This is a genomic window from Accumulibacter sp. (genome assembly GCF_036625275.1).
Taxonomy (GTDB): domain Bacteria; phylum Pseudomonadota; class Gammaproteobacteria; order Burkholderiales; family Rhodocyclaceae; genus Accumulibacter.
Genome location: NZ_JAZKUD010000008.1, coordinates 56,624 through 97,338, shown reverse-complemented (window position 1 = coordinate 97,338; position 40,715 = coordinate 56,624). Strand labels below are relative to the sequence as shown.

General features: G+C 60.0%; 36 protein-coding genes and 1 pseudogene (1 of these 37 cut by a window edge). 23 read left to right on the top strand and 14 right to left on the bottom strand.

Going from position 1 to position 40,715, the window contains the following annotated elements:
- Window positions 1-421 precede the first annotated feature (421 nt).
- The 4 genes from actP to V5B39_RS05920 form a co-directional block, all read right to left on the bottom strand.
- The gene (gene actP / locus V5B39_RS05935) at window positions 422-2,089 is read right to left on the bottom strand and encodes a cation/acetate symporter ActP (protein ID WP_332341996.1); all 1,668 of its coding nucleotides are present in this window, start codon (window positions 2,087-2,089) and stop codon (window positions 422-424) included.
- Complete coding sequence (locus V5B39_RS05930) at window positions 2,086-2,397, bottom strand: DUF485 domain-containing protein (protein WP_332341995.1); 312 nt, start codon at window positions 2,395-2,397, stop codon at window positions 2,086-2,088. The genes actP and V5B39_RS05930 overlap by 4 nt, the downstream gene beginning before the upstream one ends.
- Before the next feature lie 499 nt (window positions 2,398-2,896).
- Window positions 2,897-3,967 (bottom strand): 2Fe-2S iron-sulfur cluster-binding protein, encoded by a 1,071-nt coding sequence (locus V5B39_RS05925; protein WP_332341994.1) that lies wholly within the window; start codon window positions 3,965-3,967, stop codon window positions 2,897-2,899.
- A gap of 80 nt (window positions 3,968-4,047) precedes the next feature.
- A complete protein-coding gene (locus tag V5B39_RS05920; RefSeq protein WP_332342002.1) occupies window positions 4,048-5,073 on the bottom strand; it encodes a hypothetical protein in 1,026 nt (341 codons plus the stop codon).
- Window positions 5,074-5,594: 521 nt separating this feature from the next.
- On the opposite strand from V5B39_RS05920, the gene paaN reads away from it, so the two are divergent.
- The 4 genes from paaN to pcaF all read left to right on the top strand — a co-directional run bounded on the left by paaN (window position 5,595) and on the right by pcaF (window position 10,983).
- Window positions 5,595-7,256, top strand: coding sequence for a phenylacetic acid degradation protein PaaN (gene paaN, locus V5B39_RS05915; protein WP_332341993.1), 1,662 nt, complete (start codon window positions 5,595-5,597; stop codon window positions 7,254-7,256).
- 212 nt (window positions 7,257-7,468) lie between these two features.
- On the top strand, window positions 7,469-8,260 hold the full coding sequence (gene paaG / locus V5B39_RS05910) for a 2-(1,2-epoxy-1,2-dihydrophenyl)acetyl-CoA isomerase PaaG (protein ID WP_332341992.1): 792 nt from the start codon (window positions 7,469-7,471) through the stop codon (window positions 8,258-8,260).
- Between the two features lie 199 nt (window positions 8,261-8,459).
- Window positions 8,460-9,785 (top strand): phenylacetate--CoA ligase PaaK, encoded by a 1,326-nt coding sequence (paaK, locus tag V5B39_RS05905; protein ID WP_332341991.1) that lies wholly within the window; start codon window positions 8,460-8,462, stop codon window positions 9,783-9,785.
- A complete protein-coding gene (gene pcaF, locus V5B39_RS05900; protein WP_332341990.1) occupies window positions 9,778-10,983 on the top strand; it encodes a 3-oxoadipyl-CoA thiolase in 1,206 nt (401 codons plus the stop codon). The genes paaK and pcaF overlap by 8 nt, the downstream gene beginning before the upstream one ends.
- Before the next feature lie 58 nt (window positions 10,984-11,041).
- Here pcaF and V5B39_RS05895 read toward each other — a convergent pair whose 3' ends face one another.
- Complete coding sequence (locus V5B39_RS05895; RefSeq protein ID WP_332341989.1) at window positions 11,042-12,061, bottom strand: AraC family transcriptional regulator; 1,020 nt, start codon at window positions 12,059-12,061, stop codon at window positions 11,042-11,044.
- A 181-nt stretch (window positions 12,062-12,242) separates the two neighbouring features.
- Between V5B39_RS05895 and V5B39_RS05890 the strand changes: the two genes are divergently transcribed.
- The 10 genes from V5B39_RS05890 (at window position 12,243) to V5B39_RS05845 (ending at window position 24,434) form a co-directional block, all read left to right on the top strand.
- Complete coding sequence (locus tag V5B39_RS05890) at window positions 12,243-12,683, top strand: MaoC family dehydratase N-terminal domain-containing protein (protein WP_332341988.1); 441 nt, start codon at window positions 12,243-12,245, stop codon at window positions 12,681-12,683.
- A gap of 11 nt (window positions 12,684-12,694) precedes the next feature.
- On the top strand, window positions 12,695-13,111 hold the full coding sequence (locus V5B39_RS05885) for a MaoC family dehydratase (protein ID WP_332341987.1): 417 nt from the start codon (window positions 12,695-12,697) through the stop codon (window positions 13,109-13,111).
- A gap of 63 nt (window positions 13,112-13,174) precedes the next feature.
- Entirely contained in the window at window positions 13,175-14,788 is a 1,614-nt protein-coding gene (locus V5B39_RS05880) for a long-chain-fatty-acid--CoA ligase (protein WP_332342001.1), read from the top strand.
- 89 nt (window positions 14,789-14,877) lie between these two features.
- Window positions 14,878-16,563 (top strand): alpha/beta fold hydrolase, encoded by a 1,686-nt coding sequence (locus V5B39_RS05875; RefSeq protein ID WP_332341986.1) that lies wholly within the window; start codon window positions 14,878-14,880, stop codon window positions 16,561-16,563.
- Window positions 16,564-16,686: 123 nt separating this feature from the next.
- Window positions 16,687-17,532 (top strand): poly(3-hydroxyalkanoate) depolymerase, encoded by an 846-nt coding sequence (phaZ, locus tag V5B39_RS05870; RefSeq protein WP_332341985.1) that lies wholly within the window; start codon window positions 16,687-16,689, stop codon window positions 17,530-17,532.
- Between the two features lie 112 nt (window positions 17,533-17,644).
- Window positions 17,645-20,029: a 3-hydroxyacyl-CoA dehydrogenase NAD-binding domain-containing protein gene (locus V5B39_RS05865; protein WP_332341984.1), complete on the top strand. Its 2,385-nt coding sequence runs from the start codon at window positions 17,645-17,647 to the stop codon at window positions 20,027-20,029.
- Window positions 20,030-20,066: 37 nt separating this feature from the next.
- Complete coding sequence (locus V5B39_RS05860) at window positions 20,067-21,263, top strand: acetyl-CoA C-acyltransferase (protein WP_332341983.1); 1,197 nt, start codon at window positions 20,067-20,069, stop codon at window positions 21,261-21,263.
- A gap of 147 nt (window positions 21,264-21,410) precedes the next feature.
- Complete coding sequence (locus V5B39_RS05855) at window positions 21,411-23,516, top strand: 3-hydroxyacyl-CoA dehydrogenase NAD-binding domain-containing protein (protein WP_332341982.1); 2,106 nt, start codon at window positions 21,411-21,413, stop codon at window positions 23,514-23,516.
- 434 nt (window positions 23,517-23,950) lie between these two features.
- Entirely contained in the window at window positions 23,951-24,235 is a 285-nt protein-coding gene (locus V5B39_RS22140) for a transposase (protein ID WP_434735656.1), read from the top strand.
- On the top strand, window positions 24,135-24,434 hold the full coding sequence (locus V5B39_RS05845; protein WP_332341980.1) for a transposase: 300 nt from the start codon (window positions 24,135-24,137) through the stop codon (window positions 24,432-24,434). Before V5B39_RS22140 ends, V5B39_RS05845 begins: the two co-directional genes overlap by 101 nt.
- Window positions 24,435-24,461: 27 nt before the next feature.
- On the opposite strand, the gene V5B39_RS05840 is transcribed toward V5B39_RS05845, so the two are convergent.
- The 9 genes and pseudogenes from V5B39_RS05840 to V5B39_RS05800 all read right to left on the bottom strand — a co-directional run bounded on the left by V5B39_RS05840 (window position 24,462) and on the right by V5B39_RS05800 (window position 29,617).
- Window positions 24,462-24,890: a hypothetical protein gene (locus V5B39_RS05840; protein ID WP_332341979.1), complete on the bottom strand. Its 429-nt coding sequence runs from the start codon at window positions 24,888-24,890 to the stop codon at window positions 24,462-24,464.
- A gap of 208 nt (window positions 24,891-25,098) precedes the next feature.
- Window positions 25,099-25,316 (bottom strand): annotated as a pseudogene (locus tag V5B39_RS05835) (type II toxin-antitoxin system HicA family toxin).
- Window positions 25,309-25,515, bottom strand: a complete 207-nt coding sequence (locus V5B39_RS05830; RefSeq protein ID WP_332341978.1) for a type II toxin-antitoxin system HicB family antitoxin — start codon at window positions 25,513-25,515, stop codon at window positions 25,309-25,311. The pseudogene V5B39_RS05835 and the gene V5B39_RS05830 overlap by 8 nt, the downstream one beginning before the upstream one ends.
- A 94-nt stretch (window positions 25,516-25,609) precedes the next feature.
- Window positions 25,610-26,062 (bottom strand): NADAR family protein, encoded by a 453-nt coding sequence (locus V5B39_RS05825; RefSeq protein ID WP_332341977.1) that lies wholly within the window; start codon window positions 26,060-26,062, stop codon window positions 25,610-25,612.
- 18 nt (window positions 26,063-26,080) lie between these two features.
- Window positions 26,081-26,287 (bottom strand): hypothetical protein, encoded by a 207-nt coding sequence (locus V5B39_RS05820; RefSeq protein WP_332341976.1) that lies wholly within the window; start codon window positions 26,285-26,287, stop codon window positions 26,081-26,083.
- Window positions 26,280-26,762, bottom strand: a complete 483-nt coding sequence (locus tag V5B39_RS05815) for a type II toxin-antitoxin system VapC family toxin (protein WP_332341975.1) — start codon at window positions 26,760-26,762, stop codon at window positions 26,280-26,282. Before V5B39_RS05815 ends, V5B39_RS05820 begins: the two co-directional genes overlap by 8 nt.
- Before the next feature lie 98 nt (window positions 26,763-26,860).
- Complete coding sequence (locus V5B39_RS05810) at window positions 26,861-27,790, bottom strand: DNA-methyltransferase (protein ID WP_332341974.1); 930 nt, start codon at window positions 27,788-27,790, stop codon at window positions 26,861-26,863.
- Complete coding sequence (locus tag V5B39_RS05805) at window positions 27,774-28,307, bottom strand: hypothetical protein (protein ID WP_332341973.1); 534 nt, start codon at window positions 28,305-28,307, stop codon at window positions 27,774-27,776. The genes V5B39_RS05810 and V5B39_RS05805 overlap by 17 nt, the downstream gene beginning before the upstream one ends.
- Window positions 28,308-28,636: 329 nt before the next feature.
- Entirely contained in the window at window positions 28,637-29,617 is a 981-nt protein-coding gene (locus V5B39_RS05800; RefSeq protein ID WP_332341972.1) for a DUF3644 domain-containing protein, read from the bottom strand.
- 462 nt (window positions 29,618-30,079) lie between these two features.
- Here V5B39_RS05800 and V5B39_RS05795 point away from each other — a divergent pair, with 462 nt between their 5' ends.
- From V5B39_RS05795 to V5B39_RS05755, 9 genes are all read left to right on the top strand, one after another.
- Window positions 30,080-31,027: an integron integrase gene (locus tag V5B39_RS05795; protein ID WP_332342000.1), complete on the top strand. Its 948-nt coding sequence runs from the start codon at window positions 30,080-30,082 to the stop codon at window positions 31,025-31,027.
- Between the two features lie 426 nt (window positions 31,028-31,453).
- Window positions 31,454-32,656 carry a patatin-like phospholipase family protein gene (locus tag V5B39_RS05790; protein WP_332341971.1) on the top strand — a complete coding sequence of 401 codons (1,203 nt, stop codon included), beginning with the start codon at window positions 31,454-31,456 and terminating at the stop codon, window positions 32,654-32,656.
- Between the two features lie 359 nt (window positions 32,657-33,015).
- The gene (locus tag V5B39_RS05785; RefSeq protein ID WP_332341970.1) at window positions 33,016-33,783 is read left to right on the top strand and encodes an NF038129 family PEP-CTERM protein; all 768 of its coding nucleotides are present in this window, start codon (window positions 33,016-33,018) and stop codon (window positions 33,781-33,783) included.
- Between the two features lie 2 nt (window positions 33,784-33,785).
- Window positions 33,786-35,411, top strand: a complete 1,626-nt coding sequence (locus tag V5B39_RS05780; RefSeq protein ID WP_332341969.1) for a DUF4331 domain-containing protein — start codon at window positions 33,786-33,788, stop codon at window positions 35,409-35,411.
- Between the two features lie 218 nt (window positions 35,412-35,629).
- Window positions 35,630-36,811 (top strand): hypothetical protein, encoded by a 1,182-nt coding sequence (locus V5B39_RS05775; protein ID WP_332341968.1) that lies wholly within the window; start codon window positions 35,630-35,632, stop codon window positions 36,809-36,811.
- Window positions 36,808-37,959, top strand: coding sequence for a HupE/UreJ family protein (locus V5B39_RS05770; RefSeq protein WP_332341967.1), 1,152 nt, complete (start codon window positions 36,808-36,810; stop codon window positions 37,957-37,959). Before V5B39_RS05775 ends, V5B39_RS05770 begins: the two co-directional genes overlap by 4 nt.
- 191 nt (window positions 37,960-38,150) lie before the next feature.
- Window positions 38,151-38,675, top strand: a complete 525-nt coding sequence (locus V5B39_RS05765) for a DUF1993 domain-containing protein (protein WP_332341966.1) — start codon at window positions 38,151-38,153, stop codon at window positions 38,673-38,675.
- 122 nt (window positions 38,676-38,797) lie between these two features.
- Window positions 38,798-39,445 (top strand): hypothetical protein, encoded by a 648-nt coding sequence (locus V5B39_RS05760; protein WP_332341965.1) that lies wholly within the window; start codon window positions 38,798-38,800, stop codon window positions 39,443-39,445.
- A 271-nt stretch (window positions 39,446-39,716) separates the two neighbouring features.
- Window positions 39,717-40,715, top strand: partial view of a hypothetical protein gene (locus tag V5B39_RS05755; protein ID WP_332341964.1) — the 5' portion only. The gene runs 168 nt beyond the window's last position; the window shows 999 of its 1,167 coding nt (coding positions 1-999); its start codon is at window positions 39,717-39,719; the stop codon falls past the right edge of the window.

Below are 40,715 nucleotides of genomic sequence, written 5' to 3'. Positions count from 1 at the left end.
TGAAGGTCGGTTCGGAGCCAACCCAGATGGTCAGGCCCATGGCGGCGATTTGCGCGTCGTGATGGCGTACGGCTGCCGCGAATCGGTCTGTTGTCGACATGATGTTGTACTGCCATGAGATCAGGCGAGAATGTTACCTCAGTCGGCACTGCTCTGGCGTACTTCAGATCCAGCCGACGACGGGTGGAAGCCAGCCCGAGGGGATAGACGACCACGGCTACCCCCGAGCCGTGCCTACGGACTGCCCACCGATGTGGCGACGGCCGGTGATCTCTGCACCAACATTGTTGGGGACACGCCCTAGGAGGGTGAGGCGAGAGGGGGCATTCACGACGTTCCGGGCAAACGAAACCGGAGCACTGGCCGCAAGGTCGGTGCTCCGGTGTGGGGCGATGCGAGGCTGTGTGATTTCCCGTTCGCTTTACGAGGCCGGGCTGGTCTGCTTCTTGTAGAAACCGGTTTCGGCCAGCACGTCCTGTTCCGCAAAGGCAGCCTTTTCGCGGGCTGCGCTTTCGCTGGTATCGAGAACCGATCCCAGCCAGGCGGCAAGAAACGCCAGAGGCATCGAGAAGAGTGCCGGTTGTTCGTAGGGGAACAAGGCGGTCGGATTGCCGAGAACAGTCACCCACACGGCCTTGGAGCAGACCACCAGCAGCAGGGCCGAAATCAGTCCAGCCATGGCGCCGAGAACGGCACCCCGAGTGGTCAGACCTCGCCAGTACATGGAGAGTATCAAGACCGGGAAGTTGGCTGAAGCGGCAATGCCCAGCGTCAGACCGGACAGGAACGCCAGATTATGCTTCTCGAACATGATCCCGAGAACGACCGCGAGCACGCCCAGGCCCAAGGAAGCAATCTTGGACACCTTGATTTCATCGGCCTCGGTTGCCGTGCCCTTCTTGATTGCGTTGGCGTAGATATCGTGCGAAATCGCCGAGGCTCCGGCCAGAGCGAGGCCCGATACCACCGCCAGGATGGTTGCAAACGCCACTGCCGCCATGAAGCCGAGCAGCAGGTTGCCGCCCACGGCATGCGCCAGATGCATTGCTGGCATGTTGCCGCCGCCCAGCAATTTCCCGCCGATGATCCCGCCCTCGAAGTACTGCGGGTCGGTGCCGACGAGTACAACGGCCGACAGACCGATCAAGCCGATCATCAGGAAGAAAAAGCCCATCAGGCCTGTGGCGACAAAGGCGCTCTTGCGCGATTCCACGGCATTCGGTACCGTAAAGAAACGCATCAGGATGTGCGGCAGGCCAGCGGTACCGAAGACCATTCCAAGTGCCAGGGAAACCGCGGATACCGGGTCGGCGAACATGACCCCAGGGGCGAGGATCTTGATCCCGTCCTTATGCACGGCGGCGGCTTTGCTGGCCATCGTTTCAAAACTGAAGCCGAATTTCGAGAAAGCCAGCAACGCCATCAAGGTGCCGCCGGCAACCAGCAGGACCGCCTTGACGATCTGTACCCAGGTGGTCGCCAACATTCCCCCGAAGGTCACATAGATGACCATCAACACGCCAACAGCCACGACCGCGATCCAGTACTCAACTCCGAACAACAATTTGATCACCTGGCCGGCACCCACCATCTGAGCAATCAGATAGAAAATGACCACCGTCAGCGAGCAGATCGCCGCTGTCGTTCGTACCGGGCGCTGCGACAGACGAAAAGAAGTGACATCGGCAAAGGTATAACGCCCGAGATTGCGCAGCCGCTCGGCCATGATGAAAAGAATCATCGGAAAGGCCACGATCAGGCACAGGCAATAGAGAAAGCCGTCATAACCCTTGGCGAAAATCAGGCTGCTGATGCCGAGCAGGGTGGCTGCCGAGAGCAGGTCGCCAGCGATCGCAAAGCCATTCTGGGTGCCGGTGATGCCTCCTCCTGCGGCATAGTAATCGCTGGCCGTCTTGGTGCGCTTGGCTGCCCAATAAGTGATCCCGAGCGTGATCGAGACAAAGAGCAGAAACATTGCGATTGCCGGAATGTTGGCAGTTTGCCCTTGTTTGTCTGATGCGGCCAGAGCCAGGCCTGTCCAGGTCAGCAATCCAAGACTCGTGGTCAATTTTGCGGTCAGTCCATTCATTTGCTGGCCTCCTGCACGATCTGGTCGGTTAGGCCGTCAAAATCGCGGCTGGCGCGGCGAACATAGATGCCGGTCGCTACCCAGAAAAACACGATCATTGCCACTCCCAGTGGAATGGCGATGGTGGTCACACCAGCGCCTGATACGGGTATTGCCAGGAGGCTTGGTTTGAACGCCACGATCAATACGAAAGAAAAGAACACGCCCAAGGTGCTGCCAGCCAGCAACCAAGCCAGTCGCTTGCGGCGACTGACCAGTTCTGCGTATCTAGGATCGTTGAGAATCCTACGATAAATTTCGGTGGACATACGACTCTTGTCTCCTCTTGATGAATTCGAGGGGCCTGTATTTGGATGCGTCCCTCGATGGTCTGCTTGTCTTTTTGATGTCAGTTCCCAACCGCGAAAACAGGCGCTCCATCTTCTACATAGGCATCCCTCCTGACTCCTGGTCGGGGTGAATGACTCGTCTCCAGTATCCTGTGCTTCCTGTGGCGGGATGCTCGACCATCCGTTCTGCAGGCGATGGCGAGCGCACGCGTCTACGATCGTGTTGAGGTCGCCGGGGGAAGCAGGGGAGCTGGCGGGTCGTGGTCAAGGGCGCGTCCACCGAAGCGCGTCCTTAATGTGAAAGTCGCGTCAGCGACTCACGAATCTCCCCTCTCCACTCGCGGGGGGCGAAGGCGGGGTTTCGCGGAGCACTGCTCCGCGCCGCCGTAGCCGGCCTGCGATGCAGCGCGGGCCGTGGGAAGGGTCGGGGGAGAGGGGAAACGGTCATGACTTTCATCATCGGGGGTGCCTGGAAAAGTCATGACCGTTCGCTGAGCGAGGTCTGGAGCGATACCATCTGGCTGGCGGGTGCCACCACAGGCCGTTGTTGTTGGAAATAGCCTTCACTGTGAATCATCCTGGGTTTGGCCCCCAAGGTTTTTACTGCCGATACACAGTCTTCAACGAATGCGGGGCTGCCGGCGATGAAAATGGAGAATTCCGACAAATCGTTGAACAGCGAAGGGAGCACTTGTGGCACGCGGCCACAGAGACCCTCATGCTTTTCGCGTGTCAGCGTGTAGAGGTAGCGGAATCCTGGATGTTTGGCCTGCCACCACGCCATCAGACCGGACTCGTACAAATCGTCGGTGGTGCGTGCAGAGAACAGCAGGGTGACGGGTTGGCTGTAGCCACGACGCAGGGCCGCGTCAGCCAGGGCCAGTACCGGCGCCAGGCCGGAACCGGCAGCAATGCACAGCACCGGTGCGTCAACCGAAGGGTCTCCGATGAATGTGCCATAGGGCCCCGACAAGGTCACGGTGTTGCCGACGTTCAGACTCTGGTGTACCCACGCGCTGGTGATACCGTCGTCGACGCGCGTGATCTGCAGAGAGATTTCACCGTCTGGTCGGGGGGCGTTGGCAATCGAGTAAGAGCGTGGAGGAATACCGGACTGGGGTGAGCCAAGCAGGATGTATTGTCCTGGCCAGTAGCGCATGGGCGAGGCCAGTGGCCGTAGCCGCAATTCCAGAATGCGGGGAGTACGCATCAGGCGGTCGACGACGATGAACTCCTGGTTTTCTCGGGGCGGGAAGAGTTTGGGTTGGGCATCTTCGGTTCCCCAATCGATGACCAGCTCGTCGGAAATCGGCTTGGCCATGCACATCAGCCCGTAACCCTCATGGCGCTCCTGCTGGGAAAGGGCCATGTCCAGAACGAAACCCTGATCGAAGGTACCGCTCAGAACCTTGACCTTGCATTCTCCACAGGCCCCGGCTCGACAGTTGTTGGGCAAGGCATAACCTGCCGCTTCCAGCGCTTCGAGTACCGCGCTACCTTCCTGACATTCAACGATGTGCCCCGAAGGGTGCAAACGAATCTGTTTCATGGCCATTCACGTACTCAGCCGATTGATCAACGGCGGCCGGCAGTGGGCCGCCATACTCCGGGCAACGAAAAGTTGCCGGTCTAGAACACGGGAATGATGTCCTCCATGTCCACATCGCGAATCTCCTCGCCGGTAATGCCGACCTCGGGGATCGCCGGGAAGGGGATGTCGAACTTGTCGAGAACTCCCTTGAGGTTGAGCATCGCGTTGCGCCAGTTGTCTTTCTTGGCTTCATACTCCGGAATGTGGAAACCCGCGCTGCGGGCAATGGCCTCAGCTTCGCGCTGGTTGGCGATGAAGTCAGCCGGAATATCCCAGAAAGCCTCCGGTGGTTCGAAGAGAACGCCTGACAGGAACAGGAATCCGGCACGGATTTGCTTGGTGATCAGCGGTCGATCCGTGAGGTCGAGTTTGGGATAATCACGCTCCATCAGCGACATGCAAATCGCCATGTGCCGTCCTTCGTCCCGTCCGACATTGCGGAACGCCTCCTTGAACACCGGCTCCACACATTGCGCGGCCATCTGGTGGAAGATCGTCGCGGCGGCGATCTCGCCCATCAGGAAGGAGCTGAAAAGAACCGCGAGACTGTATTTGGGGACTGCCGTCTTGTACCCCTCCCAATAACGGGAACCGTTGTAGTACAGCCAGTGCGCATTTTTCTGGGCCTTCCGGCCGATCTCCGTTTTTGGAACGTAAGTCAGAACATCGGGGTGTTCAAGCAGTCTGGTGATGGCCATTCCGCACAGTTGCTCGTGGTTCTGCTCGTCGCGAGTCACCGAGAAAAAGCAGCGCCTGACGGCCTCTTCCTCATGGGCTTCGTAAGTCTTGATCAGCGCCGCGGCGAATACAGGGGGCGCGGAGGCGTCGAAAACGGACAGGATGGTCCACCAATAGGCCATGGCTTCCCGTTGCTCCCACGAGTATTTCGACAAATCCAGGGTGTGCCAGGGAAGCTTCTTCGGATCCCAGGCTTCGCGCAGCGAAGAGTCCCAAATGTCTTCCAGTTTTTTGGTTTTGGCGGGCCAGCTCAACGGAAAGATGTTGGGCTGCTCGGTTGCCGTCGGTAATTCCATCTTGCCAGCAATGCGCTCATGTTTCGACATGGATGATTCCCTCTCAATTTGGTTGCGTGGTTCCGAGACACCAGCGGGTATGGTGCTACGGGGGGGCTGTCGCGCCGACCGCAGAGCGGCGCTGCTCGTTGCGAAATCAAAGACCTGCCAGGAATCCAAGCCTTGGACGGTAGGCGATGGGGCTCAGGAAATCTGCTGTGGCCAGACTCGCCGACCCGCCAATTGGCCTAATAATGTTACATGTTTTTAGGGTGTGTCAAGCATTCATGTGTCACTTTAAGGTCGGTACTGCCCGGTTCTACAGGCGTATGCCGAATCAACAGGCCAGGCCCCTGCACCCACAACAATCGGATAAATTTCCTCATTTCATCACTATCAAGGGTACGTTCAGGTCGTACCTCCGATCTGGCGTGGAGTTATTATCGATACAAGGCGTTGACAGTCCGTCCTGTTCTTTGTAACGTTTCTCATTAGGACTGTTGCCAGACCACCGCCCTGATCGAGCCGTTGGCGAGGGCGATGCGTTGATCTCAAAACCATGCGGAGGAACTATGGCTCACCCCTTATTTGAAAGGCACCGCGCAACGCTGGATGCTGCCCTTGAAGCGATTCGTGTGCGCGGCTACTGGTCGGCGTATTCCGAGATGCCGAGCCCCAAAGTCTATGGGGAAACGGCGATGCAGGATGGCAAGGCCGCCATCGATGCCTTGCGTGGTCAGGAGTTTTTGCTCGACATGCCGGGGCGAATCGCGGCGGTGGCGTCCGAACGTTCGCCTTACGGCGTAGAACTGGCGATCAGCTATCCGGAATGCGATCCGCAGGCGCTCATCGACGCCGGTCTCGCGGCCATGCCGGCATGGCAGAAGATTGGTGCCGACGGTCGTACCGGAATTTGCCTTGAGGCGCTGCAGCGCATCAATCAGCGCAGCTTCGAGATTGCCCATGCGGTGATGATGACCACCGGGCAAGGCTGGATGATGGCATTCCAGGCCGGCGGGCCGCATGCGCAGGACCGCGGATTGGAGGCGGTCGCCTATGCCTGGCGGGAGATGTCCTTTGTTCCGAACGAAGCGCTTTGGGAAAAACCGCAGGGCAAGAATCCACCCCTGACGATGCGCAAGCACTTCGAGATTGTTGGCCGTGGCGTGGCCTTGGTGATTGGTTGCGGAACCTTTCCGACCTGGAATACCTATCCGGGTCTGTTCGCGGCGCTGGCAACAGGCAATGCCGTCATTGTCAAGCCGCATGAAAACGCCATTCTGCCGGCGGCGATATCGGTCAGGATCATCCGCGAAGTGCTGGCGGAAAACGGTATCGATCCGAATCTGGTGTCGCTCGCGGTGACCACCGACCGCAAGACGACGCAGGCGCTTGCCGGCAACCCGGCGGTGAAGTCTGTGGACTTCACCGGCAGTAACGCCTTCGGAGAATGGTTGAAGGAAAACTGTCGGCAGGCTCAGGTGTATGCGGAGTTGGCGGGTGTGAACAACGTGATCATCGAATCCACCGATGCCTACAAGGGAATGTTGAAGAATCTGGCCTTCACCCTGGCGCTTTACTCCGGGCAGATGTGTACGACGACGCAAGCGATCATCGTGCCGGCGGGAGGCATTGAAACCGATGAAGGGCACAAGAGTTTCGACCAGGTTGGCGCGGATCTCGGGGCCGCGCTCGACGGCTTGTTGGCGAAACCGGAAATCGCCACCGCGGTGCTCGGCGCCATTCAATCCTCCGACACCCTGGCGCGACTTGCCGACGCGGCGGCGCTTGGCGAGGTCGTGGTCGCTTCACGCAAGATCGAGCACGCGGAATATCCCATGGCAGAAGTCCGCACGCCCATCATCCTCAAGTGTGATGCTGCCGATGAAGGGGCCTACATGCAGGAGCGCTTTGGCCCGATCAGCTTTCTGGTCCGTGTGCAGAACAGCGCTGCTGCTGTCGCGTTGTCGGAGCGCCTGGTGCGCGAACATGGCGCCTTGACGGTTGGTCTCTATTCGACGCAACCCGAAATGGTCGAAGCCGTCACCGCAGCGACTTGCCGTTCCCAGGTGGCACTGTCGATCAACCTGACCAGCGCGGTTTATGTCAACCAGTCGGCCGCTTTTTCCGACTACCATGCGACCGGAGGCAATCCTGCGGCAACGACCTGTTATGCCGATGCAGCATTCGTCGCCAATCGTTTCCGTGTCGTACAAAGGCGTTATCACGTCTAGCGCTTTGGTCGACGACGGCTGCGGTGCGTGCAAGGCGTGCCGACCGGGGAAGCCAGGATCGGGTCTGCAAGGGGCGTCCGACGGTGCATTGCGGTTGCGCCGCGATCGAAATTGAGTGATCCGTGGCCGAAGGCGTTCCCCCCGGCTCGCAAGAACGGAGAACGCTCCCGGCTGGGATCGGGCCAAAAAACTGGTGAATGAAAGGGGTGTGCATGGCTTTCGAGACTATTCTTTTCTCCGTGGTGGACGGTGTGGCGCGCCTGACGCTGAATCGACCGGATCGCCTCAATAGCTTTACCGAACAGATGCACGCGGAAGTGCGGGCGGCCCTGGCGCTGCTCCGTGAGGACAAAACGGCGCGCGTCTTCGTTCTCAGTGGTGCTGGCAGAGGTTTTTGCGCCGGCCAGGATCTGGCTGATCGCAGTGTCCTGCCTGGCGAGGCCCCGGTGGATTTGGGAGCCAGTGTCGAGAACAACTACAAACCGCTCGTCCTGGCGCTCCAGAATCTGGCGATGCCCACGATCTGTGCGGTGAATGGTGTTGCCGCCGGTGCGGGCGCCAACCTTGCACTGGCCTGCGACCTGGTTGTGGCCAGCCGTTCTGCATCCTTCATCCAGTCGTTCAGCAAGATCGGTCTGATTCCGGATACGGGAGGGACTTATGTTTTACCGCAGCGTATCGGCGTTGCGCGCGCGATGGGGTTGGCTTTGCTCGGAGACAAGCTTGCCGCCGAACAGGCAGCCGCATGGGGCCTGATCTGGTCATGTGTCGATGACGCGCAGTTCGCCGAGACGGTCGACCGTCTGGCCGCACAACTCGCCTTGGCGCCGACCAAGGCGCTGGTGCGCACCCGGCAGGCGATGCGCGCCAGCCACCTCAACACCCTGGAGCAGCAACTCGACCTCGAACGCGATTTCATGCGCGAACTCGGTCACAGTGATGATTATCGGGAAGGCGTCAGTGCCTTCATGGAAAAGCGGTCGCCGCGATATACCGGCGAATAGGCCGTCCGCCCCTGGTAACACGGCTGGCGCCATGCTCGCGGTGAGGCGTCAGTGAGGCTGCGAAGTATCCGTCCAATGGATCAAGAAGAGAGGATATTTCGCCTGCCGCAGTTGCCGCAGTAAATGGTTGCAGCAACAGATTCGTCCACTGTCACCCAAGGAATCGTATTCCGTCATATTTCTAACCAAGGAGGAGATCGTGACCAGCAAAACCCCCCAGCCGGGAGATTTGGAGCCCATTGAAACCGCCAGCCGCGACGAAATTTCGGCATTGCAATTGCAGCGCCTGAAGTGGAGCCTGAAGCATGCCTATGACAACGTTCCGCACTACCAACGGACTTTTGCCGCGGCGGGTGTCCATCCAGACGATTTGCGCAGCCTTGAAGACCTGGCGAAATTCCCGTTCACGACCAAGGTTGATTTGCGGGACAACTATCCCTTCGGCTTGTTTGCCGTGCCACGTGAAAAGGTGGTGCGCGTGCATGCCTCATCGGGGACCACTGGCAAACCGGTGGTGGTCGGGTATACCCGTAACGACATAGACATGTGGGCCAATGTCGTGGCTCGGTCGATCCGCGCCGCTGGCGGGCGGCCTGGCGACATCGTGCACGTGACTTACGGTTACGGGCTATTCACCGGCGGCCTGGGTGCGCACTATGGCGCCGAGCGCCTGGGCTGTACGGTGATTCCGATGTCCGGCGGCAATACCGAAAAACAGGTCCAGATCATTCAGGATTTCAAGCCCGACATCATCATGGTCACCCCTTCATACATGCTGGTGATCGCCGAAGAGTTCGCCAATCAGGGCCTTGATGGTCGCGACTCCTCACTGAAGGTCGGGATTTTCGGAGCCGAGCCCTGGACCAACGAGATGCGTCGCGAAATCGAATCCAAGATGGGTCTCGATGCGGTGGATATTTATGGTCTTTCGGAGGTCATCGGTCCGGGCGTGGCCAGCGAATGCGTGGAAACGAAAGATGGCCCGGTGATCTGGGAAGACCATTTCTACCCGGAAGTGATCAACCCGGAGACCGGTGAAGTGTGTGCCGATGGCGAGGAGGGCGAACTGGTGTTCACCTCACTGACCAAGGAGGCTTTCCCGGTGATTCGCTACCGGACTCGCGACCTGACCCGTTTGCTGCCGCCGACGGCGCGTTCCTTCCGGCGGCTGGCGAAAATCGTCGGACGTTCCGACGACATGCTGATCATCCGTGGAGTGAACGTATTTCCGACACAGATCGAGGAAATGATCCTCCGCGACGACAAATTATCCGGGCAATACCAGATCGTGGTGTCCCGCGATGGTCTCATGGACCAAATGGAAGTGCTGTGTGAGCTGCAGCCAGGCGTCGCCAAGCAAATGTCCCCGGCCGACGTCGCAGGCGTGGGGCGGCGTTTGCAGCAGACCATCAAGTCGCTGATCGGCGTATCGACCCAGGTCCAGGTCCTGCCACCAAACTCGATCACCCGAACCTTGGTGGGCAAGGCCAAGCGGGTCATCGACAAGAGGTTGGGTAATGGCTGAAGCGTTCATTTGCGACGCGGTGCGAACGCCGGTCGGTCGCTATGGGGGCAGTCTGGCCACTTTACGGACCGATGATCTGGCCAGCCTGCCGATTCGGGCCTTGGTCGAGCGTAATCCGGGTGTCGCCTGGGAACAGGTCGATGATGTCGTCTATGGTTGCGCCAATCAGGCCGGTGAAGACAACCGCGATGTGGCGCGCATGGCCGTCCTTCTTGCGGGGCTGCCAGTCGATGTCCCGGGCACCACACTCAATCGTTTGTGCGGTTCCGGCCTGGACGCGATTGCCCAGGCCGCACGCGCGATTCGCGCCAGGGAAGCGGACTTGATGATTGCCGGCGGTGTCGAAAGCATGTCGCGGGCACCGTTCGTCATGGGCAAGGCCGCCAGCGCTTTTCAGCGCAGCCTCGAAGTGTTTGATACGACCATCGGCTGGCGTTTCGTTAACCCGAAAATGAAGGCCGCGTACGGGATCGACTCGATGCCAGAAACGGCCGAGAACGTCGCCGCCGAGTTTGCCATCAGCCGCAGCGATCAGGATGCATTCGCATGGCGTAGCCAGCAGCGCTGGGCGGCTGCCGACGCCGCCGGCCGCTTCGCAGACGAGATTCTGGCGGTCGAGATTGCGCAGCAGAAGGGCGAGCCGAAGCGCTTCGTTCGTGACGAGCATGCGCGTCCGGAAGTGACGCTGGAAGCGCTGGCGGCACTGAAGGGGGTGGTCAAGAGTGGCGGGACGATCACTGCCGGTAATGCGTCCGGGGTGAATGATGGCGCGTGTGCGCTGCTGGTGGCCAGTGAGGCGGCGGCGGTGCGTCATGGCCTGGTTCCCAAGGCGCGCATCGTCGGCACTGCAGTCGCCGGCGTGCCACCGCGGATCATGGGGATCGGGCCGGCTCCTGCGACGCGCAAGCTGCTCGCGCGTCTTGGCATCGACCTCATGGCCATCGATCTGATCGAGCTGAATGAAGCATTTGCGGCGCAGGGCCTGGCCGTGTTGCGGCAATTGGGCCTGCCCGATGATGCCGCGCAGGTCAACCCCAATGGGGGGGCCATCGCCATCGGCCATCCTCTGGGAATGAGCGGGGCAAGGCTGGCGACAACGGCCACCTACGAGCTGCAACGGCGCGGCGGCCGTTATGCCCTATGTACGATGTGCATCGGTGTCGGACAAGGCATTGCGATGTTGCTGGAACGGGTCTGAGTGGCCTTGCCGGGCGGCGAGGGGGAACTTTTGCCGCCCGGCGATCCTTTGTCCTGGATCAGGTTTTCAGCGTGCGCTGCCGATAGACGCCGGGAGCCACGCCGGTCCAGGTCTTGAACGCCCGGTAGAAAGCGGCAGCATCCGAAAAACCGATGTGTTCGGCGATTTCCTCGATCGACAGGCGAGAGTGATCGAGGCAGTCGATGGCGACGTCGCGGCGCAGACCATCCTTGATCTCCTGGAAGTTGGTGCCTTCGCCGATCAGCCGGCGGTGCAGCGTCCGCTGCGAAAACCCGACTGCTTGTGCCGCTTCGGCGATGTCCACATGCGCTGGCAGCGCATCTTTCAGGATGGCACGGATCTTCTCGCTGAGCAGGTCGGTGGCGCGATATTGCCATAGCAGATTTCCCGGCGCGGCGCGCAGGAACTGGTGTAGAGAATCGACATCCTGGCTGACTGCCCGGTCGAGGTAAGGTACCGGGATGCCCATGGCCGATACGGGAGCGGAAAAGGCAATTTCGCCGGGGAACAAACGAGCGTATTCGTCGCCGTGTATCGGACACGGCCCTGCGAAACGAACCGCCGTCAATTTGATGCGTTCGCCGATCAGCCAGGAAGCAAGGATATGCAGGCTCTTGAAATAGACGACCGGCAGAAAGGTTGGGTGTTGTTGGGAGCGGGAGGAGGGTCCGGTCAAGGTCACCCAGGCAACGTCGCCTTCCTTTCGGAAGCTCAGGTGAATCTCGTCGGTCAGCAGGCGGTGGGCTTTGACCCAGCGTGCCAGTACCACGTATAGCGACAGTGCGCCAAACAGCGATGCACGGGCAAGGAAGACAAAGGAACCCCGTCGCAGCGGCTTGGCAAGGTGGCCCATCATTTCATCGTCCAGGTCGTCCATCAGCGAAAGTACCAGAGTTTGATACTGCGTTCCGGAGATGCGTGCCAACGGCAATTCGATCAACTCGCGCCGGATGTTCGCACGTTCCAGAAACGGTTGCGGATCCTGCTGGCGGAGTTTGAGTCCACCCAGCGTTTCGCGCACGAAGCCGATGTGTACGGAGATCGGAGGCGAGTTCATGGTCACAAAAGTTTCCTGGGAATTTTGGCAAATTCTGCAATTTTTAGGCGTTCAGTGCAATGGTGTGCGGGCAGTTCTTTGCTTTAGCATTGGCAACGTGGACAGTGACGATTCAAGGTGGTTATTGACAACCGGGTGAGGCAGGACACCTGCGGGTGGTACCCGATTTTGGGAGGCAGAGATGATCGACAAGAAGTGGATTGGCTACACAGGACCAGAAGTACGCTTTGATATTGAAAGAGGAAGATTGAAATTCTTCGCGCAGGCGATCGGCGAGAGCAATCCGATCTATCTGGATCAGGGAGCGGCACAGGCAGCCGGCTACCGAGACTTGCCGGTACCCCCGACTTTCCTGCTGGCGGCTGATCTGGACTCGAATGAACTGTTCAGTACTTTGGCAAAAATGGGCGTATCGCTGGGAAAAATCCTGCATGGCGAGCAGGGCTACACCTATCACCAGCCGGTCTGTGCCGGTGAGACGGTCACGGTATGTTCGAGAATCTCCGACATCTACGACAAGAAAGGGGGTGCCCTGGAATTCATCGTCCGTGATTCCCGCGTCACCAACGCCAGCGGTGAACTGGCGGCAGAATTCCGTAGTGTCATCGTGGTCCGCAACTAGGAGAGGGTGAGATGGTCGAACAAAATATTGTGGTCAATGTGGGCGATGCCATTCCCGAGTTGAAACTGCCGCCAGTCACGCGTACGACGCTGGCCTTGTTCGCCGGCGCATCCGGCGATCACAACCCGATTCATATCGACATCGATTTTGCGCGCAAGGCGGGAATGCCCGACGTCTTTGCGCACGGCATGCTGAGCATGGCCTGGCTCGGGCGGTTGCTGACTGCCTGGGTCCCGCAGTCGCAGTTGCGTACCTGGTCGGTGCGCTTTTTGGGGATCACCCATCTGGGCGACCGCGTGACCTGTGGCGGACGGGTGCTCGAGATTTTCGAAGAAAACGGCGAACGGCGGGCCAGGCTGGAGATCCAGACCAGCAATCAGGAGGGTGAGGTCAAGATTGCCGGCGAGGCGGTGGTCTGTCTGCCCTGAGGGGATGGTGGCCATCGGACTGCGACGAGTAAGAGTCAGGAGAAAACGATCGTGCTGGCACAAATGATGAAGGAGCCGCTACTGCTCTCGAGTGTGTTGACACACGCCGAGAAGTATCACGGTGACGAAGAAGTCGTCAGCCGAATGCCTGCGGGTCAGGTTCATCGCTACACCTACCGCGATCTCGCGCAGCGTGTGCGGCAGACGGCAAGAGCGCTGCTGGACCTCGGCCTGGGGGAGGGCGCCTGCATCGCGACCCTGGGCTGGAACACCTATCGGCACCTGGAATTGTATTTTGCGATTCCCTGCATTGGCTCGGTTTGCCACACGATCAACCCACGTCTGTTTCACGAGCAGATCGTCTACATCATCAACCACGCCGAAGACGTGGCGCTCTTCTTCGACGCTTCTTTTGCCCCGCTGGTCGCCGAACTTCGACATCGCTGTCCGGGGGTGAAGTATTGGATTGCCCTGGTCGAGGCCGAAAACATCCCGGCGGACACGCCTTTCGCCCAGTCCTACGAGGCACTGCTGACGCGCCAGCCGGGTCTGCTGGAGTGGCCGTCGTTCGACGAGAATACCGCCTGTCTGCTCTGCTATACCTCCGGGACGACAGGCAACCCCAAAGGGGTTCTGTTCTCGCATCGCACGACCTTGTTGCACAGCCTGGCCACGGCCTTGCCCGACGCCTTGTCGATTTCGGCCAGTGAGGTCGTCTGCCCGATCGTGCCGATGTTTCATGCCAACGGCTGGGGTCTTCCCTACACCTGTCCGATGGTCGGCAGCAAGCTGGTCCTCGCCGGAATGAACACGGATGGCGAGAGCCTGTACCGGCTGTTCGAAGCCGAGGGGGTGACCTTTGCCGGGGCGGTGCCAACCGTTTGGCAAGGGGTGATCGATTACATGCAAGCGCACGGACTCGAATTTGGCAGTTTGCGGCGATTTCTCGTGGGCGGCTCATCCTGTCCGTTTTCGATCATTCGTACCATGTGGCACGACTATGGCGTCGAGGCCCTGCCCGGTTGGGGGATGACCGAACTCAGCCCGATCGGCACGCTGACGACGCCCAAGCGCAAGCACGCCAGGTGGAGCCCCGACCAGTTGCTGGAGTTCAAGACCAATCACGGTCGGCCGCTATTTGGCGTCGACCTGCGACTGGTCGGAAAAGAGGGGGAAGCGGTGCCATGTGATGGGCAATCCGTCGGTGAACTGCAGGTTCGCGGATTGTGGACGGTAGATACCTATTTCAAGAGCGATCGGAGCGCCCTGATCGACGGCTGGTTTCCCACGGGCGACATCGCGGTGATCGATGAGGAAGGCTACCTCAGGATTACCGACCGTTCGAAGGACATGATCAAGAGCGGGGGAGAATGGATCAGTTCGATTGAACTGGAGAACATCGCCACATTGCATCCGGCGGTGGCGATGGCGGCAGCCATTGGTGTCGCCAGCATCAAGTGGGGCGAGCGCCCATTGCTGGTTGTCGTGCTGAGGCCGGGCCAATCCGTGAGCAAACAAGAGCTGCTTGCCTGGTTCGAGGGCAAGGTTGCCAAATGGTGGATTCCTGACGATGTTCGCTTCGTTCCGGAGTTGCCGATGACCGCGACGGGCAAGCTCTCGAAACTCACACTCCGCAAGCAGTATCGGGATTTTCAACTGCCCGCAGAGGGCGAATAGCTCCGCAACGGCTTGGGTCTTGCCAAAAGGCATGCTCCGACGGGTCGGACTTCAGGTGGTGTATGGCGATTCAATGAAAGGAAAAGGCCATGAGTAGGGTTGTTAAAACGGACAAGGCAATGGTGGAAAATGCTGAAGACATCATTGGTTGGGTGCCGCCGGATCTGGGATTTGAAAGTCGGGGCTTCAAGGAAACACTGAAGGCAGTTCTCACGTCACCCTTTCGTGACCCGGTGAGTGTTTTCAAGCATCAGGTCTCGCTGGCTGGCGAGATGTTCAAGGTTCTGGCCGGCAAATCGACACTGGCCCCGGACAAGACCGATCGGCGCTTTGCCGACCCCGCCTGGCACGACAACCCGATGTATCGGCGGACGATGCAGGCGTATCTGGCCAACAATGCCTACTGGCAATCGGTGATCGATGATCTGAAGGTCGACGAGACCGACCGTGAGCGTGCCCGCTTCTTCATTTCGTTGTTCACGGACGCGTTCTCGCCAACCAATAGCATGGCCCATCCGGCAGCACTCAAGAAGATGCTCGAAACCGGCGGCGACAGCTTCAAGCGGGGCGCCAAGAACATGCTGCACGATCTGGTCAATGAAGGCGGGATGCCGAGCATGGTCGACAAGAGCGCCTTCAAGGTGGGCGAGAATCTCGCCACCACCGAAGGTGCCGTGGTGTTCCGCAACGATCTCATCGAATTGATTCAATACAAGCCGTTGGTGCCGCAGGTTCACCAGCGCCCCTTCTTCATGCTGCCGCCTCCGATCAACAAGTTCTATATCATGGACCTGACGCCGGAGAAGAGCATGGTTCGCTACCTCCTGCAAAAGGGGCAGCAAGTCTTCATCATCAGTTGGCGCAATCCGAAACCAGAGCATAGCGAATGGGACTTCAACACCTATGCCAGTTCCGCTCGCGAGGCGCTGCTGGCCGCGCTGGAGATTTCAGGGGCGAAAGACTGCAACATCTGGGGGGGCTGTGCAGGCGGGATCATCGGCTCGGTGATGCTGGCGCAAATGGCGGCACGCCAGGAACGTCTGGTCAATTCCTTCACGCTCAACGTGACCATTCTCTATATGCCTACAGACTCGGTCATGGGGATGATGGCGACCGAAGGACTCCTGAACAAGGCTCGCAAGCACACGGCCAAGAAGGGGGTCCTGGATGGCAAGGAAATGGCGAGGATGTTCGCCTGGCTTCGTCCCAACGATCTGGTCTGGAACTACTGGGTCAACAATTATCTGATGGGCAACAAGCCGCCGGCCTTCGATATCCTGTACTGGAACTGCGACAATACCCGCCTGACTTCGAAGTTCCACACGGAATTGATGGACATCGTGGCCCGGAAGTATCTCGCCCACCCTGGTGAGTTCGAGTCGGGTGGTATTCCGATTGACCTGAAGAAGGTCGATTGCGACGTTTTTGCCATGGCCGGCGACACGGACCACATTACGCCGTGGAAGAACTGCTATGAGTCCACGATGTTCTTCGGTGGCAAGTGCGAGTTCGTGCTGAGCAACAGCGGACACATCCAGGCGATGATCAACCCGCCGGGCAACAAGAAATCGATTTATTTCACCAACCCGGCACGCCTGGCGGACCCCGAGGATTGGTTGGCAGGTGCCAAGACCAACCAGGGCAGTTGGTGGGACAGATGGATCGTCTGGCTGGGCGAGCGCTCGGGTGAATTGGTGGCCGCACCGAAGGGATTGGGTAGCGCATCCCATAAGCCGATGGATCCGGCGCCGGGTACCTATGTTCTGGAGCCCTGATCGAATACCAGGGCCGGTCGGCCGGTGACGGAGGTTGCCGGCCGGGGCCTGTGATGTCTTGTGGCAGGCAATGTGCAGTCGCGACGCCGGCAGTTTGGCGTTGCCTTTGGCAAGGGGTTGACAATGAAAATCAGGATGGTCGATGTAGGAAAACAGCGGATTCGTGTGGCCATCTGGCCCTCGGATCGACCAGGGGGCACGCCACTGCTGCTGATCAATGGAATCGGGGGCAGCATCGAGGTGTTGCGACCTTTTGCCGAACAATTGCCCGGAACCGAGGTGATTGCCTTCGACGCGCCAGGGACCGGTGCCTCGGCGACGCCGGTGATGCCGTTGAGAATGGGCGGTTTCGCGAAGCTGGTGGCGGGCCTGTTGACCCAACTGGGCTACGGGCAGGTTGACGTGCTTGGCGTGTCATGGGGAGGGGCCCTGGCGCAGCAGTTCGCCCATAGTTTTCCGGGTCGCTGCCGTCGCCTGATCCTGGCCGCGACGTCCACCGGTTTGTTCGCCGTGCCGGGCGACCTGCGCGCCCTGTGGAAGCTGATGTCATCGAGCCGCTTCAACGATGCGGAGTCGATCGTGAAACACGCTGGCACCATCTATGGGGGGGTGTTCCGCAAGAACCCGGAGTATGCCCGGCAGCACATGAGCGAGATCGTTCCCCCCCATACGCTCGGCTACCTCGGACAAATGTACGCGATCTGGGGCTGGACCAGTGTCCATTGGCTGTTCACGGTGAAGCAGCCGACGCTGATCATGGTGGGTAGCGATGACCCTCTGGTGCCGGCGGTCAACGGGAAGATCATGAAGGCCCTGATTCCCAATGCCGAGTTGGTGGAGCTGGATTGCGGGCATCTCTTCCTGGTGACCCAGGCCGAAATGGCCGTGCCGATCATCCGTCGCTTTCTCGATGAGCGCCGTAGCACGGCGGCTCAGCCGGCACTCCTGCCGGTTGCACACCCGCGGTGAAGCGGTCATTGATTGCTGTTGCGCCTGGTGGCTCCAGCCGCAGTGCTCGCGTGTCGGAGCGCCAGGCCATTTTCTTGAGCGGCGCGATACGCCGTTTTTTTGGAGGAGAAGCATGAGTTCGCAACGTCTTTTTATTCGCAGGGCGGCAGTTCTTGGTTCCGGTGTGATGGGCGCGCAGATCGCCGCGCACCTGGCCAACGCAGACGTGCCGGTCATTTTGTTCGATCTGGCTGCCAGGGAGGGTGATCCCAACGGCATTGTCAAGAAAGCCGTCGAAGGGTTGAAGAGAATGCAACCGGCGCCGCTGGTGACCCGAGACCGGCTGGCGAATATCGATGTCGGCAACTATGACCAGCATCTCGACAAATTGCGCGAATGCGACCTGGTCATCGAGGCGATATCCGAAAAGATTGAATGGAAGGTCGACCTGTATCACAAGATTGCGCCGCATCTGAGCGACCAGGCGATCGTCGCTTCGAATACTTCCGGCATTTCGATCAACCAGTTGTCCGAGGCTTTTCCGGCTGAGCGCCGGTCGCGCTTTTGCGGAGTACACTTCTTCAACCCGCCGCGCTACATGCAACTGGTCGAGTTGATCCCGGCGGCGGCGACCGATGCGGCCATGTTCGACGCGCTCGAATCCTGGCTGGTGACCCGCATGGGCAAGGGGGTCGTTCGCGCCAAGGATACGCCGAGTTTTGTCGCCAACCGGGTGGGCCTTTTCTCGATTCTGGCGGTCATGTATCACACCGAGCAGTTCAAGCTCGGGTTCGACGAAGTCGACGCCCTCACCGGGCCGCGCATTGGCCGGCCCAAGAGCGCCACCTATCGCACCGCTGACGTGATCGGTCTCGACACGCTGGCGCACGTCACCGATTCACAACAGCAAACCCTGCCCAATGATCCTTGGCGCGAGCACTTCAAGGTCCCGGCGTGGTTGGCCGCCTTGATTGGCAAGGGCGCGCTGGGGCAGAAGGCGGGTGGCGGCGTTTTCCGCAAGGTGGGACGCGACATCCATGTACTCGATATGGCGTCGCTGGATTATCAGCCGGCAGGCGCCGGTGTCGCCCCCGAAATCGAACAGATTCTCAGGAACCGGAACGCCGCGGAACGTTTCGCCGCCTTGCGTGCCAGCGCCCATCCGCAGGCGCAGTTCCTGTGGGCGATGTTCCGCGATGTCTTTCATTACTGCGCCTATCATCTGGCAGAGATTGCCGACAACGCTCGCGACGTAGACTTTGCCATGCGCTGGGGCTACGGCTGGGCGCAAGGACCCTTCGAAATCTGGCAGTCCGCCGGCTGGCAGGCGACCGCCGAGGCCATCGCACAGGACATTGCCGCCGGCAAGGCGATGTCGAACGCACCGCTACCTGCCTGGGTTGCCGAACGCGACCATGTGCACCAGGCCGAAGGCTCCTATTCGGCAGCCGAGAACGCGCTCAAGGCGCGCTCGAGTCTGCCGGTCTATGGTCGCCAACTGTTCCCCGATCTGATCGTCGGCGAGCAACACGAGCGTGGCGAAACCTTGATGGAGAACGACAGCGTGCGTATCTGGCGCATGCCCAAGGTGGATTCGCGCATCGCCGTTCTGTCGTTCAAGAGCAAGATGCATTCACTGGGCAAGGAGGTCGTCGAAGGAATTTATCAGGCCGTGGCGATGGCCGAAGCCGATTTCGATGGCCTGGTCGTCTATCATGACGCTCCGTTTGCAGTCGGTGCCAATCTGCTTGAGGTGATGCAACTGGTCAAGGCAGAGCAATGGGACGAACTCGACAAGGTGGTCGCCCATTTCCAGGGCGCCACCAAGGCGCTACGCTTTGCCCAGGTGCCGACAGTCGCTGCGGTGGATGGGATGGCTTTCGGCGGCGGGGCCGAAGTGGCCATGCATTGCGCACACCGCGTCATGGCCCTGGAGAGCTACATCGGGCTGGTTGAAGCCGGTGTCGGCCTGATCCCCGCGGGCGGCGGCTGCAAGGAAATGGCACGTCGGGCATCCGAAGCCGCCATGCGCCGCGGCCGGCAGGACCCCTGGGAAGAGATCCAGAAAGCCTTCGGTTCGATCATCCGCGGCATGACCTCGAAAAACGCCATCGACGCCAAGAGCATGGGATTTGCGGCGGAGAGCGACACCGTCCTGTTCAACGCGCGCGAGCTTCCTTACGTCGCCATCCGTCAGGCCCGGGCAATGTTCGAAGGCGCTTATCGGCCGCCCATGCCGGCGCGCGCGATCAAGGTGGTTGGCCGTCCCGGCAATGCGACCTTGCACATGGATTTGGTGAACCTGCGCGAAGGCGGATTCATGAGTGCGCACGATTATGTGGTTTCCGAAGCGTCGGCCCTGGTGCTCTGCGGCGGTGACGTCGAACCCGGAACGCTGGTCGATGAAGATTGGTTGCTCGGCATCGAGCGTCGTCAGTTTGTCGAGCTGCTGAAGAACGAGAAAACGCAGCAGCGTATGACCTACATGCTCGAAAACGGCAAGCCCCTGCGCAATTGAGCGACCATGATTTACGTTGATTTTCGGAGAGTTTGAGATGAACAAGCCAATTCAAGACGCCTACATTGTCGCTGCAGCGCGCCTGCCGATCGGCAAGCGCAACGGTTACTACAAGACCACCCGCCCGGATGACATGCTGGTACACGCGATCAGGACGGTCCTTGGTCAAGCGCCGGCGCTCGACCCGGCGCTGATCGACGACATCGTCGCCGGTTGCGCCTTGCCCGAGGCCGAGCAGGGCCTGAACGTCGCGCGCATGGCGGCGATGGTGGCTGGTTTGCCGCACAGCGTTCCGGGCGTGCAGGTGAACCGCTTCTGCTCGTCGGGGCTGCAAGCGGTCGCCATGGCGGCCGACCGGATTCGCCTCGGTGATGCCGATGTAATGATCGGTTGCGGTACCGAAACGATGAGCATGGTCACCATGCTGGGCAACAAGGTGGTCATCAACCCCAGTATTTTTGAAGGTAACGACAATCTCGGTGTCGCTTTCGGGATGGGCATCACGGCCGAAAAAGTGGCCGAGCGCTGGCAGGTTGCACGCGAAGACCAGGATGCCTTCGCGGCCGGATCGAATCAGAAGGCGATTGCCGCGATACGCGAAGGCAAGTTCAAGGCCGAAACGGCTCCGTTTACCGTCAGGACCCGCGTACCCGACCCCGCCACCGGCGAGGTCAGGCTCGTCGAGCGGGTGGTGGTCGACGACGAAGGGCCGCGAGCTGACGCGACGCCGGAAAAACTGGCGCAGATGAAGCCGGTATTCGCTGCCAGGGGTTCGGTGACGGCCGGCAACAGTTCGCAGATGTCGGACGGTGCGGGGGCAGTGCTGCTGGTTTCGGAGAAGATCCTGAAGCAGTTCGACCTGCAGCCGCTGGGCAGATTCGTCAGTTATTCGGTTCGCGGTGTGCCGCCCGAGGTCATGGGCATCGGTCCCATCGAAGCGATTCCCGACGCGCTCAGGAAGGCCGGTTTGCAGAAATCCGACCTGGAGTGGATCGAGTTGAACGAAGCCTTCGCCGCTCAGGCACTGGCGGTCATGCGGACCTGCGAGCTCGATCCGGCGCGCGTCAATCCGCTGGGTGGAGCGATCGCTCTCGGTCACCCTCTGGGAGCGACCGGCGCCATCAAGGTGGCCACGCTGCTGCATGGTCTGCGTCGCGAGAAGATGAAGTACGGCATGGTGAGCATGTGCATCGGGCACGGCATGGGCGCAGCCGGCATTTTCGAAGCGCTTTGAGTCGTACCCCGGCCAAGGTCTGATGCTCCGGGGGGCCGTTCAGCGGTCCCCCGGAGCCTTTGTTGCGTATAGACCGGTCATCGATCGGCCGGGTCGGCGTTTTTCTTGTCTTGAAGAGGGCCAGGGCGCCCCATCGGAGTTCCCAGCATGTCGTCAGTTCTTGTCAGCTATCGTCGCGATGGCGAAATCGCTTTGGTCACTGTGGATAATCCGCCGGTAAACGCATTGGCCCGGGAAGTACGTGCCGGTTTGCTGAACGCGATCCGACAGGCGGAAACGGACACGGAAGTGCGTGCGACGATCATTCTTTGCGCCGGACGAACGTTCATCGCTGGCGCCGACGTCAGCGAGTTTGACCGTCCGCCGCAGGAGCCGCATTTGCCGGCGGTGACGCAGGCGATCGAGAACGCCCTCAAGCCGGTGGTCGTGGCGATGCACGGGACGGCGCTGGGTGGCGGCTTCGAGATTGCCCTGGCCAGCCATTACCGGATTGCCACGGCGACGGCCAGGGTGGGCCTGCCGGAAGTCAGGCTGGGGGTCATCCCCGGCGCGGGTGGTACGCAGCGATTGCCGCGCCTGGTGGGCGTACCGACCGCCTTGCAGATGATCAGCAGTGGCGCAATCATCGCTGCCGAACGTGCGCTGGAAATCGGCGCCATCGACGAAATTGCCCAGGGCGATCTGGAAGCCGCGGCGATTGCCGCCGCACGCCGGCTGGCCACACCGGGTACCATCCTGCGGCGTACGGGCACCTTGCCGGTGGCGCCGGTGGCACCGGAGATTTTTCAGGAAGCGCGACGGCAGGCAAGCGAGAAGCAGCGACACCTGCAAGCACCCTTGACGGCGATTGAAGCGGTCGCCGCAGCGGCCAGTCTGTCTTTCGATGAGGGGTTGCGGCGCGAACGCGAGTGGTTTCTCGAACGTCGGGCCTCGGCGCAGGCGGCCGCACTGCGCAACGCCTTCCTCGGCGAGCGCGAGGTGGCCAGGGTTCCGGGGCTGGCCGCCGATGTACGGGCGCGCGAAATCGTCCAGGTCGCCGTGCTTGGCGCCGGCACGATGGGTAGTGGAATTGCCATGTGTTTCGCCAATGCCGGTTTCAGCGTCCTGCTCAAGGAAGTCGAAGCGCTGGCGCTGGAAAGAGGGATGGCGACGATCAGGAAAAACTATCAGGCCAGCGTGTCGCGCGGCACGCTGTCGCCGCAGGATATGCAGCGCCGGCTGGAGTGCATCCGGCCGACGCTGGACTGGCAGGCGCTTGCCGAGGTCGACCTGGTCGTCGAAGCCGTTTTCGAAGATCTGGACGTCAAACGTCAGGTGTTCGAACAACTCGATGCGATTGCCAGGCCGGGCGCCATCCTCGCCACCAATACCTCCTATCTCGATGTCGCACAGATTGCCGAATTCACGCGGCGACCGCAGGATGTGGTGGGAATGCACTTCTTCAGTCCGGCCAACGTCATGCGCCTGCTGGAGAACGTGCGTACAGACAGGACTGCCCCCGATGTCCTGGCGACAGTCATGCAACTTGGCAAGAAACTCGGCAAGATCGCCGTTCTCGTCGGCGGGTGCGATGGTTTCGTTGGCAACCGCATGCTTGCGCAAAGAACACGCGAAGCCTGGTTCCTGCTGGAAGAAGGAGCGCTACCGCAGCAGGTGGACGCGGCGCTGGTCGATTTCGGATTCCCGATGGGGCCTTTTGCGGTCGGCGATCTTGCCGGCCTCGATATCGGCTGGCGCAACCGCAAGGCCAGGGCACATCTTCGCAAGCCGGGCGTGCGCGACTGCGATCTTCTCGATCAGGTCTGTCAGCTTGGACGATTGGGGCAAAAAACCGCTGCCGGGTGGTACCGCTACGAATCCGGGAACCGAACGCCCCTGCCGGACCCGGCGATCGAGGAACTGATCGTCGAGCATTCGCGGGCGAGGGGAATCGAGCGTCGAACGATCGACGATCAGGAGATCGTTGAACGCTGTCTCTTCTCGATGATCAACGAAGGCGCAAAGATCCTGGCCGAGGGCGTCGCCGCGCGTCCCATCGATGTCGACATGGTCTGGCTCAACGGTTACGGATTCCCGTCATGGCGCGGCGGTCCTCTTTTCTTCGCTGATCAATGGGGACTGGCGCGGGTGCTGGCCAGCATCGAAGACTACTGCGAGCGTTTCGGTCCGGACTTCTGGACACCGGCGCCGCTGCTCCGGGAACTGGTGGCGAACGGTCGGACCTTCTATCCCCGGAGGCTGCAGCCTGACTAGGGTGCGATTGAAAGTGTTGGTCGAGGTCTCTTGTTCAATGGAGATGCGTTGACATCGGTAATCACCCCTCCCCCCTCGCGGGGGAGGGGTTGGGGGAGAGGGGGCCATCGTTGCACACGAATTCGTCGAATCCTTGCGACAGCACATCGCCAAAGCCGTCAGTCTGCTCTGCTGACATCTGCGAGGGCATGGACGCCCCTCTCCCCCAACCCCTTCCACGGCCCGCGCTGCATCGCGGGCCGGCTGCGGCGGCGCGGAGCAGTGCTCCGCGAAACCCCGCCTTCGCCCCCCGCGAGGGGGGAGGGGAGCCATCGGTACCTCCCAACACTTTCATTCACACCCGCCTGACTAGGTTCTGTTGACACAAGCCCCGTCTACTGCGAGGGTTGGAGCCTTTTGGCGATGGCGAACCGGCTCGAAATCAGCGACGAAGAATGGGGGCGATCTACCCGATACTGGTGGCCCACAGGCCTGTCCGCATGGCCTCGGAACCCGCCTGCCGGGCCTTCCTGGTAGCGGTCTTGTGGGTGCTGCGGTCGGGGGCGCCCTGGCGCTTGCTGCCTGCCGCCCCTGGCCAGTGGAACCCGGTTTTCAAGTGCTTCTCCCGCGGGTGCCGCCATGGCGTTGGGGAAGCGCTGCCTAAGGGGGGCTCAGGCGCTCATCGCCGACAAGGGCTACGACAGCGACGCCTTCGTCCGGGCCATCGAGGCGCGCGATAGGGACGCGGTCATCCCATCCCGCAGCCACTGTACCAAACCCCGCGAGGTCGATGGGTTCGTTTCCAGGGAGCGCCACCTGATCGAGTGCTTCTTCAACCCAATCCAACATTACCGGAGGATTTTCTCACGCGATGAAAAAACCTCCCGCAACTACATGGGCAGGCTGCGCTTCGTCTCCGCTCTCATCTGGCTGCGGTGATGGGTCAACAGAACCTAACCTTATGCGTTAGCGTGCGGGTGAAACATGGAACCTCCCCTCTTTCTTGAGCGCAGACAGACGAGCTGCGAACTCCTTGCGGTAGTTCGAGCCAAGCCAGACAGGATTTGAGACGATGCCATCACACACAAAACGACCACAGAACTCAACAACTCCAGTTCGAAAAGAGACACCGGAACCTCCGAGAATGTCTCGAAGCCTGTCTGTCAGGCCAAGTACCGCGTAGGCATCATTGCCAGAAGGGTCCAGAAAGACAGAGTAGGCGGTTGTGTCGCGAAGGTATATCCATCGTTTTAACTGAAGGGATTTGATCGCGCCAACCACTTCTGGTGGTACGGGATTTCCCTTCTTTTCAAGTTCCGCAATGGCGGACCCAACGATTGAAGGCGACGTAATGGCCACGTCGCGCCCAGCGGCCAACATATTCAACAGTTCCAAACCGGCCTTTCCATTCGACAACCGATGTATTTCGGTCAGAAGTCTTGAATAGCCGTTAATGAACGTCTGTGCAGATTGAGGTTCTATGACCATAGGATTTTTACATGCTAACGTTCGACGTAACCGGCCGGCCGAGGCCGAAGGCCGGAGCGAACCTGCAAGCGCAGCTTGCAGGCGGTTCGGTTGACGGAGGGGTTGGGCACCACGGTTAAAGAACCGAGATGAATTTCTCGGGCGTTACGTCGGCCTGACGTAGAACACCTGCCAGCGTCCCGGTCTTGACCTCGCTGTGCATGGGTACGACACAGCCTTTGGACCCACGGCGCATGATTACGTGGCTCCCGGACTGTGCCGGAGCTTCTCGAAGCCGAGACGCTGCAAAGCCTGTACGACAGCCGCCCCCGAAACATGTGGCAGTTTAGGCATGCGCGGGAACGCTGAATGTCGTTACCAGCGGATGGCCCGGCACAGGAATGGGGAACTCGGACAAATAGAGCGCTGTGGCTTCCTGAAGGTTAGCGATCGCTTCTTCGACCGTCTCACCTTGCGTGGTCGTTCCGGTTTCGGGATTCATTGCGACGTAGCCACCTTCTTCGGCAGGGGTCAGTACGGCTGTCAGTTCCATTGTCGTTTCTCCAAGCTGGGAAGCTCAATTGTCGCTCATTCCGCCGATTGGTGGTGCCCAACGTTCAAGGTCCGGGTGACCGCAGGGTTGGGCATCATGCGGCCAACTCCTTGCGAACAGGCATTAGCAATTGCCCTAGGCGATTTTGCCCCGTTCCATCCTGACCGCACGCCCAGAAGTAGTCGAAGGGAGAGCTTTCGATAAGCGTTCTTGTGCCTGTTGAAAACAACATGTCCCGCGCCTTCGGGACCAGAAACTTGAGTCGAAGAGCTTTGAGCATGACGTCTTCACGGACAGTGTCCCAATCTGAACGGATGGCAAAAGAACGAGACTGGCCAGGCGCTCTAGCTTCTTTGGGTGTTGGGGCACGGCGAATGCGTTCGCGAACTTCACGATCGTTGAACTTCTGCGCTTGGAAAAAGTGTTCAACCGTCGGCCAGAACTCACCTTCGACTTCAATTTCGAGAGGAGAGAAGTTCGACAAACCCCAGAAGGGCATCGTCTTCGAGTAGAAGTAAATCGGCTCGTCAGGCGCGGCGGCGTTCATGATGCCCAACGTCCAAATTCAGCGGCGAGCGAAGCGAGTCCGTTGCAATGCAGTGTTAGGCAAATTTGCTGGATTGTCCGGGGGAGCCAAAACCTGGAAGCCAGCCGCCTTGAGTCTGGCTTCGGCAAGCTGTATCTCCTTGAACAGTGCATCCAGATTGTTGCCATACTTGACGCCAATCGCGTCCTTGATCGCATGAACTTCCTTCATGATTTCATCAGTCATCGTTATTTCCTCCAAGAAGCTCCTCGGGAGTACATATGATCGGGAGGAACAATCCGCTTGTCTCAAGATAAACGGCGATCTTTTCCTGAATCACTGGATTGGCAATGTGACGGCAATTCCAGGTCAGTAGAAAATCAACGTGATGCAGTGTCGAAACCGCAATATGAAGCGCATCCTCAATCGCCTTGGAGGGAATGATGGCTTGTTCAATAAGCGATTTGGCCAAACGAATCATGTCTTGCGTTACCGCGAGTACGGATATCCCATCAAGTGCCGCAAGCCTTTTCTGTGCAGCCACAGGATCGCCAGCGGCGCACTCTTGCCAGACTAACTGAGAAACAAGAAGTTCATAGTCCGAGCGTAGCTCCCACCAAGCCAGAGTGATTTGCTGATGGGCGGCACCAATAATAGTCTTGCTGGGGCGTGCCGTCAGATAGCTGATGACAGAGGTTTCAATGTAGACTTTTCGCTTCATGATTTCCGTCTTGGTTCAGATAAACCGTGGTCTGTCCCTTGATTTTCTTGATTTTCAAGTTGAGCGTCTTGTTGGGCTAAATGAAAATGTTGCTAAATTTACAGAGCCAAACATGACTGACTCGGAGTTGTTGCGGCTGCTTCTGTTTCTGGCAATTCAAAACGCAGCCTGCTTTCCTCGGCATAATCGCTTCTTATCTCCAATCCGATCCATCTACGATTTAATTCTTCCGCAACAAATCCTGTTGTATTACTACCAGCGAAAGGATCGAGCACAAGATTGCCAGGTTTTGTAAGAAACTCAATAAAGAACCGGGGCAATTCAGCAGGAAAACGAGCAGGATGTACCTTGTTGCCTAATAGCTTACTGGTTTTAATATATGCGCTGTTCGATTCATTGTTGCCGCACTGAATAATATTTGGCGGGATTGACCCACCTTGATCACTGGCGAAAGAATCGTTTATTATATGACCACTAGGGCGAACCGTCTGTTTGACGCCTCGCTTAATAAGGCGCTTCATGTCTTCACTGTAAGGTTGTAGTACTTTTCTGTTGTCGGCATTGGCCATTGGGTCTTTGACAAGCCAGAAAATATACTCGACGCTATCCTTTACTCTGATTCTTCTTACATTCACCCATTCTGCGGGGGCTGGCATTTTTGCAGGGTTATACCAGAAGAACTCTTGTGCCAGTTGAAACCCAACATCGTCAACCAAAGCGAGTAAAGTTCTGTAGTGATACAAGCTTCGCACAGGCGCTCCTGGTTGCCACGCACCGCCAAGATTTAGAACGAATGAACCTGATGGCTTGATGATGCGCTTAATTTCATTCGCGAACGGAATAAGCCAAGCGGTGTAGTCTGCTTGATTTGCATTTCCATATTCCTTTTTGAAGTGCAGCGCATAGGGGGGGCTTGTGACAACCAAATTGACAGAGTCGCTTGGCAAATTCCTCATGAACTCCAAACTGTCAGAACAATAGAGTGCCCCTAGTTCTGTTTTGTAAACTGGGTCAGGCGGTAAATGCATCGATAAGATCCTGAAATCGAGAGAACCAGCGAGGTTGTGTGTCCTCACCATCTGGAATGAGGTGCATGACTTGAAGTTTGTTTGGATGACTTCGGTGAGACGGCAGTTCCCGCACTAGAACATACCGAAACTGACTCCAGTCTCCCGTGAATCTGCCCACACAAACCGCAGCCACATCAAAATGATCTCGTTCGTAGTAGCGGCTACTTGGGTCGCCCTTTGCTGCGCGTGTTTTTTGCAACTCAACTTGCGGCTTTGCGCCGTTACGGATAGTTTTTACTTCGACCCTTATTGTTACACCTGAAACAGTTACAACAGTAAAGTCATGCATTCCATCAACATCATGACCTTCATAACTGGTCAACCAACCCTCTCTACTCGCTATACGAAGCTTTCGCTCAAAATGAACCTCGGCGACCGAGCCTTCCAAGGCGACTTTTAGACGAAACCTCCTATCAATTGCGTCAAGCAACTCTTGGGCGGTAAGACCGTATTTAATTTCTAAAGCATGAGGCATATGAGCATTCTTTTGGTGAGGTCAGGGTTAGAACACTACGGGCAAAGTTAGCGGCCCAACGTGAAAGCTCAGGCGACGGCCGCGGCTTTATGCGGCCAGTCGCCTAGAGCGCAGGGTTGGGCATGGATGATGCATGATTGCAAGACTTGACCCTAAGCTTTGGGGTGACCCTAAGCTTTGAGACTTGACCCTAAGCTTTGCTTGATTGCAAGACTTGACCCTAAGCTTTGCTAACAAGACTTGACCCTAAGCTTTGCTAAGCTTTGCTCTTGACCCTAAGCTTTGCTAACGCGAAACGCCGCTTTTCGGCGGTCTGCTTGAGCGCAGGGTTAGGACTTTGTTCGCCGCGAATAGTGCTTATCGAATTCTTGAAGAATATTGGCATTATAGAACCGCTGCTTTGAACTATTTGGATTGTTCGGGTGCAGAAGTCGAACGATGGCGTATTTGCTTTCTTTTTCCAACGCTTTTCGCAGCTTGTGAAAAGTCTTGTTTTCTAGAAAGTCCATGTAGCGTCGCCTCATGACATCCGCGAGATTGCGATACGTCATCGGATAGTTCTTTAGCACGTCCTCCTCGCGAACGGTGATTGCTGGCGCAGTTGGGTCGTCTGTCCAGCGGAAAGGCACCGAGCATGCATCCTTGCCGCGAACTAGTTTCGTTTCGAGGCGAAGTGCGACGTGCTGCTTCGCTTCAGCTTCGACCGATTGTTCCTCAAGGGAGTCGAAGTAACAGAGCAGCCGCTGTAGCTGTTCAGGATAGTGCGCTCGTGATGCAGGCTCGGCGGCTTCGAAACCGTGATAGAAAGAAATAGGCATTAGAAAGAAATTGTACTCAGACAAGTCTAGCTGAAACCATTCAGTTGCCAAGTACAGATAGTTTCGGAGCGAGGCAGTCCCGATTTCTAGCACTCTTCGGCCAATGTAAAGATCTTTATTTATGAAGTGAGCGGCATTGTCTCGAATCTCTACAAGTGCAAAGAAGTTGTCGTGACACGCCCTCTCAAGGCCAGATGTTTTATCTTCTAATAGCTTCGCAACCAGATAATTTGCTCCATGCGACAGGGGATTTCCGCTGCGATTCGTCTTCGGGGATTTATTTCCGTTGCCATCATCAGTTAACTCATATAAGGTTTCAATTGCTTCACCTCTGTCGAACACCCACTTTGCCTTCAGTAGAAGTTCCCATGCGTTTGCCATTAGCAATGCAAACGCCTCTTCTCTGTATGAAAAGTTCGGCTTGTTATAGATTTCGATTGCGGCAACGGCCGCTTGTATCGATTTGGCGGCGAGATCTGTGCTAAGAGGCATTCATCGTGTTCCTAACGTATAGTGAACACCGATTCCGGTGCAATCGGCGTTGGTGCATAAATACTCTCTTTAAAAATCAATAGCTTAAATCGATGCAGACGTCAATTTATGACAAAATTTGACGTTTTTGGCATATTTTCCGAAAGTTGCCTTTTCTAACATGCTGTTTTTATGTTAATTTTTTATGGCGAATTATGCACCAACGCCGGTGCAATCTACTTTTTCGCGATGGTTCCCAGGGGGTAGTTCCAGACTCATCAAGGTGTATACCGGAACACATTGAGGCGTATACTACGGGTTCGTGAGAACAACGCACAGATTCATAACGAATTTCTGCCCGTGAATACACCAGAAAACCCTTCGGAAAACACCCCAGGACCGCCGGTAGACACCCCTTCCGGTTCGGAGAATACGCCTGCCGAAACCGGAAACTCCCCCTCCCAACCCGAGCTTCTCGACCAGGTGCGTGATCAGATCCGCTTGCGCCATTACAGCATACGCACTGAAGCACAATATATCCACTGGGTCAAGAGATTCATTCTCTTTCACAAGCGCCATCCCCGTGAGATGGGTGCGACCGAGGTGGAGGCGTTCCTGACCCATCTTGCCGTCGACGGGCAGGTGGCATCGGCAACGCAAAACCAGGCGCTGTCGGCGCTGTTGTTTCTTTACCGCAGGGTATTGGGCGTCGAGCTGCCGTGGCTCGATGACGTGGTGCGGGCCAGGCCATCGCAGCGCTTGCCGGTGGTGCTGACACGTCTCGAGGTGCAGCGTGTGCTGGAGCGGATGGACGGGGTTCATGGCTTGCTCGCCCGCCTGCTTTACGGCACAGGGATGCGCCTGATGGAAGTGATTCGCCTGCGCGTGAAGGACCTGGATTTCGAGCAGGGCGAGATTCTGATTCGTGAGGGCAAGGGGGCAAAAGATCGTGTCACGATGCTGCCGGATTCGTTAGTGGCGGATCTGCGGGCTCACCTGCGGCGGCGAAGGCAAGTCTTCGACGACGATCTGCGGATGGGCAAAGCGGCCGTTTATTTGCCGGATGCACTGGAGCGCAAGGACCCCTCGGCGAATACGAGCGCGAATACGAGCTGGGGGTGGCAATATGTTTTTGCCTCGGGCAGTTACTCGGTCGATCCGCGTAGCGGCGTGGAGCGGCGGCATCATCTCGACGAGAAGCTGCTGCAGCGGGCGATGAAGAAGGCGGTGACGGCAGCGGGGATCGCCAAGCCGGCGACTCCGCACACGCTTCGCCATTCCTTTGCCACGCACCTGCTGGAAAGTGGATACGATATTCGCACGGTACAGGAACTGCTGGGCCATGCGGATGTCGCGACGACGATGATCTACACGCATGTGCTCAAGCGGGGTGGGCGAGGCGTTCGCAGCCCGCTCGACGCGCTTGGGTAGTCCTGAAGGGGTTCCTGGCCTGGACATCGACATTCAGGATCTTCCCGGATCACGGGTGTGAATGAAAGTGTTGGGAGGTGCCGATGGCTTCCCTCCCCCCGCGAGGGGGCGAAGGCGGGGTTTCGCGGAGCACTGCTCCGCGCCGCCGCAGCCAGCCCGCGATGCAGCGCGGGCCGTGGAAGGGGTTGGGGGAGAGGGGGCGTCCATGCCCTCGCAGATGTCAGCAGAGCAGACTGACGGCTTTGGCGATGTGCTGTCGCAAGGATTCGACGAATTCGTGTGCAACGATGCCCCCTCTCCCCCAACCCCTCCCCCGCGAGGGGGGAGGGGTGAGTACCGATGTCAACGCATCTCCATTGAACAAGAGACCTCGACCAACACTTTCAATCGCACCCCCGGATCACCGATCCCTTGCGGAGCACAACCATGAGCCTTGCGACCATCATCCATGCCGGCATGCGTCAACACGAACGGCCGCCCTTGGCCCTGGTGCTGATGGGCGGTGGCGCGCGTACGGCCTATCAGGTCGGCGTCCTGCGCGCATTGGCGGACAGGCTGCAGTCGCATGCCGGTAGCGTACGGTCGTTTCCATTCCAGATTCTGGTCGGCACCTCGGCCGGTGCGATCAATGCCGCTTTTCTGGCCGCGCGCGCGCGCCAAGGCTTGCAGGCCTTCGAAGAACTGGCGATGTTCTGGGGTCGGCTGCGGTCGACCGACGTCTACCGCCTGAACACCTCGCGCTGGCTGCGCTTCAGCCGTGTTGCTCTGGCCCTGAGATTGTCACAGCACGTCCAGGCCAAGGGGGCGCTGCTGGACAACACGCCACTGGCGGAAATGCTGCGGCAGGGCATCCCGCTCGGCAACATCGAAAGCGCCCTGCGATCAAAAACCATCGATGCCCTGGCGGTGACCGGGTCGAGCTATACCAGCGGGGTCCACTGGACCTTCTGTCAGACGGCCAGCCGCGAGACGTTTCAGCCGTGGACCAGTCCCGGCCGCCGCTCCGAATTCCAGCTCTTGACGATCGCGCACCTGATGGCCTCGAGCGCGATTCCGTTCATCTTTCCGGCCACGGCATTGACGGTCGAGGGTCAGGAAGAATACTTTGGCGATGGCTCGATGCGGCAGATCACGCCGCTGTCGCCGGCGATGCACCTCGGTGCACAGAAGATTCTGGTGATCGGCGTCGGGCAGCCTGAACGCCCATGGCTGACGACTGCGCCGGGAACGCCTGGACGCGGCCCGAGCCTGGGCAGCATGGCCGGGCATGTGATGGCCAGCGTCTTTCACGATACGCTGCAGGCCGACGTCGAGCAGACCCGACGGGTGGCCAGAACGATCAACGAACTGCCTCACGAGGCGGTTTCGGCGATGCGCTACAAGGCCATCGAAGTGCTGGCGATGGCGCCGACGCAGTCGCTCGACGCGCTGGCGCTGCAATACACGGATGAACTGCCGACGACGATCCGTGATGCCCTCGGCGCCCTCGGAATGCTCAGGGGCGGCGGCGGCGCCCTGGCGAGTTATTTGCTGTTCGAGCAGGGCTTCGTGCAGTCGCTGATGGCGCTGGGCAAGAGCGATGCCACGACCCGCGCCGCCGAACTGATCGAACTGATCACCGGCCCCTGAGCAGCCAGCAGCGCGGCCGCCGCTGCTCACCGCGATCGCCCCCGATTTTAATGTGCAAGTCGCGTCAGCGACTCACGAATCTCCCCTCTCCCCTCGCGGGAGAGGGGTTGAGGGAGAGGGGAACGGTCATGACTTCCATGATCGGGGGTGCCTGAAAAAGTCATGACCGTTAGCCTGGCATGCATCCGCTGCCGGGTTTCCTGCGTATCGGGTAGTACCTGGGGGGTTGCCGCGTCGTAGACGCTCGCTATCAGGTCAGGCCAGATGACGGAGGACGAAGCAGGCCATCGATCGTAGGGTCGGAGCAAGGCCTGATCGGTTCATCCGGGTTCCCTAGATCCAGTCAGGAGGTTCAAGCCATGATTCATCCCAACCCGAATCACAGTCGGACTGCCGCCGGCGAACGCCAGGCGGTGGTAAAGCGTCGACCACGCACCCGCTTCGCGGCCACTCTGGCAGCGCTGGCCAGTGCTTTCATTCTCGGTGGCATCCACCACAACGCGCATGCCGTGCTGGTCAATCTGGATACCACATTGCTTGGCGGCACCTCTGCGCGCCTGGATTTCGCGCTGCTCGATGGCGATGGCGACCTCGGCAACAACACCGTCACCATCAGTTCAATCGTCACCGACGGGACGCTCGGCGGAACCGATTGCAGCGTCGGGTGCACCGGTGGCCCACCCTTCACGATCTCCGATGCGCTCGGCCTCGGCCAGTTTCTGCAGGACCTCACCCTGGGGACGACGGTTTCCTTCGACCTGAGCTTCACCACCCGCTTCTCGGGCAACGGCGCGCCTGATCGCCTGTCGCTGCTGTTGCTCGACGCGGGGAGCAATCTGACACTGCTCGATACCAATCTCGACTTTTCAGGCGACCCGGTACCCGTCCAGGACGCGCTGCTGATCGTCGATCACGCCCCAGGCGCGCAAGTCCGGTTCGCGACCGTGTCCAGCCCGGCGCTCCCGATCGCCGTTCCCGAACCCGGCGCGGGCGCGCTGTTCTCGCTTGGGCTGGCGCTGATCGGCGGACAACGCATCCGCCGCCGCCATTCCTGCGTATCCCATCGTACCGAGGCTGCCGCGCAAGCCCGCCTCTCGACCTCGACGCACACCCCTCCGGGAGAATGAACATGAAGACCTCTGCCACCTCAAACCGCCGTTCCCTGCTGACCCTGCTGTGTGCAGCCGCGTGCCTTGCCCTGCCGGTCTCGGGGGTGTTTGCCGCCAGCCACCGCGAGGCGCCGTTGACCGCACTGGACCATAAGGCGGACATCACCGATTGGTACGCCTTCGTCAGCTACGACAATCCCAACAAGGTGACCATGATTCTCAACACCGACCCGTTGCTGGAACCGGCCAATGGACCGAACTACCACCCCTTCGATCCCGAGGTCGTATACGAGATGAAGGTCGATAACAATTTCGATGGCGATGAAGACGTCAAGATCGTTTTCCGCTTCCAGAGCGAAATCCGCGCACCCGGCGTGTTCACCAGTTTCGTCGGTGCCGGTGGCGGCGTTTCGGCCCCGGCCAATTCACCGGCGCCGGTTCCGCCCGGCACGCCGATCGTGCCGCCCGCGATTACCGCCCTCGACGGACCGGGATCGGCCGGCCTGAGCCTGCGTCAGACCTATACCGTGACCATCCAGAAAAAGGTCGGTAGCGTCTGGCAAACCGTTTTCAGCAGTGGCAATCGAAAGCTCTACGCCGTTCCCGCCAACGTCGGACCGCGCACCATGCCCGATTATCCGAGCCTTGCCGCACAGGGCATTTACGATCTCGGCGGCGGCATCCGGGTCTTTGCCGGTACCGTCGACGACCCCTTCTACATCGACCTCGGCGCCGCTTTCGATACCCTCAACTTTCGCGCCGGCGCTTTTGCCACAGGGATTCCGGCGGTGTTGAGCAACGACCAGGATGCGGCCGACGATGTCAACTTTGCCCCCGATGCAGTCGCCGGCTACAACGTCAACAGCATCGTCGTCGAACTGCCGACCACGCTGCTCACCAGTGACGGCCAGGTCCATCCGGCAACGGACGCCAAAGCGGTGATCGGCACCTACGGCACCACCTCGCGGCCGCGCATCAAGGCGCAGCCGACGACTGCCGGCGGCAAGCCTTCGCTGTCGAGCAATTTCGTTCAGATCCAGCGCATGGGGAATCCGCTGATCAACGAACTCCTGATCGGCACCGGCGACAAGGACAAGTTCAGCATGTCCGAGCCCAAGAACGACAGCCAGTTTGCAGGCTACCTGCTCGACCCGCTGCTTGCCCGCGTGCTCAACGCGGCCTACGGCGGCGCAGTGGCCATTCCGACCCCGCCGCGCCTCGACCTGCTGCCGCTGGTGACCTATGGCGCACCGATCTGCCCCGGCTGCACGGCCGCACAGGCCGGACCCGTCGCCGACCTGCTGCGGCTCAACACCGGCATTCCGGCAACGGCCAAGGCCATCCGCAAGCGTCTCGGTGTCCTGGACGGCGATTTCGGCGGCTTTCCCAACGGCCGCCGACTCTCGGACGACGCCACCGACATCGCAGCGCGTGTGGTGGCCGGGGTGCTCAACCCGGCATTCAACGTCTTCCCCAACAACCGCATCGGCGATGGCGTCAACGGCAACGATGTCGCCTACCAGGAGACCTTCCCCTACGTGGCTTTCGCCAATAGTGGCCGCAACAGTCGGCACCAGAACCCCGGCACCTCCGGCTGCGTCTCGACGCCGCCGCCGTTCCTGCCGATGCTCTGCCCGACCGACTGATTACTGTGAAAGTCGCGTACGCGACTCACGAACCTCCCCTCCCCCCTCGCGGGGGAGGGGTTGGGGGAGAGGGAAACGGTCATGACTTTCATGATCGGGGGGTGCCTGGAAAAGTCATGACCGTTTGAGTTGACTTCGCCTGACGACGAAGAGGGACTCACCGCAACAGACGGGCAGGCGTTCGCCCTGCCCGCCATTCTTCAAGCGAGAGGATCGGCATGAACCGCATTTCCTGCACTTTCCTGGCATTCTTTGCGAGCGGGTGCCTCGTCACGGCAAACGCGGTGGCGGTGCCCTACCTCCCGGCATCCGACGCGCAGGTGCTGGAACGCCTGCCATTCGCAGCGACCGATCCTGTCGCTCGTGAGTTGCGCGCGCTGCGCGAGGAGCTTGCCCGACAACCGCAAAGGATCGATCTCGCCGTCGAGATGGCTCGTCGTTACACCGAGCTTGGGCGGGTCAGGGGCGATCCGCGTTTTGCCGGCTATGCCCAGGCCGCTTTGGCAAACTGGTGGGAGCAATCCGAACCACCTTCCGAGGTCCTCCTGTTGCGGGCGACGCTGCGCCAGCGCAACCACGATTTCGACGCCGCGCTCCTGGATCTGGCCACACTCATCCGGCGCAATCCCCGCGACGGCCAGGCGCGCCTGACACGCGCGACGATCCTGCAGGTGCAGGGCGATTACGCTGCCGCCGCGGCCGAATGCTCGGCGCTGCGCCGTCTCGCCCCCGAACTGGTGTGGGCGGCCTGCAGCTACGGCCTGGCCAGTGTCAACGGGCGCTTGCGCGAGAGCTATGAGGCACTCGACACCCTGCTCGCCAGGCAGCCCCAGATCAGGCCCGAGATACGCGCCTGGGTCCTGTCGATGCTTGCCGAGATGGCGGCGCGCGCCGGCCTCGACGAGGCCGCCGAGGCCCATTTTCGTGCAGCACTGGCGATCGACGGTTCCGACCATTATCTCCTCAACGCCTACGCCGACTGGCTGCTCGACCACGGTCGCCCGGCACAGGTCGTGAAACTACTCGCCGCGCAGCAAGGCAGCGACGCCCTGCTCCTGCGCTACACCCTGGCGCTCAAGGCACTGAACTCTCCCGAGCTTGCTGCCCACGTCGAGCAGTTGCGCGCCCGCTTTGCCGCCAGCCAGTTGCGCGGCGACCGCGTCCATCAGCGTGAGCAGGCGCGCTTCACGCTCGAACTGCTCGGCGACCCCCAGGCGGCCCTGGCGCTGGCTCAGGAAAACTGGAAGGTGCAGAAGGAATTGCCCGATCTGCGTCTCCTCCTGGAAAGCTCCCTCGCCGCCAGGGACCTCGCAACGCTGGCCAGCGCACGCCAATGGCTTGCGCAAGCACGCAGCGAAGACCTCATGATCAACCGCTTGCTGCGCCAGGATCGACCATGAAGACCGTCCCCCCCGTTTTGCTGCAGGCGCTGAGAGGGTTCGCCATGCTGCTCATCCTGCTTGCCTCGCCAGCTGCGCTGGCGCACAAGCCGAGCGACAGCTACCTCAGCCTGCAAGTCACCGAAACGGCCATTCAAGGTCAGTGGGATATTGCCCTGCGCGACCTCGACTACGCACTCGGCCTCGACGACAACCAGGACGGCGCCATCACCTGGGGCGAACTGCGCGCCCGGCACACCGAGATTGCCGCTTACGCACTGGCGCGACTGGCCTTGTCGGCGGACGGCGAGGCGTGCACGACGGCCGTGCTCGAACACCTGGTCGACGATCACAGCGATGGCGCTTACGCGGTCTTGCGTTTCAGCGCAGGCTGCAAGACCGAACCGAAGGTGCTGAGTGCCCACTACCGGCTGTTCTTTGATGTCGATCCGCAGCATCGCGGGCTGCTGCGCCTTGAGCATGCCGGCCAGACACGCACCGCGATCTTCAGCGCGGCGACCCCGGTGCAGCGATTCGAACTTGCCGAAAACGACCGCCTGCGCCAGTTCATCGACTACACCGCGCACGGGGTCTGGCACATCTGGATCGGTTTCGATCATCTGCTGTTTCTGTTGTCACTGCTGCTGCCGGCGGTCCTGATCCGCGTCGACGGCGGCTGGACAGGCGCTGCGCGCTTCCGGGACGCGCTCTGGGAGGTCGTCAAGGTGGTCAGTGCGTTCACCCTCGCGCACTCGATCACCCTGACGCTGGCCGCGCTGGACGTCGTCCAGTTGCCGTCGCGCTGGGTCGAATCGGCAATCGCTGCATCGGTCATCGTCGCCGCGCTCAACAACCTGATCGTGATGGCGGGGGCTAGCCGCTGGCTGTTCGCCTTCGCTTTCGGCCTGATTCACGGCTTCGGTTTCGCCAGCGTCCTCGCCGACCTCGGGCTGCCGCAGAACGCCTTGTTGCTGGCGCTGGTCGCCTTCAACCTCGGCGTCGAAGCCGGGCAACTGGCGATCGTCGCCCTGTTCCTGCCGCTGGCATGGGGCGTGCGGAACCAGTGGATCTATCGACGGGGCGTCCTCGCGGGAGGCTCGCTGCTGGTCATCGCCACCGCCGGCATCTGGCTGGTCGAACGGGTATTCGACCTGAAACTGATCACCTGACCATGCCTTTCGACCGGAAAGCGTCGATAATGGGACTGCTTTGTCCCGTGTTTGCAAGCCAGCCGGATCTGCTATATTTCCGACCAAGACGCTGATCCCCTTGATCCCCTTTTGATCTTCTCCCACCTGCCGACGGTGACCGGCCGCTTTCTCGCCGAATGTCAACCCAGGCACCAACCAGGAAAACAACCATGGCGATTTCGCTCTACGACGGAAGTGTAAAGAGCTACCTGCAAACGCTGGCAGCGGTCAGCGGCTTTCTGGACCGGGGTCTTGCCTATTGCCGGGAGAAGAATCTCGATCCGGAGGAAATCGTCGAGACTCGCCTGTACCCGGACATGCTGCCGTTTCGCTTCCAGGTTCAGTCCGTCGTTCATCATTCCCTGGGGGCAATCGAGGGAATCAAGAACGGCGTCTTTCGCCCGCCAGCCGACCTCCCGACACATGACTACCCGGCTCTGCAAGCACTGGTCGCCGGCGCGGGCGATGCGCTCAAAGACCTGACGCCGGCGGCGATCAATGCCTATGAAGGTGGCACGGTGATCTTCGAGTTCCGTAACACCAGTTTGCCATTCACGACCGAAGAGTTCCTGCTGTCATTTTCTTTGCCGAATTTCCATTTCCACGCCACGACCGCTTACGACATCCTGCGCTCAAAGGGGGTCCCGTTGGGCAAGCGTGACTACCTGGGGGCACTGCGTCTGAAGACCCGCTAGCCGGGCAGGCATGAATTCGTCGAATCCTTGTAATCGCACCCGTGAATCCTGCCGTGCGGCGCTGATACGGGAAGGGGTGATATGATCCGGATACCGACCAGGAAACGCAGGAGAAAGCAGGCATGCCCAACAGAGTGCTGTTCAGATCTTTCGGACGCTTGGCCGCAGCCGCCTTCGTTGTTCTGCTTGCCGGCTGCGCCGGTGGCCCGGTGGGCACCTGGCCTGGCAACGAACAGGCGACGCAGACGGAACAAACGGTCCCGGTGCGGGTCGGCTATGCATGCTGCAACCTCCATTACAGCGGCGACTGGATCAGCGATTCCAACTACGCGCAGCTTTCCTTCATTCCGGTCGGCACACCGATCACGGTCAAGAAGATAGACCGTTATCGCTATCGCGCCTATGTGGATGTCGCCGGCAAACCCATGCGCATGGGCCTGGATTACGGCCGGGGCCAGGAAACCACCGAGCAATGGATCAACAAGGTGGTCGTTCTCGACGATCCGAGGGCGCGTCTGGCGACCTTTCCACCTGTCGTCCGCGAGGCCATCTGGCTTGGTCGCGTGATGCGGGGAATGACCCGGGAACAGGTGATCATGGCCGCCGGCTACCCGCAGAGCGACGAGACGCCCTGGCTCGACGTCCTGTACTGGCGCTACTGGTGGGCAAGCTCCGGGCCGTATTACGTCTATTGGTCGCGCAACAAGGAGGTCACCCGGATTGAAGGCAGCCCGGAGATCCTGAGCCAGGTGACCTATCGAGGCGAATGATTCGCCGCCATGACCGAGCCATGCCGCCGGGAGTGGGCTTGGTCGATGCAACGGTGGGCAGGAGAAACCCGGACATCGCGGGCAATACCGTGTTTCTCGCGATCACCTGAGCAGATTGTGCAGCGCGCAGCAGGCGCGCGCTTTTCCAGAAGCCGAACGGGTGGATCGTGCGCTTTGCAAGGATGCCGATCAGCACTCGCTGGCGCTCAGGTCCGCCAGCGGTGACGGTTCGGTTGCCCGGATGATTCCGGCCAGAGCAGGAGGAAATGGGATGCAGGCTGGAAAGAGGCTGCTGGCCACCGTGCTGGTACTGGCGCTGTTCGGGGGGGCGCTCTGGTATGCCACGCAGGAGCACCAGGGGCAGCAACTGCAACGGCCGGAGACGCAGGAACGTCGCGCGGTGGACAGTGTGACGGAAATGAGCGGCCTGGTGTCCGTCGACCTGGAACCCTTTTTTGCGGACGTTCGGGTACAAAAGATCCTGCGCGAGCGCAAGCTGCCAGTCAGGGTGACCCGCGTCGGCAGCCGCGACATGGCTGCCCAACTCGGTGCTGCAGCGATGCGTAGCGGCGGCCCGGCGGGGGGAGTGGCCGATTTCTATTTCCCAGCCGGTGTGCTGGCGGCGAATCAGATCGCCGATGAGGCTCGCAAGGCTGGCATCAACGCCACCCAGACTTCACCGTTCAACAGCCCGATGGTGGTGGCGAGCTGGCAGCCGATCGCTGCGATCCTGGTAGCCAATGGCATCGCCAGACCCAGCGGCGAACGTGTCTATGCACTGAACATGGAGCGCCTGGTGGCGGCGATGCTGGCCAGGAAACGCTGGAGCGAACTCAAGGCGGCAGAGGCTTTTGCGGTCAACCGGGGGGTGCTGGTATCCACCACCGATGTGCGCAAGAGCAATTCGGCGGTCATGTATCTGGCACTGACCAGCCATGCGCTGCTGGGCGAAGTGGTGACCGACCGCGTCAGCGCGAGTGCCGCGGCCGAGAAGTTGGCCGGGTTGTTCAAGCGTCAGGGCTACCAGGAGAACTATGTCAACGGCAACTTCGACGACTACCTGCAGATCGGCATGGGCAAGGCACCGCTGGCTTTCATCTACGAATATCAGATCGTCGGTCATGCACTGAACCGGAGCAAGGCGATTCAGCCCGACATGGTGCTGATGTACCCCGAACCGACGATCGTCAACAAGTTCGTCCTGCTCGCCACCAGCGCGCGCGGTCGCGCCATGCAGGCCGAGTTGGCCGGCAACCCCGAGCTGCAAAGG

Bases quoted from the DNA above. Each gene is read 5' to 3' on its own strand.
- actP (WP_332341996.1), bottom strand. From the start codon at position 2,089: ATGAATGGACTGACCGCAAAATTGACCACGAGTCTTGGATTGCTGACC.
- V5B39_RS05930 (WP_332341995.1), bottom strand. From the start codon at position 2,397: ATGTCCACCGAAATTTATCGTAGGATTCTCAACGATCCTAGATACGCA.
- V5B39_RS05925 (WP_332341994.1), bottom strand. From the start codon at position 3,967: ATGAAACAGATTCGTTTGCACCCTTCGGGGCACATCGTTGAATGTCAG.
- V5B39_RS05920 (WP_332342002.1), bottom strand. From the start codon at position 5,073: ATGTCGAAACATGAGCGCATTGCTGGCAAGATGGAATTACCGACGGCA.
- paaN (WP_332341993.1), top strand. From the start codon at position 5,595: ATGGCTCACCCCTTATTTGAAAGGCACCGCGCAACGCTGGATGCTGCC.
- paaG (WP_332341992.1), top strand. From the start codon at position 7,469: ATGGCTTTCGAGACTATTCTTTTCTCCGTGGTGGACGGTGTGGCGCGC.
- pcaF (WP_332341990.1), top strand. From the start codon at position 9,778: ATGGCTGAAGCGTTCATTTGCGACGCGGTGCGAACGCCGGTCGGTCGC.
- V5B39_RS05895 (WP_332341989.1), bottom strand. From the start codon at position 12,061: ATGAACTCGCCTCCGATCTCCGTACACATCGGCTTCGTGCGCGAAACG.
- V5B39_RS05890 (WP_332341988.1), top strand. From the start codon at position 12,243: ATGATCGACAAGAAGTGGATTGGCTACACAGGACCAGAAGTACGCTTT.
- V5B39_RS05885 (WP_332341987.1), top strand. From the start codon at position 12,695: ATGGTCGAACAAAATATTGTGGTCAATGTGGGCGATGCCATTCCCGAG.
- V5B39_RS05880 (WP_332342001.1), top strand. From the start codon at position 13,175: ATGATGAAGGAGCCGCTACTGCTCTCGAGTGTGTTGACACACGCCGAG.
- V5B39_RS05875 (WP_332341986.1), top strand. From the start codon at position 14,878: ATGAGTAGGGTTGTTAAAACGGACAAGGCAATGGTGGAAAATGCTGAA.
- phaZ (WP_332341985.1), top strand. From the start codon at position 16,687: ATGAAAATCAGGATGGTCGATGTAGGAAAACAGCGGATTCGTGTGGCC.
- V5B39_RS05865 (WP_332341984.1), top strand. From the start codon at position 17,645: ATGAGTTCGCAACGTCTTTTTATTCGCAGGGCGGCAGTTCTTGGTTCC.
- V5B39_RS05860 (WP_332341983.1), top strand. From the start codon at position 20,067: ATGAACAAGCCAATTCAAGACGCCTACATTGTCGCTGCAGCGCGCCTG.
- V5B39_RS05855 (WP_332341982.1), top strand. From the start codon at position 21,411: ATGTCGTCAGTTCTTGTCAGCTATCGTCGCGATGGCGAAATCGCTTTG.
- V5B39_RS22140 (WP_434735656.1), top strand. From the start codon at position 23,951: ATGGGGGCGATCTACCCGATACTGGTGGCCCACAGGCCTGTCCGCATG.
- V5B39_RS05845 (WP_332341980.1), top strand. From the start codon at position 24,135: ATGGCGTTGGGGAAGCGCTGCCTAAGGGGGGCTCAGGCGCTCATCGCC.
- V5B39_RS05830 (WP_332341978.1), bottom strand. From the start codon at position 25,515: ATGGAACTGACAGCCGTACTGACCCCTGCCGAAGAAGGTGGCTACGTC.
- V5B39_RS05825 (WP_332341977.1), bottom strand. From the start codon at position 26,062: ATGAACGCCGCCGCGCCTGACGAGCCGATTTACTTCTACTCGAAGACG.
- V5B39_RS05820 (WP_332341976.1), bottom strand. From the start codon at position 26,287: ATGACTGATGAAATCATGAAGGAAGTTCATGCGATCAAGGACGCGATT.
- V5B39_RS05815 (WP_332341975.1), bottom strand. From the start codon at position 26,762: ATGAAGCGAAAAGTCTACATTGAAACCTCTGTCATCAGCTATCTGACG.
- V5B39_RS05810 (WP_332341974.1), bottom strand. From the start codon at position 27,790: ATGCATTTACCGCCTGACCCAGTTTACAAAACAGAACTAGGGGCACTC.
- V5B39_RS05805 (WP_332341973.1), bottom strand. From the start codon at position 28,307: ATGCCTCATGCTTTAGAAATTAAATACGGTCTTACCGCCCAAGAGTTG.
- V5B39_RS05800 (WP_332341972.1), bottom strand. From the start codon at position 29,617: ATGCCTCTTAGCACAGATCTCGCCGCCAAATCGATACAAGCGGCCGTT.
- V5B39_RS05790 (WP_332341971.1), top strand. From the start codon at position 31,454: ATGAGCCTTGCGACCATCATCCATGCCGGCATGCGTCAACACGAACGG.
- V5B39_RS05785 (WP_332341970.1), top strand. From the start codon at position 33,016: ATGATTCATCCCAACCCGAATCACAGTCGGACTGCCGCCGGCGAACGC.
- V5B39_RS05780 (WP_332341969.1), top strand. From the start codon at position 33,786: ATGAAGACCTCTGCCACCTCAAACCGCCGTTCCCTGCTGACCCTGCTG.
- V5B39_RS05775 (WP_332341968.1), top strand. From the start codon at position 35,630: ATGAACCGCATTTCCTGCACTTTCCTGGCATTCTTTGCGAGCGGGTGC.
- V5B39_RS05770 (WP_332341967.1), top strand. From the start codon at position 36,808: ATGAAGACCGTCCCCCCCGTTTTGCTGCAGGCGCTGAGAGGGTTCGCC.
- V5B39_RS05765 (WP_332341966.1), top strand. From the start codon at position 38,151: ATGGCGATTTCGCTCTACGACGGAAGTGTAAAGAGCTACCTGCAAACG.
- V5B39_RS05760 (WP_332341965.1), top strand. From the start codon at position 38,798: ATGCCCAACAGAGTGCTGTTCAGATCTTTCGGACGCTTGGCCGCAGCC.